Genomic DNA, 57,303 nt, shown 5'->3' on the forward strand with positions numbered 1-57,303 from the left:
ATGCTGTAAAAAGCAAAAACCCCCGATGCACTCACATCAGGGGTTCGTATCAGGCTTGGCGGTGACCTACTCTCACATGGGGATGCCCCACACTACCATCGGCATTACGGCGTTTCACTTCTGAGTTCGGTATGGAATCAGGTGGGCCCACCGCACTATCGCCGCCAATATTCTTTATGATTTCTATCTCTTCTTATTCGCGTCTTCTTAATCTAAAAACAAGCCTTCTCTCAACTCTCTCTTCTACGTCCATTCTCTTAACTGTTATCCTTCCAACTCGCTCATGTCCAGGGTAACCCCAAAAACACTTGAGCGTTGTATGGCTAAGCCTCTCGGGCAATTAGTATGCGTTAGCTCAATGTATCACTACACTTACACACCGCACCTATCTACGTCTTAGTCTTAAACAACCCTTACACACTTAATGTGTGGGAGAACTCATCTCTTGGCAAGTTTCGTGCTTAGATGCTTTCAGCACTTATCTCTTCCGCATGTAGCTACCCAGCAATGCCTCTGGCGAGACAACTGGAACACCAGTGATGCGTCCACTCCGGTCCTCTCGTACTAGGAGCAGCCCCAATCAATTCTCCAACGCCCACGGCAGATAGGGACCGAACTGTCTCACGACGTTCTAAACCCAGCTCGCGTACCACTTTAAATGGCGAACAGCCATACCCTTGGGACCTACTTCAGCCCCAGGATGTGATGAGCCGACATCGAGGTGCCAAACACCGCCGTCGATATGAACTCTTGGGCGGTATCAGCCTGTTATCCCCGGAGTACCTTTTATCCGTTGAGCGATGGCCCTTCCATGCAGAACCACCGGATCACTATGACCTACTTTCGTACCTGCTCGACTTGTCTGTCTCGCAGTTAAGCTTGCTTATACCATTGCACTAACCTCACGATGTCCGACCGTGATTAGCAAACCTTCGTGCTCCTCCGTTACTCTTTGGGAGGAGACCGCCCCAGTCAAACTACCCACCAGACACTGTCCGAGACCACGTTTCGTAATCTTCGTTAGAACATCAAACGTTAAAGGGTGGTATTTCAAGGACGACTCCATAATCACTGGCGTGACTACTTCAAAGTCTCCCACCTATCCTACACATCAAAATTCAATGTTCAGTGTCAAGCTATAGTAAAGGTTCACGGGGTCTTTCCGTCTAGCCGCGGGTACACCGCATCTTCACGGCGATTTCAATTTCACTGAGTCTCGGGTGGAGACAGCCTGGCCATCATTATGCCATTCGTGCAGGTCGGAACTTACCCGACAAGGAATTTCGCTACCTTAGGACCGTTATAGTTACGGCCGCCGTTTACTGGGGCTTCGATCAGGAGCTTCTCTTTCGATTACACCATCAATTAACCTTCCAGCACCGGGCAGGCATCACACCCTATACGTCCACTTTCGTGTTTGCAGAGTGCTGTGTTTTTAATAAACAGTTGCAGCCAGCTGGTATCTTCGACCGGTTCAACCTTCGCCCGCAAGGGACTACAATCTACGCCGGCGCACCTTCTCCCGAAGTTACGGTGCTATTTTGCCTAGTTCCTTCACCCGAGTTCTCTCAAGCGCCTGAGTATTCTCTACCTGACCACCTGTGTCGGTTTTCAGTACGGTTTAGATAAACCTGAAGCTTAGTGGCTTTTCCTGGAAGTGTGGTATCAGTTACTTCAGCTCCGTAGAGCCTCGTCATCATCTCTCAGTGTTAAGGAAGTCCGGATTTGCCTAAACTTCCCACCTACCAACTTAAACGTGCATATCCAACAGCACGCTAACCTAACCTACTCCGTCCCCACATCGCAGTTTATCCAAGTACGGGAATATTAACCCGTTTCCCATCGACTACGCTTTTCAGCCTCGCCTTAGGGGCCGACTCACCCTGCCCCGATTAACGTTGGACAGGAACCCTTGGTCTTCCGGCGAACGGGTTTTTCACCCGTTTTATCGTTACTTATGTCAGCATTCGCACTTGTGATACGTCCAACAGCCCTCTCGAACCATCTTCATCCGCTTACACAACGCTCCCCTACCCAACAGACTTACGTCTGATGCCGCAGCTTCGGTGCTATATTTGAGCCCCGTTACATCTTCCGCGCAGGCCGACTCGACTAGTGAGCTATTACGCTTTCTTTAAATGATGGCTGCTTCTAAGCCAACATCCTAGCTGTCTAAGCCTTCCCACTTCGTTTCCCACTTAATATAGACTTTGGGACCTTAGCTGGCGGTCTGGGTTGTTTCCCTCTCCACGACGGACGTTAGCACCCGCCGTGTGTCTCCTGAGTATCACTCTTTGGTATTCGTAGTTTGCATCGGGTTGGTAATCCGGGATGGACCCCTAGCCGAAACAGTGCTCTACCCCCAAAGGTGTCCGCTCAAGGCTCTACCTAAATAGATTTCGGGGAGAACCAGCTATCTCCCGGTTTGATTGGCCTTTCACCCCCAGCCACAAGTCATCCGCTAATTTTTCAACATTAGTCGGTTCGGTCCTCCAGTTAGTGTTACCCAACCTTCAACCTGCCCATGGCTAGATCACCGGGTTTCGGGTCTATACCTTGCAACTAGCCGCCCAGTTAAGACTCGGTTTCCCTTCGGCTCCCCTATTCGGTTAACCTCGCTACAAAATATAAGTCGCTGACCCATTATACAAAAGGTACGCAGTCACCCTTTCGGGCTCCCACTGCTTGTACGTACAAGGTTTCAGGTTCTATTTCACTCCCCTCACCGGGGTTCTTTTCGCCTTTCCTTCACAGTACTGGTTCACTATCGGTCAATCAGGAGTATTTAGCCTTGGAGGATGGTCCCCCCATCTTCAAACAGGATATCACGTGTCCCGCCCTACTTGTCGTTAGCTCAGTACCACAAAAGTATTTTCGAGTACGGGATTATCACCCTCTACGATTCGGCTTCCCAGCCAATTCCTCTAATACTTCCGCTATCACTAACAGGCTCCTTCGCTTTCGCTCGCCGCTACTCACAAAATCTCGGTTGATTTCTTTTCCTCGGGGTACTTAGATGTTTCAGTTCTCCCGGTTCGCCTCATTATCCTATGGATTCAGATAATGATAGTAGGTTCTTCACCCACTGGGTTTCCCCATTCGGACATCTTGGATTAAACGCCTCTTATCGACTCATCCAAGCTTTTCGCAGATTAGCACGTCCTTCTTCGCCTCTGATTGCCAAGGCATCCACCTTGTACGCTTTGTCACTTAACCATACAACCTCAAGTATTCTTACCTTATTATTTAAATAATATTAAACAACAACTTTCAAACACTTCAGCTACGATTAATAACAGTTAATTAAGAGCAATCGCCTTTTATCAATCACTCTCACTCAGACTTTCTTGAAAGTCTCGTTTTCAGCTTGTTTCCAGATTTTTAAAGAACAGTAAAGATGAAAAATCATCTTTAAATGGCGTCCCCACGGGGATTCGAACCCCGGTTACCGCCGTGAAAGGGCGATGTCCTAGGCCTCTAGACGATGGGGACAGCATGTAAAGATGCTCTCTTCTCTTTGATATTGTTGTTCTTTCCTTGTCTACAACCATCAAACAAACTGTGTGAACACTTAAAGTCGAGTCTATCTTTGGTAAGGAGGTGATCCAACCGCAGGTTCCCCTACGGTTACCTTGTTACGACTTCACCCCAGTCATGAATCATACCGTGGTAAACGCCCCCCCGAAGGTTAAGCTATCTACTTCTGGTACAACCCACTCCCATGGTGTGACGGGCGGTGTGTACAAGGCCCGGGAACGTATTCACCGCGACATTCTGATTCGCGATTACTAGCGATTCCGACTTCATGGAGTCGAGTTGCAGACTCCAATCCGGACTTAGACGTACTTTGTGAGATTCACTCCACCTCGCGGCTTCGTCGCCCTCTGTATACGCCATTGTAGCACGTGTGTAGCCCTACTCGTAAGGGCCATGATGACTTGACGTCATCCCCACCTTCCTCCGGTTTATCACCGGCAGTCTCCTTTGAGTTCCCGACCAAATCGCTGGCAACAAAGGATAAGGGTTGCGCTCGTTGCGGGACTTAACCCAACATTTCACAACACGAGCTGACGACAGCCATGCAGCACCTGTCTCATGGTTCCCGAAGGCACTCTCATATCTCTACAAGATTCCATGGATGTCAAGAGTAGGTAAGGTTCTTCGCGTTGCATCGAATTAAACCACATGCTCCACCGCTTGTGCGGGCCCCCGTCAATTCATTTGAGTTTTAACCTTGCGGCCGTACTCCCCAGGCGGTCGATTTATCACGTTAGCTTCGGGCACCAAGCTTAAAGCCCAATCCCCAAATCGACAGCGTTTACAGCGTGGACTACCAGGGTATCTAATCCTGTTTGCTCCCCACGCTTTCGCACATGAGCGTCAGTACATTCCCAAGGGGCTGCCTTCGCCTTCGGTATTCCTCCACATCTCTACGCATTTCACCGCTACACGTGGAATTCTACCCCTCCCTAAAGTACTCTAGACTCCCAGTCTGAAATGCAATTCCCAGGTTAAGCCCGGGGATTTCACACCTCACTTAAAAGTCCGCCTGCGTGCCCTTTACGCCCAGTTATTCCGATTAACGCTCGCACCCTCCGTATTACCGCGGCTGCTGGCACGGAGTTAGCCGGTGCTTCTTCTGTATTTAACGTCAATTTGTCGTGCTATTAACACAACAACCTTCCTCAATACCGAAAGAACTTTACAACCCGAAGGCCTTCTTCATTCACGCGGCATGGCTGCGTCAGGGTTGCCCCCATTGCGCAATATTCCCCACTGCTGCCTCCCGTAGGAGTCCGGGCCGTGTCTCAGTCCCGGTGTGGCTGGTCATCCTCTCAGACCAGCTAGAGATCGTCGGCTTGGTAGGCTATTACCCCACCAACTACCTAATCCCACTTGGGCTCATCCTATGGCATGCGGCCTTGCGGTCCCGCACTTTCGTCTCTCGACTCTACGCGGTATTAGCGACAGTTTCCCGTCGTTATCCCCCTCCATAAGCCAGATTCCCAAGCATTACTCACCCGTCCGCCACTCGTCAGCAAGAAAGCAAGCTTTCTCCTGTTACCGTTCGACTTGCATGTGTTAAGCCTGCCGCCAGCGTTCAATCTGAGCCATGATCAAACTCTTCAGTTCAAAAAGTTTAATCGCTCAATACTGCTAGCCAAGTAATCTATCTATAAATAAATAAACGTTTTTCGTAGCACTATTCAGTTCAATTTTAAAATCTTTAATGATAAAAACGAATCTTCAAGTGCCCACACAGTTTGTCTGATTGATTGTTAAAGAACAAAAAACGACGCGCGGTTTTATGCTTTACAACGGCGCGTCGTTGTGGGGGCGTATTATAGGCATTTATCACGACCTTGCAACCCCTTTTTGCGATTTTTTGCAAAATATTTTTTAATTGATAATAATTTAAGCGCAATAAAAATTACATCTTAAACTATTCAACCAACTTGCAAGCCTTAGATCAAAAATGGTGTTTTATGTATTACTCCATTTTCATTATCATTCTCTAGCACCCTTTGATTTTCCTCATCCCATTAGCTTCAAGCATAAGGTTTAATTTAATAAGGGTTGATGATTTTTCTTTTTCTGTCAACAAGTTGACGTGTTTATCCATTAAAGCAGCTCTAAATGTCCAGAGTAAATCAATACTTGCAGGAATACCTAATTTTTTTAATCTGACATAACTATGAATAGCACCCAATGTTCTAAAATCACTGACTGTATGAATATTAATTTTGGCTAATAGCCTTTCATGCTTAATAGTGAAATTAGCCAATTCTTTGATACGTTCTTTTTTAGCTAAGTTTTCAGAAAGTTTCTTTCTTTTAATTTGTTGAATAGAAAGGTTAATGACTTGTTTAAAAAGAGTTTTGTTTTTACGAACTGAAGGAGGCAATTGATAATAATGATAAAGAGCTAATTTACTCATATTATTAGGATTGAGTGAATAGGCAACAGCCCCAAGCCTCTCCAAATAAGGTACCAACTCTCCCTCGGCTCTAACAAAAATTGCGTCATTTTGGGACAAAGCAAACATGGCATCTTCTTGGAATATTCCATAACCGGTAAACAAATTCTTAACTCTTACCTCACCAATCAGTTCAGTAAATTCATTGCGTAGTTCTTGTTTTGTATTACACATAGTTTTCCCTCATATTATTATGTGAATTAGTTATATCATACTTTTTATTTTTTAAGAAAAAGATATCATTAATAACATTCAAAAATGTGAAGTAGATCGAAAAAATAAAATTTTTTAACTAAAATATCAGCTAAAAGCACATAAGATATGTAAAAAATTAGCGTACTATTCTTTATCTTGGATACACCATTTATTTTGCCTACTTTCCTTTATTACTGTATTTTGCTATTCTTATGCACACTTTTGGGGCTGATTTTGGATTCGACGGGATTAGCGAAGCCCGAGGTGCACGTCGAGGTGCGGTAGGCCTCGTAAATAAACCGCAAAAAAATAGTCGCAAACGACGAACAATACGCTTTAGCAGCTTAATAACCTGCTCATAGCCTTCGCTCCCCAGCTTCCGCTCGTAAGACGGGGATAAAGCGGAGTCAAACCCAAACGAGATCGTGTGGACGCCGCTGTTTGAGGATCGAAGCATTAAATTGAATCAAACTAGCTTAATTATCGCGTGTCTGTCCGCAGGATTAAGCGAAACTTAAAGACTGACTAAACGTGTAGTGCTGACGGTAGAGGAATTTCGGACGGGGGTTCAACTCCCCCCAGCTCCACCAAATAACAATCCAAAGTAAACTTATCAAATCCCAAAAGCCCTTGAAAACATTGACTTCAAGGGCTTTTTTATATCCTAATCGTTCCTATCTAATCCTATAAAATCCTTGGGTTTTAGTTATACTGATAGCCGTATAGCAAAACCGGTATAACCAAAATCACACAAAACCTATTATAAAAAAACGTTAACGATGTTTTAGCTATACCCTATTTTTTAAAAGTCTGAATTGCCCCGCCAATGGCATTAAAGGCATTTAAGCTGTATCAAGACGAAGAGCATTTAGAAAAGCTCAAACGAACAATTCAGAAGCATAACGAGATCATGACTTATGCCCTACACCGAGACTTAATCTCTTTTAATCCCACAGCAAACATCGAAAAGGAATTTGACAGTCCGACGGTTGAACATTTTAAAACCCTGAAGCCTGAGGTAAAGTGCGGTCGATTTTGATGGCGTTTTACTGTTTGATAATTTAAAGAATTAATGCGGCTAGGCGCGGCTTAATTAACCGAACCGAGAGATAGTAACCCTTATTACTATTTGTCGCACTTTCACTATAATGGACGTTAAAAAATGGCTAAAACCCAACAATATTATTCTCTTACTGAATGTTCTATTATTGATTATGAAGTTATTCCATTACCAGAGGTGACTTTATTATAGTGCAGTGGTCGGTTAAGGGTCGTTAGAAAACACAGAGAAGACAGAGAAATCGTTATTGATCATCTAGGCAATGTTAAGAAGAATACTAACGGAAGTCCAATTCATAGATCACGTTGCTTACGCTCTTCCGCCACTCCAACTTTTCCCTCACGCCTAACAGACCAACTCCGAAAAACACCTTCAGAAAATAAGTTTTTTATTCCCGACGAAAATTCTCCGCACCGTCCTCTTTTCTAAGGTAAGTTAAAACCCATACTAAAACGACGCCGAAAATGGCTGAGGTGAGGAAAGTCGCACTGAAAGCACGTTGAAGCAGTTCGCCACTGTCCCCGATGAAATGGCGATAAAGATCTAAAATCACAGCGGACACGGCAATACCGATACTGATTCCCACTTGTTGAATCACACTGAGATAAGTAGCGCCTGCGCTGGTATTGTGTTCGTCTAAATCACTAATCGTAAGTGTGTTGACAGAAGTAAAAATAATCGACATACAGCTACCATACCACGCCAAAATCAGCACCAAACACCAAATCGGTGTGTCTTGTTGCAACAGGCTCATGGCAGCAATGGCAAGCGCCATCGAAAGTGCGGTCAACATTAATGTCATTTTATAACCGAAACGCGCCAGAATTTTTCCAACAAAGGATTTCGTTAACACGGAACTTAGTGCAATTGGCGCTAGCAACCAACCGGCAACATCCGCGCTATAATTAAACACTACTTGCAACATCAACGGCATTAAAAACGGAATGCCTGAGCCACACAAACGGATAAAAATATTCGCCATCATGCCCAATCGAAACGTGCGCGTAGCAAATAAATTTAACGGCAATAAAGGATTCTGCACCCGTTGAGCATACCAATAATAAAAGGAGAAACAGCCGAACCCCACAGCCAAAATTAACGCTGTCAGCCATTGGTCGATACGGTCTTCAGACAACAAATCCAAGCCGAGTGTTAAGCCTACCAGCCCACCACCAAACAGTAAAAAGCCCCACCAATCCAGCTTGCTAATATTGCCTGTGCTGTTTGGCATATACCGACCGGCAAATCCAATCCCAAGGATACCAATAGGAATGTTAATTAGGAAAATCCAATGCCAGCTGGCATGTGTCACAAGCCATCCGCCCACAATCGGCCCGAGCACCGGGCCAATCAGCCCCGCCATCGCCATGGCATTCCATGCGGCAACCAATTGATTTTTTGGCACGTGACGAATAATTGCCAAGCGCGCTACCGGCATCATCATTGCCCCGCCCAACCCTTGCAACACGCGCGACCAAATCAATGCGTTTAATGAATTGGAGGCGGCACAAGCAACAGAACCAAGTACAAAAATTGCCACCGCAACCCGAAACACATTGAGCGTGCCGTATTTATCGGCAATCCAACCGGTGAGTGGAATAAATAATGCAACAGTGAGGGAATAACTGATTATCGCCATTTGCATTTCTAACGGTGATTCATGCAAATCGGCAGAAATGGCAGGCAATGCCGTATTCAAAATGGTGGCATCGAGGGACTGCATAAATAATGCCATGGCGGCAATTAAGGATAAATGGCGATAATGTTGGAGCTCAGGCATAAAAAACCACGCTTAAATTCGACCGCACTTTTGCTCGTACCAAGCCGTAATAAAATCAGCAATCTGCGCGATATTATTAATATCCAAACAAGGTTTATCTACCGCTAAAGGGTAATCTGTAGCAACGGCCAACACGAGCTCATCAATGTCAGGTAGCGGTTTAGTCATGTCTTTTCGGTGCAACAAAATCTTTTCAATCGGCTCTTGTTTGAAGCCTTCTACCAAAATGAGATCCGTTAATTCATGATCAAATTGTTCACATAAATAAGACAGGGAAATACGTTGTTGTGGCGTTTCCGTCATAAGAGCCCAGCGGTGGTCACAAGCCATAATTACTTGGCTGGCACCGGCATCTTTCATACGCCAACTGTCTTTGCCCGGTTTATCCACTTGCGCATCATGATGACTGTGTTTAATCACCGCCGGGCGCAAGCCACGTTGTTTTAATTGGGGAAGTAATTTTTCTAATAAAGTGGTTTTGCCGCTGCCGCTGTAACCGGTAATGCCAAGCATGGGGAGCATAATATTTCCTTAAAGACGATAAAATAAACGGGCTGATTATATACCAGCCCGCCAAAGAAAACGAATGATGCTCAAAGATTTAGAGCACGCGCAGCAACACCGGTTGATAAGCTGATTTGCGGTTCAGTTTTCGTGCATACCAACGCACTCCGAGGAAGGAAAGTGCGGTGGAAATAAAAATAAAAAATACACTGACGAGTTCGTGACTAAACAACGAATCGAACAATAAGGTGCTGAAGACTAAAGTGAACAACGGGACACAATACATCAGCAACGCAGATTTGATCAGAGAATGTTCCGATAAACCAATTTCGACCAACTGCCCCACTTTTAGCGGTGTAATGGTTTCAATGGTGAAAATATGCTCACCACGTGCACCGCTACCGGCTAATTCCGATAATGCCGAATTCCCGCAAGCGGATTTTGCTGCACAAGTGCCACAGGCACTTTGCGATTGGCATTTTACTTTCGCCTTACCGGATTCGTATTCAATCACGACCGCACTTTCTGTCAACATAATAAACCCGTTTAGTTTTTCTTAAATTGAATGTCTTGCACGATGCGTTTTGCCGTAGAAATCGGTAATTGCCCGATAATCGTCAAGTCTTTGTTATCCACAGTTTCGTTATAAATCGTGTAAGCACCTTGTCGCCAAGTATTATCTTGCAGTGTATTTTCTAGGATTTTGTCGGACACATATAACGTAAAAGAAAACAGCCCGTCGCTGTAAAGTTGCGATTCGATTTTATCGTCGCCATCACGTTCAATACTGCGATTTACCGCTTTAAAACCTTGTGGCAACCAACCTGGAGCCCAATTAAAATCCGGCGTTTGATTTGCGTTTTTATCCATTAATAACGGAGGGAAAGCCACTTGATTTAAATAATCCACTAAGCCTGAAATCCCGTCTCCCACATACAGATTTACAACACGAAATTGATCCAATAAATTGCCGTCCCGATCAAGCATATCACTGCGCAAAAGCAAGTTATTGTCCTCGTCAATAAAGGCCACATATTGATAACGAAAATCGTCTTTCGGCAAAATTCGAATGGTTTGTACCACATGATCCGCTACGCGATTACGCCCGATGTTAACGAAGTCATAATATTGCTCTAAAGTATCAAAATTGGCACGAGTGAGGGGCGGTAAATTATCGGTAATGCCTTCACTGTTAATAGTGAAAGGCTGATAGTTCGGTTGAAAATAGCTAATTAAATTATCACGTTGAACAATTTCTTGTTGTGCACCATCTAACGTCACCAATTGCGCAAAAGTTTTGCCGTTAGATTTAAAGTGACGGTACCGCAATGAATCCATGTTAGAAGGCGTGGTTTGCACGAAAGAAAACTCATAATTTAGCTGTTCTGCCGCTTTCTTCATATCCAGCAATAGCTGTTTCGGCGAAAGGGAGTCTGTACCAAAGGAAGAAAATGACGTGCTAAATAAGAAAAAAAGTGCGGTAGTTTTTAGAAATGTTTTTAACATGATCAAATTCCTAATAAACAAATTCACCACCAAAAAATGGTGGTGAATTCTGATAAAAACAATTATGCCTGAATACATGAACTATTATTTATTGCTCTGATTCTGTCCTAAATTCATTGAATCGGCATAAACACGACGTTGTAATTCATAGCTTTGCAACATAGCGCCAATACGTTTATTTTTTTGTTCAAGCTGTTCTGTCGTAATGACATCTTTGCTTGGCGCATTGTAACTGACTTCTTGCACACCGTTGTTAAAAGGCAATGTTTGTAACACTGGGGTATCTGCTGCATTTTGTACGGTAGATTTTGCAGTGAAAGATTGTACACCTAATACAGCCACCAAGCACACACCCGCAGCAACAGCAACCTGAGTCATCGGCATAAACCATGCTTTTAACTTTTGCATAAACGGCAAGTTTTCGACGTCCTGCGGCAATGGTTGAGACTCAGTGACTTCAACTGCTTGAATTTCTTCTGAAGCAATCAAACTTTCCATTTTTGCAGTGAAATCAGCACCCAAGAAAACATTTGTTTCTTGACGCATAACAGAACGAATGGTGTGGAAATTTACCCAACTCTCCTGCAATTCCGCATCTTGGCATAATTGTTCGGTGAGTTCATGATTAACTTGTTCACCATCAATATATGCTGAAAGTAGTTCTTTTTGCATGTTTGTACTCCGACTAATCGTAGTTGTATTCCTGTTTTTTATTAACGTTGTAAAAGCGGTTTAACTTTACTTTCAATGATTTCACGCGCTCTAAAAATCCGCGATCTCACAGTCCCCACCGGACAATCCATAATTTCTGCAATTTCTTCGTAACTCAATCCCTCGATTTCGCGTAAAGTAATTGCTGTGCGTAAATCTTCCTGTAAACCTTTAATCGTATCAAATACGATATTCTTTAACTCGTTGGATAACATTTCATTTTCAGGCGTATCCACAACCCGTAAATTTGTTCCTACATCGTAGGATTCTGCATCTTCAGCTAAAATATCTTCGCTTGGCGGGCGACGCCCTTGTGCAGTCAAATAATTTTTTGCAGTATTCACTGCAATTCTGTATAGCCAAGTATAGAAAGCACTATCACCACGAAAAGAGCCGATGGAACGGTATGCTTTTATAAATGATTCTTGTACAACATCGGGAATATCATTCGGTGAAATATACCGAGTCAGTAATCCAGCTACTTTATTTTGATAACGCGATACCAACAAATTGAAAGCTTTCTTATCTCCCTGCTGCACCCTTTCTACCAAAGCTTGATCTGTTAGCTGTTCAGCCATATAACCTCAAATATCACGTCTAACAAACTTTAATTTCAAAGCCAGCAAGCTATTGTTATGCGTTAGACGAGATGAATAAAAAAAAGTTCAGTTATTTTAGAAAAAACCAATAAAACAATGAAAATCAGTGCGTTAGACTCAATTTTTGCTGAATTTCCAGCACCATTTCTCGCAATTCCGAATCATTGATTTCGCCGTTATTAAAGAACCATGAAAAAAGCTGTAAATCGGTCGAGGCTAACAAACGAATAAAAACCTCTTTTTTATGCTCGCTAAGCCCGTCAAAATACTGTTTATAAAAAGGCATGATGACCTTGTCTAATTCCAACATACCGCGCCGACAATCCCACTCAATGCGCAGCGAATCATACTTTTTCATCCTATTCTCCTTTCCAAAAAATCAACTGGATTATAGCGTTAGTGCGCTGTTTGCGAAAATAAATTAATCACCAACACACCACAGATAATCAACCCCATGCCAATTAAACCGGCAGTATCAATTTTCTGCCCAAAGGCGAAATAAGCCACAATGGCTGTCAACACAATACCCACGCCAGACCAAATGGCATACACCAAACCAACGGAAAGCGTACGAAAAATAATGGCAACAAAATAGAACGAACAGCCATAAAAAGCCAAAGCGCCAAGCGTCGGCAACGGTTTAGTAAAACCGTCGCTGACTTTCAATAGATTGGTGGCAACAATTTCCAAACAAATGGACACGGCCAATAAAATCCACGGATTCATGTTTTCCCTATACAAAAGTGCGGTCGGAAATTCAGTTAAAAATCCGACCGCACTTTTTATTTCAATTACGCCTTAATTTGGCTTTTTAAGAAGTCAATCAATTGCTCTTTCGCAATCATTTGTTTCTCACCGCTACGACGATTTTTGTATTCGATTTCGCCGTTCGCTAAATTTTTCTCACCGATGACGACCATGTGCGGCACACCGATAAGCTCCATATCCGCAAACATCACGCCTGGGCGTTCTTTACGATCATCAAAAATCACTTCCACGCCTTGTGCCAATAAAGTGCGGTATAACTCTTCAGCGAATGCTTGCACGCTTTCCGATTTGTGCATATTCATCGGCGCAATCGCCACGGTGAACGGCGCCATCGCATCGCTCGGCCAAATAATGCCGCGTTCATCATGATGTTGTTCAATAGCAGCTGCCACAACACGCGTCACACCAATACCATAGCAGCCCATGGTAACGACCGTAGGACGTCCGTCTTCACCTTGCACTGTCGCATTCATCGCGTTGGAATATTTGTCACCTAATTGGAAAATATGGCCGACTTCAATACCGCGTTTAATTAATAAGGTACCTTTGCCATCCGGACTTGGGTCACCTTCCACCACGTTACGAATATCCGCCACTTTCGGCAACGCCACATCGCGTTCCCAGTTAATGTTGAAATAGTGTTTACCGTCAATGTTAGCGCCAGCGCTGAAATCGGACATGATCGCCACACTGCGATCAATAATAACCGGAATGTTTAAATTGACCGGCCCAAGGGAACCGACACCTGCGCCAATTTTGGCTTTAATGGCCGCTTCATCAGCAAATTCAAATGGGGAAGCCACTTCTGCCAGTTTTTCCGCTTTGACTTCATTTAATTCGTGATCACCACGAATGATTAACGCCACTAACGGCTGTTCTTCACTAGCCCCTTTTACAATCAAGGTCTTAACGGTTTTCTCAATCGGTTGGTTAAATTGCGCGACAAGCTCCGCAATGGTTTTCGCATTCGGTGTATCCACCAATTCCATCGCTTTGGTTGGTGCGGCACGCTCACCCACCGCCACCGCTTCGGCAAGTTCGATGTTCGCCGCATAATCGGATTCCGTGGAGAAAATCACATCATCTTCACCGCTGTTTGCCAACACTTGGAACTCATGGGATGCGCTGCCGCCGATAGAACCGGTATCCGCTTGCACGGCACGGAAATCCAACCCTAAACGGGTGAAAATGTTGCTATAAGTTTGATACATCACCTCATAGGTTTGTTGCAAACTTTCTTTGTCCATGTGGAAAGAATAAGCATCTTTCATGATAAATTCGCGGCTACGCATCACACCGAAACGTGGACGCACTTCGTCACGGAACTTGGTTTGAATATGATATAAATTAAGAGGAAGTTGACGGTAAGAGGTCACTTCACGACGCATTAAATCGGTGATGGCTTCTTCATTGGTCGGGCCGATCACGAAACTCCGTTCGCCACGGTCGGTAAAACGCAATAATTCCGGGCCATACTGATCCCAGCGACCGGACTCTTGCCATAATTCTGCCGGTTGCACAACGGGCATTTTGATCTCGATAGCACCGCTTTTATTCATTTCTTCGCGAATAATGTTTTCCACTTTTTGTAGCACACGCCAACCGGTTGGCATCCAGTTATAAAGGCCTGAAGCAAGAGGACGAATCATGCCCGCGCGCAACATGAGTTGATGGCTAACAATCGCCGCTTCTGCCGGGGTTTCTTTTAAGGTGGATAATAAATATTTACTTGTACGCATTGAATTACCTATAATTCCAAGAATTTAAAAATACGAGAAAAAAATTGGCGTTAGTGTATCTAATGCGCACGCAAAAGCAAAGAAGAAATCAGGTTTCACGCCTTATAATCCCCGCTAAAAATGCCAATTTAACCCAGAAAAAGGAATCATCATGTCAGCCCTTTATCAAGCCCTTCCCTCCGTCGATAAATTACTCAAAACCCCGCAAGGTGAACAATTCGTGGCAGAATTTGGCCATAGCGCCACCGTCAACGTGTCTCGCGAGATGTTGCAACAAGCGCGCGAACATATAAAACGCCATGAAAACCTACCACACTTTTTGCAAACCGATGACGCCACCTTTCAGTACATCCACCAACAATTATTGTTACAACAACAGGTGAACATAAAAAGCGTACATAATTTAACCGGCACGGTATTGCACACCAATCTCGGGCGCGCGTTGTGGTCACCGGCGGCACAAGAGGCTGCGCTGGATGCCATGCAGGGCAATGTGGCGCTGGAATATGATTTAGCGGCTGGTGAGCGCAGTCATCGAGATAACTACATCAGCGACTTACTGCAACAACTCACGGGCGCAGAGGCGGCCTGTGTAGTGAACAACAACGCAGCAGCGGTATTACTGATGTTGGCGACTTTCGCGCAAGGGAAAGAGGTGATCATCTCCCGTGGTGAATTGATTGAAATTGGCGGTGCTTTCCGCATTCCCGACATCATGGCACAGGCTGGTTGCAAACTGGTGGAAGTGGGCACCACCAACCGTACCCATTTAAAAGATTATCGCAACGCAATTAACGAAAATACTGCCTTTTTAATGAAAGTTCACAGTAGTAACTACCAAATTTGCGGTTTCACGCATTCTGTTGATGAACAAGAACTAGCGGAATTAGGTAAAGAATTTGGCATTCCGGTCATCACGGACTTAGGCAGTGGCGCGTTAATTGATTTGAAACAATTCGACTTGCCGGAAGAACCGACGGTGCAAGAAAAATTACAACACGGCCTAGATTTAATTTCCTTCTCCGGCGACAAACTGCTTGGTGGGCCACAAGCGGGCATTATCGTGGGTAAAAAAGCATTGATTCAACAGCTACAAGCCCATCCGCTCAAACGCGTGCTACGTTGCGACAAAGTCACCCTCGCCGGGCTGGAAGCCACTTTGCGTTTGTATTTGCAACCGGAAAAAATCACTGAAAAACTGACCGCACTTCATCTGCTCACTCAACCTGTAGACCAATTACAAGCACAGGCGGAACAACTTAAAGCGCGGTTGGAAAATCGTTTAAATGCAGATTACGTTGTTGCGATCGAACCAAGCGAAGCGCAGGTTGGTAGCGGCTCCCAGCCGCTGGCACGGATTCCGTCAATCTCGGTCACCATTGCGCCGGCAACAGAAAAAATGCCGACAAAAACCACCGCACTTTTCACCCGTTTATTGGCGCTGCCGCAACCGGTTATCGGGCGCATTGAACGGGATAAAATTTGGTTGGATTTACGCAGCTTGGCCAATCTCGAACGCTTGCTCGACACCTTGGAGGCGCTATGATTATTGTCACATCCGGACACGTTGACCACGGCAAAACCGCGCTATTGCAAACCCTCACCGGCACGCATACGGCGCATTTACCGGAAGAAAAAAAACGCGGCATGACCATTGATTTAGGCTACGCCTATTTGCCGTTAAAAGATCAAATCCTCGGCTTTATCGATGTACCGGGGCACGAACGTTTTCTTGCCAATATGTTGGCAGGCCTAGGCGGCATTCATTACGCCATGCTTATCGTTGCCGCAGACGAAGGCGTGCAAGCGCAAACCATCGAGCACTTAAACATTTTGAGCTTGTTGCAATTGCAGGAAATCATGGTGGTGATCACCAAAGCCGACCGTGCCGATGCGCAACAAATAGACGCATTAGAACAACAGCTACGCCAACAATATGCTCTCTTGGCGAACAGTAAATTCTTTGTCACGTCTGCTACCACCGGTCAGGGCATCGAAACGCTACGCGATTATTTGGCGCAGTTGCCGGAATTATCGGACACGGAAAAACCGTTCCGTTATGCCATCGACCGTATTTTTACCATTAAAGGTGCCGGCACCGTGGTGACGGGCACTGCATTTGCGGGCAAAGTGGCCATTGACGACGAATTGTATTTAAGCAATGGACAAAAAGTGCGGGTGAAAAATATCCACGCACAAAACGAACAAAGCACGGAAGGCTTGGCGGGGCAACGCCTGGCATTAAATATTAACCTAGATTTCGACCGCACGTTAATTGAACGCGGCGATTGGTTGTTCTCTCAACCGCCTGCCAAGGCGACAGATCGCGTCACCGTTTGGCTAGAAAACCAAATTCCACTGAACGAAAGCCAACCGGTGCATATTTATCACGCCGCCTCACACACCACGGGCAAGCTGACGTTATTGCAACAACCCAAACTCGCACCTCAGCAACACGCGCTGGCAGAACTGATTTTAGAACAACCGTTATTTTTGGCGCATGGTGACAAAATCATCTTACGCAACAGCAACTCTACCGCCGTACTCGGTGGCGCAAAAGTAATTGAAATCCATTCACCGAAACGCCATAAGCGCACAGAAGCCCGTTTCGATTATTTACGCCAACTGATTCAAGCAGAAACAGCTGAAAAACGCACCGCACTTTATCTTCAAAATCATGCGGTGGAAGCCGAGCTGTTAATGTGGATTGAACAGCTGACAGACTCCCAACTGAACGACATTCTTGAAAGAAACGGCGACATTCGCTTCCAAAGTTGGTGCTTTAATGCCGATTATCGCACGCAACAAACAGCGAAATTATTGACCGCACTTGCGCAATATCACGAACAACATCCCGACCAACTCGGCTTAGGTAAAGCCCGTTTATATCGCATTGCGGCACTGAATCAGCCAGAAAAACTGATTTATCATTTTATTGATGAATTATTAGCCGAGAACCAGCTACAGCAAACCCGTGGTTGGCTACATACCGCTGATCATAAAATTCAATTTAATGAACAAGAACGCGCATTATGGCAGCAAGTTCTTGAACAATTTGAGCAACATAACGGACAAGCGTTGTGGGTGCGTGATCTCGCGGGCTTATTAGGACAGGAAGAAAGCGCTATGCGCAACTTCCTCTACAAAGCCGGTAAATTAGGCTATCTCACCGCCGTGGTAAAAGACCGTTTCTTCCTGACCGAGAACATTTATGCCACTGCTCGCTTAATCAAACAGCTTGTCGCCGGGAAAGAGGGCATATCGGTAAACGAATTGCGCGATGCGTTACAATTCGGACGTAAAATGACCGTCCAACTGGTGGAATATTTCGACCGCTGTGGTTTCCTACGCCGCAAGGGTAATATTCACGTATTGCGCGATGCGGACGTGTTTGATCTATAAAGTGCAGTCGATTTTCACAACATTTTTATACAAGGAGTTTCTATGAAAAAACTGCTCGTTTCTGCTTTAGCCGTTGCCGGTCTAACGCTTACCGGCTGCAATGATGAAGAAAAAAATGCGCTTTCCGAACAAGTGAAAAAACAAACCCAAACGATCGAGCAGCTAAATGCACAAGTGAATACCTTACAAAGACAGGTTTTGGATTTGGCGGAAAATCAAGCAATTCAAGTAGAACCGGAAGTCCTCTTCCAAAAATCAGAAATCATTTCACCAACAAAAGGCACTGATGATACTTCCATAAACAAGGTGAAATTCGATATTACGATGTTAAAAACCAATTCGGATTGGCTAACTGCTTTGTTATTAAATGAAGTCATTGCCTCATTCAATGTGGAAGGGCAGCCTAAAATCGAAAATAAACAACAGTTTATTGAACGATTAGAGAAAGACATGGCTGAAACCCTAAAAGAAGCAAGAGAGTATGAAACCTTGGCGATAGAAACCAAAGTTGGCATGGAATATTTAGGGCAGCGTGAAAACTTAGCCTCCTTCACCCTCTACTATTATAGTTATTCCGGTGGTGCGCACGGGATGTATTCCACCCATTTTGTGAACGTTGATTTAGACAAAAAAGCCGTCATTCGATTAGACGATGTCTTTACTAAAGCACAACAAAACAAAGTTAAAACGTTGCTATGGGAGATTTACCAAAATGAATCTCGTGGCGATAACGGTGAACGGCAAGAGCCTTTTACCACAAAAGCCGATTTTTACCTCAGTGATAATTTTTATTTTTCACAAGATGGCATTGTGTTTGTCTATCCGCCTTATGCCCTTGGCCCTTATGCAGCGGGTGAAAAGGAACTGCGCCTGTCTTTATATGATGATGAAGTCAAAGCCTTATTAACACCGGCATTTAAATTTTTAGGAAAAAATTACGTTGAATAACAAACAAAAATCCCCAAGCGCATACTTGGGGATTTTTTTAATTCTCTAATTCTAAACTCAGCACATCCGGTTCATTCTTTAATAATAAGTACAATTCGTGAATGGTATCTTTGTCATTAATCGTGCAACGAATCGTCAATTTGGTTTCACCGTTTGCCTGATCTTTCATATTAATATTTTCAATCAGATGGTTATGGGTATGTAGCAGCTGAATAAATTGCCCCACCGCAGCCGGCGAAGCCAATGTGGCGGTAATGCGGGTTTTCTTCTTTTTCTCATAACGACGCACCCAACGATGCACAGACGGGCTCAAACGAATGGCGATTAAAATCATAAAGGTGGCAATAATCGCATCAAAATAGAATCCAGCACCGGAAGCAATACCGATACCTGCAGCCGCCCAAATAATTGCCGCCGTGGTCAAACCGGAAATGGCATCGTTATGTTTACGCAAAATCACGCCCGCACCAAGGAAACCGATGCCGCTAATCACCTGAGCTGCCAAACGCATTGGGTCAGTACGAATGTTTTCCGACACTTGCGCATAATGTTCAGCTGATTGAATGGAAACAATGGTTAACACACAGGTCGTCACCGCAATAATCATGCAGGTTTTTACCCCCACGGGTTTGGCTTTTAACTCACGCTCTAAACCAATGATGCCGCCTAGCACCATGGCAAACGCCATTTTCACGAAAATAAAGAAATGGCTGTCTCGCGCCAAAGTTTCAAAGAAAACGGATAGGTTACTCATCATGTTAAATTGTTAATCCAAGTGATTGATAAAGTTGTTTTAGTTCATCTTGCGTTAAAGTGCGGTAGGTTTTTGGCGCTAAACTTTGGAGCGTAAACCCGGCAAGCTGATAACGAATTAAACGCAATGTCGGAAAGCCAATATGCGCCGTCATTCTGCGTACTTGCCGATTTCGCCCCTCATAAATTTTAATTTCTAACCACGATGTAGGAATATTTTTTCGCTCGCGAATGGGCGGAACGCGTTGCCATAAACAATCCGGTTCGGAAATCAACCGCACTTTTGCCGGTTTTGTCATACCATCTTTTAATTGCACGCCTCGCCGAAGTTGCTCTAACGCGGTTTCATCAGGCACGCCTTCCACCTGCACCCAGTAAGTTTTTTCCATTTTAAACTTAGGTTCCACCAAGCGATGCTGAATCTCCCCGTTGTTAGTCAACAGCAACAATCCCTCACTATCCCGATCCAACCGCCCGACAGGATAAACCTCGGCGATATCAATAAAATCTTTCAACGTGCTACGACCATTTTCATCACTAAATTGGCACAACACATCAAAGGGTTTGTTGAACAAAATTACTTGAGTTTGAGAAAACGCGATTTTAGGCTTAGAAACACTGCCAAAATGAACCGCACTTTGTGCTAGTTTTTTCCGTTTTTGGGGTTTTCGCCGAAAAGATGTTGGCTGCATAAACAAGGTATTCATAAAAATTTTGCATACTTTAGCACCAATCGAAGCAAAATCTAAATTTATGCCCGAAATAAATGCACAAAATAGGGAACTTTTTCATCATTAGCGTTTTATTCGGCATTTTATGTCCTTTTTTAGCAAGTTAACGTTGTTTTTTAACAAATCTCATTTTTTTATTCTAAAAATTAAATTTTAAAACAGAATAAAAAACTATTATTTAAAAATAATTTAATGAAAAATAACGTAAATTTTCATAATTTGTTATTTTTATCTATTGACTCGCATTTTTATTGATTTATATTGACGCTCTAACATTTTTTTAACTTTAACAGGTTGTTCCATGACTCAAACACATAAACGTGAAACATTCTCCGGACGCAGAGCCTTTATTTTTGCGGCGATCGGTTCGGCAGTCGGCTTGGGAAACATTTGGCGTTTCCCTTATGTTACTTATGAAAACGGCGGCGGCGCCTTTATTTTGCCTTACATTGTGGCGTTATTAACGGCCGGTATTCCTTTGGTCTTTTTAGATTATGCTTTAGGCCACAAATTCCGTGCCTCTCCACCACTAGCTTATCGCAAACTCAAAACCGCCTTTGAAACCTTCGGTTGGTGGCAAGTGATGATCAACGTGATTATTGGTCTTTACTATGCGGTTATTCTTGGCTGGGCTGCGAGCTACGCTTATTATTCCTTCAGCTCCGCTTGGGGTAGCAATCCGGTAGATTTCTTCCTGCACGAACACATTAAGATGGCAAGTGAAGTGGCGTTAAGCTTGGATTTTGTTGACACCGTTGTTGGACCGTTACTTGCCGTGTGGATTATCACGTTGTTGATTCTTTCTTTTGGCGTACAAAAAGGCGTGGCGCGTTCTTCCGTTATCTTCATGCCAATTTTGGTGATCATGTTCATTACCTTGGTGGTTTATTCCTTGTTCTTACCAGGTGCAGAAAAAGGTCTTGATGCTTTATTCTCACCAAACTGGGAAAAATTAGCCGACCCAAGTGTTTGGATTGCCGCATACGGTCAAATCTTCTTCTCGCTTTCCATTTGCTTCGGCATCATGTTGACTTATGCCTCTTACTTGAAAAAAGAATCGGATTTAACCGGTGCAGGCTTAGTAGTTGGTTTTGCTAATAGTAGCTTTGAAGTCTTAGCGGGTATCGGCGTATTCTCTGCTTTAGGGTTCATCGCTGTTGCAAACGGACAAGATGTCAGCGAGGTTGCCAAAGGCGGTATCGGCTTAGCGTTCTTTGCCTTCCCAACCATCATTAACCAAGCACCGTTAGGTCAATTATTGGGCGTACTATTCTTCGGTTCTTTAGTTTTCGCCGGGTTAACTTCTTTCATTTCCGTATTAGAAGTTATCATTGCGGCAGTACAAGATAAATTACGCTTACGTCGTGCACATGCCACATTCTTGGTTGGCTTACCAATGATGGTCGCATCTACCTTATTGTTTGGTACGGCAGCCGGCTTACCAATGCTTGATACCATGGACAACTTCGTCAACATGTTTGGTATCGTTGCCGTAGCGTTCTTCTCTTTACTCTCCATTATCGTTACCGGCAGATTAAAAGAACTTGGTGAACACTTAAACGAAACCAGCTCTTTCAAAGTTGGCTCAATCTGGAAAGCCTGCATTGTGGTTACTACCGGCGTATTAGCGTTCATGCTTTACAAAGAAGCCACCAAAGTATTGGCAAACGGCTATGAAGGCTATCCGGAATGGTTCGTTAATACCTTCGGCTGGGGCATGGCGATCGGCTTAGTCATCATCAGTTTCTTACTTTCCCGTTTACCGTGGAAAAATATCGTACAAAAACAAGGAGAAAAATAAGATGTCAACCAATGCAATTATCATGATGGCTATTGCGCTTATCATTATCTGGGGCGGATTATTGGTTTCCGTCATCAGATTACCAAAAGAATAATTTAGCTTTCAAAAACAAAAATCCCATCAAATCATTGATGGGATTTTTTATATAGGAAAAGTGCGGTAGATTTTCTCAGCGTTTTAAAACACCATGAAAACCCACCGCACTTTAACGTTCAACAAACCTTAACTATGACATCCGTCCGTTAGCGATTGGAATAACCTGATCACAAATCGCCATAGTAGAAGCACGATGGCTTACCAAGATAATCAATTTTTCCGCTTTCACGTTTAGCAAGGATTGCAAAATCATGGCTTCGTTTAAGCTGTCCAGATTACTTGTCGGTTCGTCCAACAAAATAATCGGTGCATTGTGCAAGAAGGCGCGGGCAATACCGATACGTTGTTTTTCACCATCGGAAAGGTTGTTTCCCATTTCAGTGATTTTGGTGTCGTAGCCTTCCGGCAAGCTCATGATAAATTCATGAATGGAGGCTTTTTTCGCCGCTTCAATCACTTGCTCTTTCGTTGCCTTACGGTTTGCCAACACAATATTTTCATACACCGTTTCATTGAAAATATAGGTTTGTTGGGTGATGTAAGCGATATTGTCTCGCAAATTCACCGTATTAATGTTTTTTAAGTCCGTATCGTTAATGCAAATACGACCTTGTTGCGGATCGTAAAAACGCATCATTAATTTCAAAAGCGTACTTTTACCGCTACCACTACGACCATGAATTCCCAGAATTTCGCCTTTTTTGATCTGCAAATTCACATCAGACAAAATTTGTTCGTCCGCATAAGCAAAGCTGACGTTTTCTACGTTAATTTGCTGTACATCTGCGATGTTCACGCCATTTTCTACGTCTTTTAATTCGGGTTGTTCTGCCAATAAGGCCAAGACACGTTCACCACTGGCGAGGGTTTGCAATAAGTTGTTAGACAGGTTACTTAAAGCAATCACCGGGCCGTAACTGGACATCAATAAAATCACACCAATGAGCAAGCCGGCAAAATCAATGTAATCGTAAGCAAAGAGCGTTAAGCCCACCAATAAAATCAGGATATTGAAGAAAGACACCGCGATTTCGGTGAACGAACGCACGTTGCCTTCTTGTTGTTTAATTTTTAAAAAGGCTTGGTCAATTTTTTCACTGCGTTGGTGGATTTCCTGTAAGCGTTTTTCCTCGTTGCCGAAAAGTTGAATTTCTTTCATGCCACGAATGCTATCGAGGAAGAAATCGTTCATTTCGCCTACCAGCTCACGGTATTTACGACCATCTTCACGCGCCATTTGGGTGGTGACGATAGGCAAAATAATGCCAAGGGTGACATACGCTAAAAATGCCACCAACACGAACCACCAAGAAATATGAGCGAACACCGCCAATAAAATACCGGAGGTTAAAAAAGCAATGGCGATCGGCGCGATGGTGTGCGCATAAAACACTTCCAACAATTCAATGTCGTTGGTGACCAAGGAAAGCAATTGACCGGATTGTTTGTCCTGCAATTTTACAAACGCCAAACGACGTAATGCACTGAACACTTTGTCGCGCAACAATGCCAATAATTTGAAGGCGATGTAATGGCCAGACATTTGTTCCAAATAACGCAAAATGCCGCGCGCTACCGCAAGCACAATAAGTGCGGTCAAAATTTGCGATAAATTTAAGTGGGTGTGGAAGTTAAGCAATTCCGACAAGCCCATGGCTCCCAGCACCATAATGAAAATAGCACTGAGGAAACCGAGGGTACCCATAATAATGGTGAAACTCATGATATGCGCCAATGGCGTCACCAATTTCATGAGCTGCCACATGACGACAAATCCATTCTTACGCATGATTTGCCCCCGTTCTGATATTTTCTAAATTCTTTTGTTGATTAAACATTTCTGCATAAATTCCGTTTTCAGTCATTAAAGAAGCATGATCGCCTGATTCTGCCAAGTGACCGCTTTGTAACACATAAATTTGATCGGCATTTACCGCATTCGCCAAACGATGAGAAATCATGACGATAGTTTTTTCGTGTTTAAGCTGTTGAATAAATTGCAGAATGATTTCTTCACTTTCTACGTCGATGTTACTGGTGGCTTCATCGAAAACGTATAAGTCGGCATTGTGTAACAAGGCACGCGCCAACGCTAAACGTTGAATTTGACCGCCGGACAAGTTAGTTCCGCGACTTAATAACGTCATATCCAATCCGCCGTTTTCACGGACGAAATTCGCCAAATTAACTTGCTCCAAGCATTGATAAATAGCGTCATCAGAAGCATCGGACAATGCCATCAACATATTTTCTCTGAGGCTGCCTTTGAAAATGTAACTGCTGTGGCTCACCAACGAAACATGGCGATACAAGGAATGACGGTTAATTTGTTTAATATCGACGCCATTAAATAAAATTTCCCCTTGCTGTGCTTGGTAAAAACCCATGAGCAAGGAAACCAGCGTGGATTTACCGCAACCGCTTTTACCCACAAAAACCGTTAATTGCTTCGGCTGAATATTAAGGTTTAAACCGTTAATGGCCGGTTTTTCTGCAGAATAGGCAAAATGTAAATCCCTAATTTGCACGGTAACTTCATTTTTAGCCGGAAAATCCACCGCACTTTTGTTTTCTTCTACCGGAGTATCTAACAGCGTAAAGATTTTTTCTGAAGCGGCCTTGCCGTTCATCGCCACGTGGAAGAAAGAACCGAGTAAGCGTAACGGAATGAAAAATTCGGAAGAAAGCAAAATGAATAAAATGACACCGAAAATGCTTAAGCTGCCGTCTTGGTATTGTAAAAGCGCCGTCAAAATCCCTAATGCCGCACCGCCGTAAGCCAATAAATCCATTAAAGAAACGGAATTTAGCTGCATGGTCAACACTTTCATGGTGATGGTACGGAAATTCTCCGCTTCGATGTCCATTTGTTTGGCTTTGTAATCATCATCTTGATAGATTTTCAAAGTAATCAAACCTTGTAGATTATCCAAAAAGCTGCTGCCTAAACCCACATAAATAGACCAATATTTCGCCAACAAACGTTTTGCGATTTTATTTACCGCAATGATGGACATTGGAATTAACGGCACACAAACCAAAAGAATTAATGAGGTTGGCGCGTTAAAAAAGACCAAGAAAACAAACAATGTGAGCGGTGCAAGCAGGCTGTAAAACAATTGCGGAAGATAACGGCCGAAATAAATTTCCAGTTGTTCCACGCCTTCAGATGCCACTTGGATCACGGAAGATGTAGATTGTTGGTTAACCTGATTCAGCGGCATGGAAGACAATTTTTGATAAATCAGCGTACGCAATTTATGCTTCACTTGCGTACTCGCTTTATAGGAGGCTTTTACCGCCATTTTTCCTGCCCAAGCACGCAACACCAGACAAGCAACCAAAATGACGGTAAAAATGACCGCACTTTGTAGTGTAAGTGTGCGCTCAAACGCCCATTGCAAACAAATGGCAAATACCACCGCACTTATAATCCCGCCGATTAAGGCGACCCAGTTCCATAAGACATTAATAGCAATCCATTTTTTGCTATCTGCGACTGTGTTTATCAGCCGTTTATCAATCATCATAACGTTTATTTTTCCTTAAAAAAATCATATGAGTAAAAAGGGCTACATCATAACATTTTTATAACAAATGATAATTAATTTTATTCTAATTTTTAGTGTTTTTATATTTAACGCTTAAATTTAAAACAAAAAAATAGCACCTTAAGAAAGGTGCTATTTGTATAAAATTCAAATCGGTTTATAGAAAGATATTGGCAAATAACAAACCAAAACCTAAGCAAAATGCCATACTTAATAAACCTGGTAGCATGAAACTGTGGTTGAAAATGTATTTACCGATTCGAGTAGTACCCGTGGTATCAAAGTCAAGTGAAGCGATGATTGGACCGTAGTTCGGGATAAAGAAATAGCCGTTTACCGCAACAAACACACCAATCAAGATTGCCGGTGGAATACCAAGAGCAATACCCAATGGGAACAATGTCGCTACGGTAGCGCCTTGGCTGTTTACGAGTACAGAAAGTACGAACAAGGCGAAGGCAAATGTCCAAGGTGCAGTTTCAACTAAACCTTTTACTAAACCTTTTACTTCCTCAATGTGAGCTTGCATTAAGGTATCTCCTAACCATGCGATACCGAAAATAGCGATTACCGCACGCATACCAGCGTGGAATACGGAACCTTTGGTGATTTCTGTACCATCCGGCTTACAGGTTAAGATAATTAATGCACCGATAGCTAACATAATAATTTCAATGGTGTGCGCCATACCCATCGGTTTGCCGTCAAACACCGGGCGAAGAGAAGGCATTGCGCCCATTAACACGACAAGTAATGCACCGAACAAGAAAAGAGAAACAGAAATTTTCGCTGTTTTGCTGATTTCAAGTTCTTTGCCGCTGATAGTTGAGTTAAAGGCTTCCGCATATTTTGGATCTTTTAAACGACGTTGGTATTCCGGATCATCTTTTAATTCTTTACCCATTTTGTTCACAAATAAACAAGCACAGAAAATACCAAGAACAGTCGATGGAATGGTGACCATTAACACGTCACCCAAGTGAACGCCTTGTGGTTCAAGATAAGCTACTACCGCAACCACAGCTGCAGCAATCGGACTGGCAACAATCGCAAATTGAGAAGCGATAACTGCCATGGACATTGGACGTTCCGGACGAACACCGTTTTGGCGACTCACTTCAGCGATAACCGGCAACACAGAGTAAGCAACGTGACCTGTACCTGCTAATAAGGTAAACGTCCAAGTTACTGCCGGCGCAATAAACGTGATGTGTTTTGGATTGCGACGTAAAATATTGGTCGCGATTTTGATCATGTAATCCAAGCCACCGGCAGCTTGCATAGCCGCAGCGGCGGAAACGACCGCCATAATCATAAACATAACGTCAATTGGCAAGCCTGCCGGTTTTAACCCAAAACCGAAAGATAAAATAGCAAGCCCCAAGCCGCCAAAAACACCCAAACCGATACCGCCAACACGTGCACCGACCAAAATACAGAGCAACACGATGGCGAATTGAAGTAAAAACATAGCAGACATACTGCCTCCTTAGAGAATGAAAATAAAATCTGTGTAACGTATAAGAAATTATACTCAGTTATATTTTGATAGAGATGCCTTCCCAAGGCAATCGGGATTTAACAGCCCACAAAGTTCAGCCTAATTATATAAGAATGTTGTAACACTGAGTATGGTTGATTTTGAATGTTCTCATTAAATTATGATCCATATCAGGTTTTAAACAAAATTTTGATGATTATTTCAACAAAATCAACACCCTCCATAAAAACAATAACTTTTGATAAATAGTCAAAGTAAAGTTATACTTGAACCCTTATTTTTAAACCTAATTATTGAGAAATATATGGAAGAATTTATGCCGATGGCAATTGAATTTGCCAAAAATCATTCTTTAATTGTTGTTGCTTGGGTCGCTATTTTTCTAATGGTTATCTACCACTTCATCAAATCAGCCACCAGCAAAACGAAAGTGATTGAAAATATGGAAGCCATTGCGTTAATTAACAACCAAAATGCTGTTGTTATTGATTTACGCTCAATGGATGACTTTAATAAAGGCCATATCATTAACAGTTTAAACCTGCTTCCTACCGAAATAAAAAATCACAATGTTGGTAAAATCGAACAACATAAAGAAACGCCTGTTATTTTAGTTTGTGCCAACGGTGTGACTTCCGCTTCTTCTGCTGAAATTTTGGCAAAACAAGGATTTATTCACGTTTATTCCTTGAAAGAAGGCATTGCAGGCTGGCGAGCAGCAAATTTACCTTTAGTTAAAAAATAAATAAGGACACAAAAATGACCGAAGAAAACAAAGATGTTGTAAACAACGAGGAACAAGAAGTCCAAGCAGTACTTCAAATTCAACGTATTTATGTCAAAGACGTTTCTTTTGAAGCACCTAATTTGCCACACATTTTCAATCAAGAGTGGAAACCAAAACTGGCTTTTGATTTATCTACTGAAACCGTTAAATTAGCCGATGATTTATACGAAGTTTGCCTAAATATTTCCGTTGAAACTACTTTAGAAGATTCTGGCGATGTGGCGTTTATTTGTGAAGTGAAACAAGCCGGTGTATTCACTATTAGCGGTTTAGAAGATATGCAAATGGCACATTGCTTAACAGCTCAATGCCCAAATATGTTATTCCCTTACGCCCGTGAATTGGTGTCTAACTTAGTCAACCGCGGTACTTTCCCTGCATTAAATCTTTCTCCGGTTAACTTCGATGCTTTGTTTGTTGAATATTTACAACGTCAACAACAAGAGCAAGAATCTGCCGAGCAAGCAAAAGCAAATTAATCTCAAAAAACCCACTTTATCAAAAGTGGGTTCTATTTTTTCGTTACTCTCATTTCTATCCGTCAAGGAGTCAATGATGAATACGACCTTAACCCATTCTTCTATTACCGTATTAGGCGCCGGTTCTTTTGGTACTGCTTTGGCTATCGCATTTTCCCGCAATGGACATTTAACCCATCTTTGGGGACATAATCCGACAAAAATGCAAAAACTTGATAGCGAGCGACAAAATACAGAATTTTTACCGGAGATTGTTTTTCCCGATTCGCTCCAAATAGAAACGGATTTAGCCAAAGCCATTCAAGCTTCACGCGATTTATTATTAGCCGTTCCAAGTCATTGTTTTGGTGAAATTCTCGATCAAATTCGACCGCACTTACGTCCTGATAGCCGTATTGTTTGGGCTACAAAAGGCTTAGAAAGAGATACCGGTCGTTTGTTGGAAGACGTTATCAAAGAAAAATTAGGCAACCACTATCCTTTAGCGGTACTTTCCGGCCCAACTTTTGCCAAAGAGTTGGCTTCTGGTCTCCCGACAGCTATTACCTTAGCTTCCAACGATGAAGAATTTGCATTGCAATTTCAAGCGCGCATTCATTGCAGTAAACATTTCCGCGTTTACATTAATAACGATATGCTTGGTGTACAACTTGGCGGTGCCATTAAAAACGTTATTGCCATTGGCGCAGGGATGTCCGACGGCATGGGATTTGGCGCAAACGCTAGAACAGCACTTATCACGCGCGGTATTGCCGAAATATCTCGTTTAGGTATCGCCCTTGGCGCAAATCCAAATACTTTTATGGGCATGTCCGGCTTAGGCGATCTTGTTTTAACCTGTACGGATAACCAATCCCGCAATCGTCGTTTCGGTATGATGTTAGGACAAGGTTTTTCCGCCCAAACAGCAATGGATAATATTGGCCAAGTGGTGGAAGGTTTCTATAACACCAAAGAAGCTCATTTACTCGCACAACAACACGGTATTGAAATGCCTATCACTGAACAAATTTACCAAGTGCTGTTCTGTGGCAAAAATGCAAAAGAAGCCGCATTGAGTTTATTAGGTAGAGAACGTAAAGAGGAATAATCCATGTCATCAATGGTTTGGCAATATATTCGTCAAGAAGCAAAAGCGTTGGTAGAAAACGAACCTATGCTTGCCAGTTTTTTCCATTCAACGATTTTAAAACATCATAATTTAGGCAGCGCATTAAGTTACATTTTAGCCAATAAATTGGCCAATACCATTATGCCGGCCATTGCGTTACGCGAAATTATCGAAGAAACCTATCAGGAAAAACCAAGTATCATTGAATGCGCCGCTTTTGATATTCAAGCGGTTCGTCAACGTGATCCGGCGGTAGAACTTTGGTCAACTCCCTTGCTTTATTTAAAAGGGTTTCACGCTATTCAAAGTTATCGCATTACCCATTATTTATGGCAACAAAACCGTAAAGCACTGGCTATCTACCTGCAAAACCAAATTTCCGTTGCGTTTGACGTAGATATTCACCCTGCTGCCAAAATCGGACATGGCATTATGTTCGACCACGCCACCGGCATTGTTGTCGGTGAAACCTCCGTGATTGAAAATAACGTGTCTATTTTACAGGGCGTCACCCTAGGAGGTACCGGAAAAGAATGTGGTGATCGCCATCCGAAAATTCGTGAAGGGGTCATGATTGGCGCAGGTGCAAAAATTTTGGGCAATATTGAAGTGGGTAAATACGCTAAAATTGGCGCAAATTCTGTCGTGTTACAGTCGATTCCTGAGTATGCTACCGCCGCCGGCGTACCAGCACGAATTATCGGAAAAGATAAAGACGCCAAACCGGCATTTGATATGAACCAAAATTTTATTGATTTAGGAATGGAATTGAATATTTAGGCTCAACGGTTATCTCAAAGTTGAGCCTAAAAACATCTTCAAAAATGACCGCACTTTAACGTTTATTAAGCCCCTATTAAACGCGAAAGTGCGGTGTCTTTTCGGTCTAAATAATGGGTAGATTGAATACGACGGATTGTTCTGGATTTTCCTCGAATTAATAAGGTTTCCGTGGTTGCCAAATTACCTTTACGATGAATGCCTTTTAATAAATCGCCATTAGTAATTCCAGTGGCCGCAAAAACTAAATTATCATCACGTACCAATTGTTCAAGCTGTAATACCGTATTTACTTGAACGCCCATTTCTTCACAACGACGTATTTCTTCTGCTGCCAAGCCATTATTTTCCGGAGTTTCCCCTTTAACGACATTTCGTGGTAATAAACGGGATTGCATATCTCCCCCTAAAGCACGAATTGCCGCCGCCGCAATAACCCCTTCCGGTGCGCCGCCAATCCCATACACCATGTCAATTTCCGCTTCCGGTAAACAACATAATACCGATGCCGCAATATCACCATCTGGAATAGTAAATACGCGTACACCTAATTGATGCATTTTATCAATAACCTCTTTATGACGAGGTTTATCTAAAATCGTTACCGTTAAGTCAGATAATAATTTACCCAATTTAGAGGCGACACGACGCAAGTTTTGTTCAAGCGGTAAATTTAAATCGATGATGCCTTTAGCCTCCGGGCCAACCACCATTTTTTCCATATACATATCAGGCGCTTTTAAAAAAGTATTTTTACCACCTGCTGCCAACACGGAAATAGCATTAGTTTGCCCCATTGCCGTCATACGCGTGCCATCAATGGGATCAACGGCAATTGACACTAACTCGCCCATGCCGGACCCTACTTTTTCACCAATATACAGCATTGGCGCTTGATCAATTTCGCCTTCTCCAATAACGACTTCCGCATCCATATGCACTAAATTCAACATATAACGCATTGCTTTCACGGCGGCATCATCAGCCGAATTTTTATCACCACGTCCTAACCAAGCAAACCCGGCTAATGCGGCGACTTCTGTTACTCTTGAAAACTCAATGGCTAATGATCTGTTCATGGGAATTCCTTAAAAATGAGAAGTAAAAAAATCGGCTTATTTTATCACTAAGCAAACGTTTGCATACCAAAAACATCAAGAAATTTTCTACAGGGTAATTAATTCAAAGATTATTTGATTCTCCGCTTTAATAAAACCAATTAACTAGGTAGAATAAAGCCACTTTTATCCATTTGTTTTAGAGGAAATTACCATGTCATTCGAAGTATTAGATCAGTTAGAAAACAAAATTAAGCAAACAGTTGAAACTATTCAATTACTTCAATTAGAAGTTGAAGAGTTAAAAGAAAAAAACAACAAATCACAACAAGAAAACGATGCATTACGTGGTGAAAACGAACAGTTAAGAAACGAACAGCAAAATATTCAAGAGCGTTTACGTTCCATCATAGGCATGACTGACGGTATCTAATCGATTAATAAAAAACAAAGGCTTAGTTAATCTAAGCCTTCTTTTTTTGGAGAAAAAAATGCAACCTAAAATTTGCTTAATCACCGGCAGCACTTTAGGCGGTGCCGAATATGTTGCCGAACATGTAGAAAGCGTATTACAACAGCAGGGATTTAGCACAGAGTTACATCATGGCCCGACATTAAATGAAGTAATCAATGAAAAATTATGGTTGGTGGTAACTTCCACCCATGGTGCCGGAGAGCTGCCGGATAATCTCAAACCGTTATTTGAAGCACTTGATGCAAGCGATATAGATCTTTCAACATTGAAATTTGCGGTGATCGGTTTAGGAAATTCTGATTACGACACCTTTTGCTTTGCCGTAGATAGAGTAGAACAAACGTTATTGGCAAAAAGTGCGGTCAAAATTATCGATGCTTTGCGGATTGACGTCTTAACAGAAACCGACCAAGAACAATGCGCAGAGGACTGGTTGCCTAATTTTACGAATAAAATTTCATCAATATCGTTTTCATAAAATCAATTAATAAGAAAAAACACTTGTGGATAACTTAACATAAAATTGTTAAAAATCTGTTTTTATAAAATGGGTAACTTTTTCAAAAGATCATGCTGTGGATAAACCACGAAGTTATAAACAAGAATTGATGTGTAGGATCAGTACGATCTTAACAGTTTTAAAAATGATCTATGTTCTTCATTTACAACATAAAAAAGATCTTATTCAAGCTATTTAGCGATCCTAATAATAGTAATAATAAAATAGATCTTTATATAAAGATCTTACTCTTATTAGCGAGAGATCCTTTTTATGATCTCTCTTTCTCTTTCAATGAAACTGACCTTTTAACAAAACAAGATTTTCAGTAGAATAGCGACCAATTTTTTTAAAGGATCAAAAGATCCGTACCTCATTCAAAATAGAGATCATTAATAATCATGTTTTACACTGAAACCTATGATGTCATCGTGATCGGTGGCGGTCATGCAGGGACTGAAGCCGCATTGGCGCCTGCTCGTATGGGATTAAAAACCCTATTACTTACTCATAATGTAGATACCCTAGGACAAATGTCTTGTAACCCGGCAATTGGCGGAATAGGAAAAGGCCATTTAGTCAGAGAGATTGATGCCATGGGCGGTTTAATGGCCACGGCAGCAGATCAGGCAGGTATTCAATTTCGTACACTAAATAGCAGTAAAGGTCCGGCTGTGCGAGCGACTCGTGCACAGGCAGACCGTGTGCTATATCGACAAGCAGTAAGAATTGCTCTTGAAAATCAACCTAATTTAGATATTTTCCAACAAGAAGTCAGCGATATTTTAGTAGAGCAAGATCGCGCTACCGGTGTTGTGACGAAAATGGGACTGAAATTTCATGCGAAATCAGTAATTTTAACTGCCGGCACGTTCTTAGCCGGTAAGATCCATATTGGTTTGGAAAATTATGAAGGTGGACGCGCGGGTGATCCGGCTTCTGTTACACTTTCTCATCGTTTAAGAGATCTTGGTTTACGTGTGGATCGTTTAAAAACGGGAACACCCCCACGTATTGATGCGCGTACCATTGATTTTTCCGTACTTGCTGAACAGCATGGTGATGCACAGTTGCCGGTATTTTCTTTCATGGGATCCGTTGATCAGCATCCTCGCCAGATTCCGTGTTTTATCACACATACGAATGAAAAAACACACGAAGTGATCCGTCATAATTTGGATCGTAGCCCAATGTACACGGGAGTGATAGAAGGAATTGGTCCGCGTTACTGTCCATCTATTGAAGATAAAGTAATGCGTTTTGCCGATCGTAATTCGCATCAAATTTATTTAGAACCGGAAGGTTTAACGACAAATGAGATTTACCCGAACGGGATTTCCACCAGTTTGCCGTTTGACGTACAAATGGGTATCGTGAATTCTATGAAAGGGTTGGAAAATGCCCGTATTGTTAAACCGGGTTACGCCATTGAATATGATTATTTTGATCCCCGTGATTTAAAACCAACGTTAGAAACCAAATCCATTCAAGGTTTATTCTTTGCCGGTCAAATTAACGGGACGACCGGTTACGAAGAGGCTGCCTCTCAAGGGTTGTTAGCAGGAATTAACGCGGGTCTTTATGTGCAAGAAAAAGAGGCTTGGTTCCCACGTCGTGATCAGGCTTACATGGGCGTATTGGTGGATGATCTTTGCACGCTTGGCACCAAAGAACCTTATCGTGTATTCACGTCCCGAGCGGAATATCGTTTGCTATTGCGTGAAGATAATGCCGACATTCGTTTAACGCCAATTGCTCATGAATTAGGGTTAATTGACGAAGCCCGCTGGGCACGTTTCAATCAGAAAATGGAAAATATTGAACAAGAACGTCAGCGTTTACGCAGTATTTGGTTACATCCACGCTCAAAACATTTAGAAGAAGCCAACCAAGTATTAGGCAGTCCGTTAGTGCGTGAAGCCAGTGGTGAAGATTTATTGCGTCGTCCGGAAATAAATTATCAAATTTTGACCGCACTTACGCCGTTTCAGCCACCGATGGCCGATAAAGAAGCGATTGAACAAGTGGAAATTGCTATTAAATATCAAGGGTATATAGAACATCAGCAAGACGAAATCGAAAAACAAAAACGTCATGAAAATACGGCTATTCCGGCTAACTTTGATTATAGTAAAGTGTCTGGTTTATCCAATGAAGTACGTGCGAAGTTGGAACAGCATCGCCCGGTGTCTATTGGACAAGCTAGCCGTATTTCCGGTATTACGCCGGCAGCCATTTCCATTATTTTGGTGAATTTGAAAAAACAAGGCATGTTAAAACGTGGTGAGTAATGGCTAATTTAGAACTTCAATTAACGGATAAGCTAAAAACATTATTAAAACAAACCGCACTTTCTGTCACGGAGCAACAGCAACAACAATTAGTTAAGTTGGTTTTATTGATCGATAAATGGAATAAGGCATATAACCTGACTTCAGTACGTGATCCGCAAGAAATGTTGGTTAAACATATTTTAGACAGTATTGTGGTTAGCCCTTATTTACAAGGTAACCGTTTTATTGATGTCGGCACCGGTCCGGGTTTGCCCGGTTTGCCTTTAGCCATTGTTAATCCGCAAAAACAATTTGTTCTATTGGATAGTTTAGGTAAACGTATTAGTTTTATTCGTAATGCTATTCGTGGGCTGGGGCTAACTAATGTAGAACCGGTACTAAGCCGAGTAGAAGATTACCATCCCGATCATCAATTTGATGGCGTGTTAAGTCGTGCTTTTGCTTCCTTAAAAGACATGACCGACTGGTGTCATCATTTACCTAAATCGGATGGATTATTTTATGCGCTAAAGGGTCTTTATCACGAAGAAGAAGTGAAAGAATTAAATCCTCAATTTAAGGTGAAAAATGTCATTAAATTAGAGGTTCCCGAACTAACCGGGGAGCGGCATCTCGTCATTTTGTGATGATTTGTTTAAAGTGTGATTTATTTAACGCTTTTTTTACTTTTTTATGTTGAATCTCTTTAGTTCAAAGGTATAATTAGCCAGTTTTTGCATATAAAAAGTAAAATAATGTCCAGAGTTTTAACGCAGACTAAAAATCGTTATAAAAAAACGATGCTAACAGAGATTGGTATCATCCTCGTTTTGAGTGTGCTGTTAGCTTTCTGGAATGGAAAAAGTGCGGTTGATTTTGGTTTAGGATTTCTCTGTGCTTTTTTACCTTTTTGTTTTTTTGTTTATGCGATTTTTTATCGCAAACAACATTTATCAACAAAACTGACCGCACTTTATCGTGGGGAAATTGTTAAATTTATCTTAACAATTATTCTTATCGCTGTAGCATTTAAATGGTTGGTTATAAAAGAATTTATTCTATTTTTTATAGGTTTTTTTATGGCATTAATGTTGAATAATCTTATTCCATTTTTGCTTAATAGGTCTTAATTTTTTATAAAGGGTTACTATGTCTGGACAAACAACCTCTGAATATATCAGTCACCATTTATCATTTTTAAAAAGTGGTGATGGTTTTTGGAATATTCATATAGATACCTTATTTTTCTCTATCGTATCAGCCATTATTTTCCTTTTCATTTTTTCACGTGTTGCGAAAAAAGCGACACCGGGCGTGCCAAGCAAAATGCAATGTTTGGTCGAAATTTTAGTGGAATGGATTAATGGTATCGTAAAAGAGAACTTCCATGGTCCACGTAATGTTGTTGCGCCATTGGCGTTAACCATTTTTTGTTGGGTATTCATTATGAATGCCATCGACTTAATCCCGGTGGATTTTCTTCCGCAATTTGCAGGTTTATTTGGTATTCACTATTTGAGAGCTGTGCCAACAGCGGATATCAGTGCGACACTAGGTATGTCAATCTGTGTATTCTTCCTGATTCTTTTCTATACAGTAAAATCCAAAGGTTTTGGCGGTTTGGTTAAGGAATATACGTTACACCCATTTAACCATTGGGCGTTTATTCCGGTTAACTTTATTCTTGAAACCGTCACTTTACTGGCTAAACCGATTTCTCTGGCTTTCCGTTTGTTCGGTAATATGTATGCAGGGGAATTGATCTTTATTCTTATCGCTGTGATGTATTCTGCGGATATGGCACTTGCAGCATTGGGAATCCCGTTACACCTCGCTTGGGCTATTTTCCATATTTTGGTTATTACGTTACAAGCATTCATCTTTATGATGTTGACGGTTGTTTACTTGAGTATTGCTTATAACAAAGCAGATCATTAATTTTATTTTTTTATTAACCAGCTCTAGGGCTAAACTTAACTTCTATTGGAGAACATTATGGAAACTGTAATTACAGCTACAATCATCGGTGCATCAATTCTTCTTGCATTCGCTGCATTAGGTACAGCAATCGGCTTTGCTATCTTAGGTGGTAAATTCTTAGAATCTTCTGCTCGTCAGCCTGAGCTTGCATCTAGCCTATTAACTAAAATGTTTATCGTTGCAGGTTTATTGGATGCGATTGCGATGATTGCTGTTGGTATTTCTTTACTTTTCATTTTCGCAAACCCATTCATCGGTTTATTACAATAATCACCTTATTTGCTTATCAACGTAAAACAAGCAGATTAAGGAGGACGTTGTGAATTTAAATGCAACATTGATTGGTCAACTTATTGCGTTTGCAATTTTCGTGTGGTTCTGCATTAAATTTGTTTGGCCACCAATTATTAATGCAATTGAAAAACGTCAAAGCCAAATTGCGAATGCTTTAGCTTCTGCTGAAGCGGCGAAAAAAGAACAAGCAGATACAAAAATGCTTGTTGAAAAAGAAATTTCCCAAGCAAAAATTCAAGCACAAGAAATTTTAGATTTAGCCAATAAACGTCGCAATGAAGTTTTAGACGAAGTGAAGGCAGAAGCCGAAGAACTTAAAGCTAAAATTATTGAACAAGGCTATGCAGAGGTTGAAGCTGAACGCAAACGTGTTCAAGAAGAATTACGTATTAAAGTTGCGTCTTTGGCTATTGCAGGTGCTGAAAAAATTGTTGGGCGTACTGTGGATGAAGCAGCCAACAATGACATTATTGATAAATTAGTTGCAGAACTATAAGAAGGTTGAGCTTATGTCAGAATTAACTACCATAGCTCGCCCTTATGCTAAAGCAGCGTTTGATTTTGCCGTTGAACAAAGTACATCTGATAAAAGTGCGGTTGAAAAATGGAATGAAATGTTAGGTTTTCTTGCTTCGTTAGTGAAAAACGAAGCAATGAAAAGTTACTTAACAAGTTCTTTTTCAGCTCAAAAACTAGCAGATACGGTGATCTCAATTTGTGGTGAACAATTAGATCAATATGGGCAAAACTTAGTTCGGTTAATGGCTGAAAATAAGCGTTTAACTGCCCTTCCGCAAGTTTTTAAAGAATTTCAACATTATGTTGAAGAGTATAAGGCTATTGCGGAAGTTAAAGTAACATCGGCTCAACCATTAAGCGCCATGCAACAAGAAAAAATTGCTGCCGCAATGGAAAAAAGATTAGCCCAAAAAGTTAAGTTAAATTGCAACGTTGATAGCTCGCTCATTGCTGGCGTTATCATTCGTACAGAAGATTTTGTGATTGACGGAAGTAGTCGTGGACAACTTGCCCGTTTAGCAAATGAGTTGCAATTATAAGAGGATTAGAAAATGCAACTAAATTCAACTGAAATTAGTGAATTAATAAAAAAACGCATTGCCCAGTTTAATGTAGAAAGTGAAGCACGTAATACGGGTACAATCGTTTCTGTAAGCGATGGTATTATTCGTATTCATGGGTTAAGCGAAGTAATGCAAGGGGAGATGATTGCACTTCCGGGTAATCGTTATGCGATGGCATTAAACTTAGAAAGAGATTCTGTTGGTGCTGTGGTAATGGGACCTTATGCAGATCTTGCTGAAGGAATGGAAGTTCAATGTACTGGTCGTATTCTTGAAGTACCAGTTGGTCGCGGTTTATTAGGTCGAGTTGTAAACACTCTTGGTCAACCAATTGATGGTAAAGGTGAAATTGAAAATGATGGTTTCTCTCCGGTTGAAGTTATCGCCCCAGGTGTAATTGAACGTAAATCCGTTGATCAACCTGTACAAACCGGTTATAAAGCGGTTGACTCAATGGTACCAATCGGTCGTGGTCAACGTGAATTGATTATCGGTGACCGTCAAACCGGTAAAACAGCATTAGCGATTGATGCCATCATTAACCAACGTAACTCAGGTATTAAATGTATCTATGTTGCAATTGGTCAAAAAGCATCAACAATTGCTAATGTAGTACGTAAATTAGAAGAACATGACGCATTAGCTAATACTATTGTGGTTGCGGCGTCTGCGTCTGAATCAGCAGCGTTGCAATATTTAGCGCCTTATGCCGGCTGTGCAATGGGTGAATATTTCCGTGATCGTGGTGAAGATGCATTAATCGTTTATGATGATCTTTCTAAACAAGCGGTTGCTTATCGTCAAATTTCCTTATTATTACGTCGTCCGCCAGGTCGTGAGGCATATCCAGGTGACGTATTCTACTTACACTCACGTTTGCTTGAACGTGCTTCTCGTGTAAATGAAGAATACGTAGAAAAATTCACCAAAGGTGAAGTAAAAGGAAAAACCGGTTCTTTAACTGCTCTTCCAATTATTGAAACTCAAGCGGGTGACGTTTCTGCATTCGTTCCTACTAACGTGATTTCTATTACCGACGGTCAGATTTTCTTAGAATCTAACTTGTTTAACTCAGGTATTCGCCCTGCGGTGAACCCGGGAATTTCTGTTTCTCGTGTAGGTGGTTCTGCACAAACTAAAGTTATTAAGAAACTTGCAGGTGGTATTCGTACTGCACTTGCACAATATCGTGAATTAGCGGCATTTGCTCAGTTTGCTTCAGATCTTGATGATGCAACTCGTAAACAACTTTCTCACGGTGAAAAAGTAACCGAATTGTTGAAACAAAAACAATTTTCTCCGCTTTCTGTTGCTGAGCAAGCAGTAGTGTTATTTGCGGTTGAATTTGGTTATTTAGACGATGTTGAGTTATCTAAAATTGCAAGTTTTGAGACCGCACTTCTAGATTATGCAAATCGTAATTATGCCGAGTTTATGCAAGAGCTTACTAAAACCGGTAACTATAATGATGAAATCAAAGATACATTAAAAGGTATTTTAGATAGTTTCAAAGCTAATAGTGCTTGGTAGTAACGGAGAAATAAGATGGCAGGTGCAAAAGAGATAAAAACCAAAATTGCCAGCGTACAAAGTACGCAGAAAATTACTAAGGCAATGGAAATGGTTGCAACCTCGAAAATGCGTAAAACGCAGGACCGTATGGCGGCATCTCGTCCGTATTCTGAAACTATCCGTAGTGTTATCAGCCATGTGTCTAAAGCAAGTATCGGTTATAAACACCCGTTTTTAGTTGAACGGGATGTAAAAAAAGTTGGTATTTTAGTTATTTCTACTGATCGTGGAATGTGTGGTGGTTTAAACGTGAATTTGTTTAAAACCACACTTAACCAAATTAAAGATTGGAAATCACAAAATGCGACGACTGAGCTTGGCTTGATTGGTTCTAAAGGGATTAGTTTTTTCCGTACCCTTGGTTTTAAGGTAAAAAGCCAACTTTCCGGTTTGGGCGATAACCCTTCTTTAGAAGAATTAATTGGTGTAGCAAATACCATGTTTGATGCTTATCGTAATGGAGAAATTGATGCAATTTATATTGCATATAACAAATTCATTAATACGATGTCGCAAAAACCGGTTGTACAACAATTAGTTCCTTTACCGGAAATGGAAAACGATCACTTAATCGAAAGACAACAGGCATGGGATTATATTTACGAACCTGAACCAAAAGTGTTATTAGACAGCCTTTTAGTTCGTTATTTAGAATCTCAAGTTTATCAAGCGGTTGTAGATAATTTAGCTTCAGAACAAGCGGCTCGAATGGTAGCGATGAAAGCAGCAACAGATAACGCAGGCAATTTAATTAATGACCTGCGGTTGGTGTATAACAAAGCTCGTCAAGCAAGTATCACAAATGAATTAAATGAAATCGTTGCCGGTGCGGCTGCGATTTAATAGAAGAGGAACGGTAATGGCGACAGGTAAAATTGTACAAATCATCGGTGCGGTGATTGACGTCGAATTTCCACAAGATGCAGTACCAAAAGTTTATGATGCATTAAATGTTGAAACAGGTTTGACCCTTGAAGTTCAACAACAATTAGGTGGTGGTGTGGTACGTTGTATCGCATTAGGTGCTTCCGACGGTTTAAAACGTGGTTTGAAAGTAGAAAACACAAACGATCCGATTCAAGTACCGGTAGGTACAAAAACCCTTGGTCGAATTATGAATGTGTTGGGTGACCCAATTGATGAACAAGGTCCGATTGGCGAAGAAGAACGTTGGTCTATTCACCGTTCTGCACCAAGCTACGAAGAACAATCAAACAGTACCGAATTATTAGAAACCGGTATTAAAGTTATCGACTTAATTTGTCCATTCGCAAAAGGGGGTAAAGTTGGTCTATTCGGTGGTGCGGGTGTAGGTAAAACCGTTAACATGATGGAATTAATCCGTAACATCGCGATCGAGCACTCAGGTTACTCCGTATTTGCAGGTGTAGGTGAGCGTACCCGTGAAGGTAACGACTTCTACCACGAAATGAAAGATTCCAACGTATTGGATAAAGTATCTTTGGTTTACGGTCAAATGAATGAGCCACCGGGTAACCGTTTACGTGTAGCATTAACCGGTTTAACTATGGCAGAAAAATTCCGTGATGAAGGTCGTGATGTATTATTCTTCGTGGATAATATCTATCGTTATACCCTTGCTGGTACGGAAGTATCTGCGTTATTAGGTCGTATGCCATCCGCAGTAGGTTACCAACCAACCTTAGCTGAAGAAATGGGTGTGTTACAAGAACGTATTACTTCAACCAAAACAGGTTCTATTACCTCTGTACAAGCGGTTTACGTGCCTGCGGATGACTTAACAGACCCATCTCCGGCAACAACCTTTGCGCACTTAGACTCAACCGTTGTATTGAGCCGTCAAATTGCGTCTTTAGGTATTTATCCTGCGGTTGACCCATTAGATTCTACATCTCGTCAATTAGACCCATTAGTTGTTGGTCAAGAGCATTATGATGTTGCTCGTGGCGTACAAGGTATCTTACAACGTTATAAAGAATTGAAAGATATTATTGCAATTCTTGGTATGGATGAATTATCTGAAGAAGATAAATTGGTTGTAGCGCGTGCGCGTAAGATCGAACGTTTCTTATCACAACCGTTCTTCGTTGCTGAAGTATTTAACGGCACACCAGGTAAATACGTTCCGTTAAAAGAAACCATTCGTGGCTTTAAAGGTATTTTAAACGGCGAATACGATCATGTTCCGGAACAAGCGTTCTACATGGTTGGTTCAATTGACGAAGCGCTAGAAAAAGCCAAAAATATGTAATCACTTCAAGCTGATGCATATCAAACTTGAAGGAGAAAAACATGGCAACATTTAATTTAACAGTCGTAAGTGCAGAACAAAAAATCTTTTCCGGTAATGTGAAAAGTGTTCAAGCAACAGGTATTGAGGGTGAACTCGGTGTTTTACCTGGGCACACCCCTTTATTGACTGCAATCAAGCCAGGTATTGTTAAATTTACTTTAGAAAATGATAGCGAAGAAGTTATCTATGTTTCTGGTGGTTTTTTAGAAGTTCAACCAACGATTGTTACTGTTCTTGCGGATGTCGCAATTCGTGGTCAAGAGCTTGATAGCGAGCGTATTCTTGCTGCTAAGAAACGTGCGGAAGAAAACATTCGTCAACATCACCATGATGCTGATTACGAATTGTTAATGTCTAAACTTTCTAAAGAATTGGCAAAACTTCGTGCTTACGAACTTACAGAGAAGTTAGTGAAATCTAAACGCTAATTTCACCGCACTTTAAAACCTGTATTAAATCTGCATTCTAGAATCGAATTACTTCGTTATTTAGAATGCAGATTTTTTATTTTCACTTAATAACCAGTGTCTGTATCTTTTAATCCGTTTACGATAGAAATACCCGCACTGGCGCCAATGCGAGTTGCGCCGGCATTTATCATGGCTAATGCTGTTTGTGTGTCACGAATACCGCCGGAGGCTTTAACACCAATATTGCCTACAGTTTGTTTCATTAGTGCAACATCTTCTACGGTAGCTCCGCCTTTGTTGAAGCCAGTAGAGGTTTTAACAAAAGCTACTTGTAATGCTTTACAAATTTCACAAGCATGGACAATTTCGTCTTTGGTAAGCAAGCAAGTTTCCAGAATTACTTTTAGTGGTACCCCATGACAGGCATTAAGAACACCTTGAATATCTTCTTTTACAGCTTGCCATTTTCCCGATTTAATCCAGCCAACGTTAATTACCATATCAATTTCATTTGCGCCGGCAGCAATGGCCTGTTCTGTTTCAAACGCTTTTACTGAAGTTAAATTGGCACCTAGCGGAAATCCCACAACGGTACAGATTTTTACGTTGGAATGCGCTAATTTTTGTTTTGCTAAAGGAATGTAGCTTGAATTAATGCATACAGAAAAGAATTGGTGGGCAATAGCTTCCTCACAAAGTTTCAAAATATCTGTTTCGCTCTTTTCCGCTGTTAGTGCAGTGTGATCAATATAATGTGCAATTTGTTTTGCTTCCATTTGTATTTCCTCCTTAGAAAATAATCAGATAATTATAACTAAAATAAGTTTAATGAACGTGATCCATTTAACGTTTCTAAGGTTTTGCTGTAAGTGAGAATAATCTTTGTGCTTTTTATTATGGGTATGAAGAAAAAGAGGGAGAAAGTGCGGTGGGTTTTTACCGTGTTTTTCGTTGCAATATTCCGTTAGAATGTGTTGAGAACAGTGTTTTCGCCTGCGTGGCTATTAAAATGTTATATGAGGTTGTAATGAAAAAATGGTGGCGATATGCCTTGTTTGCTTTATTTGTGTTAGTGGTTGGGGTGTGTTCTCTGCCATGGTGGTTGACGCCCAAACAGGTGGAACAAATGGCTAACCATTTTTTATTGCCTGAATACCGTTTACAGCTTTCAGATCAATGGCTGATGCAAAGTAGTGAACTACAACTTTCTGAATTACAGTTGGCTACCTCAGAATGCACGCTTGCTACGTTACAAAATGTTCGTTTGAATTGGTGGCCGCCTCGTCTTGAGGTGGAAAGTGCGGTACTGGATTATGCTTGTTTTGACTATTTGCCTGTGAGTGAAGAGACAAAAACACCGCCAAAATTGACCGCACTTTTTGACATTATTCCTGATAGTGAATTGGTTGTTGAACATTTACATATTAAAGGGTTGGATGGAACACAACAGCCAATGCTACATCAATTGATTTCTTCCGATAAGTCAGTCTCTGCGCATTATGATGGTGAAAAACTGAAGCTTCATGCAAATGCGAGAACGAATGCAGGATTGCTATTACAACATCATTCTACTCTTGTTCGTCAACATTCCTCCTTTCAATGGCGTGGACAAACAGATTTTCATCCCTCTACCACAGAGAACTATCATTTAAATTTCACATTGCAACTTAATGATGAATTATGGCAGCCACCTTCACAGGGAGACATTATTCTGGATTGGCAGAATTCGCAATGGACGGTAGAAAAAGGACATCTTCAATTTGTTTGGAATGGAGTTGAGGGGAAAATAACAGCCCAAGATTTGACCCGAAACGCGCCCTTGCTTGATATTCCTTTTACTTTTACGGAGAAGGGATTGGATATTTCTTGGGGGACTTTTTATTGGACGTTTGATGGGTATCAGCCGATAAAAGGCTTCTTGGGTTTGGCTGCTCGTAAGCCACAAGAAGGTTGGCTACCTTTAGGCTTAGATTTAAACGTTATATTGCAAACCTTTGGAGAACAAGGCAAAGGGGAAATTGTTATTTCAGGTAAAAATGGTGAGATAGGCGGCGGTGAAAAGAAGAATGCGCTTTTCTTTGATCTGACGACTCGAGGGGATTTACGTTATAACAATACAGTGGCGCAAACGAACTTGAAATATCATATTGGTGGTGACTTTGATTTGCCTTTATTGCGTTTTTACCCCGGCTCTATTTTTAAAATGGATAATTTACAGCCTGACTCAAAAATCCATGTGCGCATACCTTTAGATGATGTTCTAATTGGGCGCTATGGTTTAGAAGGGCGATTGCAAGCAACGTTGCAAGGATTTACACCACAATTTGAACAATTGGATTTGAAATTAGATGGGCTGGCACATGAGTTTATTGCCGGTATTAAAACAATTTTTGAATTGCGTGATGAGCGACAAAAACTTCGTGTAGCTGAATTGCAGGCTGCAAATCGTTGGGATTGGACAATTGAAGGTGATGCGCTGTGGAAATCTTTAAAGACGCTGGTAAATATTAAAGGTATTGGTTTTTGGGAGGGGGATCATATTGAGCTTAACCAACTTTTTGCGCATTCTGGAAAAGTGAGTATTGATGGCGTCAAAATGGCACCTATTTCTTTAGAGCTGAAAGATCGTTTACGTTGGAATTACGAAAAACAACACTTTCGAGGATTGATGCAAGCAAAAACCGACTGGATTGAATTTGCCTATGGTGGACGGTTTGAAAAACCGGTTTTTGGTTTAGGGATTGATGGAAAAAGCATCGATCACTTTAATGCTGCAGGGGATTTAAAAGCGGGTTCGCTTGGTCCGTTAGATTTGTTTGCAACATATGAAAATAATGCGCTTAGCGGAAAAATTAGTTGGAAGGAACAATCTGCGAAAGTTTTCCAATCCTTGTTTCCGCGACAATGGGAATGGATTATCCACCAAGGCAGTATTAAAGGCGAAAGTGATTTTGTTATTAATGGTGGCGGTATTGCCATGACCGGTATATTAAATTTACACCATGGTAAAATCACCATGCCGGATGGTGAAATTGAGGGACTTAATATTTCTTTTCCTTTGAATTATCAAAACCTTAAATTACAGCTTAAATCAAACCAACCGATTAACTTTTCTGTTAAAAATATGAGAATAGGGGTGCTTACAACACATAATGGAACGTTTGATATATTCGGCACTTATCCTTATTCAGAGCATCATCCGTTAACTTTAAGTAAGGTAAAAATAGGTTTGTTTGATGGAGAATTAATAGTAGATAAGTTGAATTTTCCTCAGCGACAAATGGCAGTGCTTTCCTTTAAAAATATTGACTTAGCACAAGTGCTAGAAATGGCGCAGTATAATCAGTTGAGTTTAAACGGGCGGGCAAATGCAACATTTCCTTTTTGGTTGGGACATAAAACGTGTTTGATTTGTAATGGTAAATTGGAGCAAGTAGGTAAATTACACCTTAAAGTGAATGAGAGTGTTGTGGATGGCTTAAAAAAAGGTGGTTGGACAGAAGGTATTTTGGTGGATTTACTTAAAGAATTGGAATTAAACGGTTCTCAGGCTTCCATTGATTTAGCGCCCAATGGGCAAATGACATTACGTGCGACTATCAATGGGTTTAATCCTACTAAGCAAAGCCATCATCCAATAATTTTAAATTATATGCATAGAGAAAATATGTTTGAGTTGTGGGACATGATAGACTACGGCTCGCAATTTGAACAAAAATTACAACATCGACTTTATCGGCAGTTAGAAAAATGAAAAAACATCTGAAAAAATCACCGCACTTTTTTTGCTTATTGCTTTGTTTTGTACTTGTGGCTTGTACCCCAACGATTCAGCTGGATACCCCTAAAGAAGGCATTACTATCAACATGAATGTAGTAGTAGATCATAATATCAGTGTCAAAATGGATGAAAAAACACAAGAGGCAACAGGTGCTAGCGTAAAGTCTTCGGTGAAATAAGGAAATTCCGCATAGGTTCGCGCCGTATTATAAGAAATAAAAAGCCTTTAAAACTTTTGTTTTAAGGGCTTTTTATTTTAGTTTATTAGCTGGGGTAATCGGGAGGTTTCGGAACGCTATAAAAAAAGAGGTTTTTTGGAATTATAAAAAGCGATTTAACCAGAAAATGATGATGGTTAGAAATGCGAAAAAATTGGCAGTCTCCGCGCGTCAGAAACCCTGTGGAGGTGCTATTCCCTCAGGAGTACCTTTCTTTAAGGGTGAATAAATCTGTTTTATCTGCCAACATCACGGTATAAAACGACAACAGAGAAAATCTGCCGTCATCTTGTGCTTTATAGAATTTCGCTAAAAGTTCCGTCAGTTTGTCAGGCTCTATGGTGTTCATGCCTTTTACGCGCGGTTTATCAAATTCCCATTGAATTTCGGCTAAGTTGTTAGTGGCAATTAAGCCACGGTGCAAGGCGTAGCGCATAACATGATTTACGTTGTTCAATATTTTCCTGACGGTCTCTAATTTCCCCGCATGCTCTAATGGCTTGAAGGCATTAATGCCAATAAGCGCCAATATTCTTCACGCTTGGCGCGCACATCAGCAAGGGAAAATTTAGGATAGCTTCCTAAGCCAAATTTATCCCGCTTCTTGGTGTGAGGATGATAGTAACTAAAAAACGATTACTAGTAGCTTATGTAGATTTACAATAAAGCTTTTTAGATATTGGTTTGGTGGGTTGTTTATGTGGATTTATCGGGATGACATGGATTGGCGGAAGATCGTAGGAGTTGAACCTACCCGAGACTGCTGGCAGCCTCAACAGGATTTGAAGTCCTGCCGCTTCACCGGAAACGACGATCTTCCTTTTGGAAATTGGTGCGAACTTTAGCGCAAAAGTCGGGGCGATTCAAGTTGAGTTGAAAAATAATAGCGTGAATTGATTAAATAAAAAGTGCGGTCAGAAAAATGATTAAATTTCTGACCGCACTTTTGGTTTTATCGCTTGAAATTAACGACGTGGTAAATAACGTGTTGGATCCACAGATTTGCCTTTGTAGCGAATTTCAAAGTGAAGTTTTACATCGTTGGTGCCGGTGTTACCCATTTTGGCGATTTGTTGGCCGGCTTTCACTTCTTGCTGATCTTTCACTAAGATGCTGTCGTTATGGGCATAGGCACTGAGGAAATCGTCGTTGTGTTTGATGATGATAAGATTTCCGTAACCGCGGAGTGCATTGCCGGCGTAAACGACACGGCCACCTGCCGCAGCGTTAACGGCTTGACCACGAGAACCGCCAATATCAATCCCTTTATTGCCGCCATCGGAGCTGGAGAAGCCTTGAACGACATTACCACTTGTTGGCCAGCGCCAAGCAATGGTGGAGGCGACCGGTGCATTGTCTTGTGGGATTGGTTGGCTTGCCACAGGTTGGTTTTGAACTTGTACTGGTTGATTTACCGGTGCGGTGTTTACCGGCGGTAAACCACCTGCGGTGGCTTTTACCGGGCCGGTGATAGTGCCATCAGAACCATATTGTGTGCCATTTGCACCCGGCGTGTAAGTAACGGTTGGCTCACTGCTTACCGGTTGTTGAACTGGCGCTTGTGGTTGAGGCGCAACAGCAGGTTGTGTCACGCTTTGAGTACGTCCGTTAGACACTTTCAAGGTTTGCCCTACGCTTAAATTGTAAGGTTCCTTCATATTATTTAAAGCCGCCAATTCTTTCACATCCAAACCGGAAATGTACGCGATAAGGAACATGGTATCGCCTTTGCGCACGGTGTAAGTGTTACCTTTGTAGAAGCCTTTGTTAATTTGGCTGTAATCCGGTGCGTTGGTGGTTGGATTGCGCGGAATCGTGAAATCCTGAGAAGTTTGTTGCGGTTTATTTTGCACTACCGGCGCTGATTGTGGTTTTGGTGCCGGTTGCGGTTGATAAGTTGGTTGGAAATTTGGCTGTGGCGCAGATTGTGCCGGTGCTTGAGGCATTGGCGTATTCATGCTGTTGGGTATGCTACTTTGTTGAATTTGTGGTTCCCAAGTGGCATTCCCGCCCATAGATGGGCTGTCAACCGGCTGCATCATGCCCGGTGATAATGTGCCATCGGCACTTTCTACCGGGGCTGGAGAATCTGAGCTACAAGCTGTAAGAACAGCAAGGGTAATTGGTAAAAGTAAAAAGGATTTTTTCATGGAGGTATTCCTTATTGCATATTTGTTGGCATACGTTGTTGTTGAATTTCTGGCATCCAACTACCGCCTGCGATAGCGCCGGTGCCTTCTACCGGTTGCATAATGCCCGGCGGAAGTGAATTTTCGTCTTTGCGAGCATCATCAGAAGAACAGGCCGCGAGAGTTAATACCATAGACAATAATAAAATTGATTTTTTCATTTTATAACCTTGATTAACGTAAAATAAAATAAGCGACAACAGCTAAAAGCACCACTGACCAACCGATGACTTCAATGGATTTGCGCAGTTTAGCTGCAAATTTCTCGCCGCCCCAAGCCGCTAATTTGGCGACTAATAGAAATCTTGCCGCGCGGGAAATAAACGCGGTGATGACAAAGGGTAAAAATGCCATTTGCATCACGCCGGCACAAATGGTGAAAACCTTGTAAGGAATTGGTGAGAACCCAGCTACAAACACCACTAAAATGCCCCATTTTTCAAACCATTGAATAGCGGTTTGCCAATGTGATTGATATCCCCATTGGTTAATATAATGTTCTACAAAATCAAACGCATAATAACCCAATGCATAACCGATGATACCGCCCAACACGGAAGCAATCGCCGTAAATAAGGCAAATTTCATCGCACTTTGCGGTTTTGACATGGACATTGGGATAAGCATGACATCCGGCGGAATGGGGAAGAAAATTGCCTCAATAAAACTGACAAACGATAACCAAAATGGGGCGAAACGGTGTTTCGACCAAGCCATGGTTTTATCGTACATTGCGCCAAACAAATTCATTTACTTTCCTTATGTTGAAAGACGAAATTATTCACTTTCTAACCAATGTTGTAAAGCCTTCATTGAATGGTGTGCCGTCATATCGACTTGTATTGGTGTGATGGACACATAGCCGTTTTTTACCGCATGAAAATCCGTGCCTTCGCCCTCATATTCCGGCAATCCGCTCAGCCCGATCCAATAAATATCTTCGCCACGGGGGCTTTGTTGTTTAATGACTTCGGCGGAAGAAGAACGGTAACCCAAATGGCAGACTTTAATGCCTTTGAGTTCTTCATAAGGCACATCCGGCACATTAATATTGAGAATTTCGTGTTTGCCCAATAATTGAGAATGTAATTTAGGGACGAGTTCGCATACCACACGGGCTGCCGTTTCAAAATGTTGACGGCCATCAAGAGATACCGCAATAGACGGCAAGCCAAGATGACGCCCTTCAAAGGCGGCGGCCACGGTACCGGAATACAATACGTCATCACCCAAATTTGCGCCGGCGTTAATGCCGGATACTACTAAATCGATGCGTCCGGAAAGAAAACCGTTGAGCGCAATGTGAACGCAATCAGCGGGCGTACCGTTAACGCAATAATCGCCATTTTCCAAATGTAACGGTTGTAATGGTTTCACTAAGGTTAACGAACTTGAGGCGGCACTGCGGTTGCTGTCCGGTGCCACAATGGTGACGTTGGCGATATTGCGTAAGGCGTCTGCCATGGCGCGAATGCCTGGGGCATGAATGCCGTCGTCGTTACTCAATAAAATATTCATATTCTTCCTGTGTTTTAATTTTCTACGTTGACCAGTTCGCGAATAAGCGCAGTGGCATAACTGCCCGCCGGTAAATCAAATTGAAGTCGCAAGCCGTTTGGTTCAAATTGCCATTGGAATTGCTGGGGTTGCATTAATATTGGGCGGCGTGCCGCTTTCATACGTTCTTGGCGCATTAACGCGAATAACGCTTGATGTTGGGCGAAAATTTCATTTTCAAAATCCACCGCACTTTTCTCTTCTTCGCCGATAAGTGGCGCGGTGAGCAAAACATCTTGTTGCACCAAACGTTGTTGTAATTGCGCTAAATCTTCCGATTTATCCACCATAAACCAACTGTGTGAACCGCTCAGTTGCAAAACATCACCGATCAAAATTTGCTGAGCCAAGTCTAATTCCATTCGTTTGGACACGATTAAATTGAAAATTTCGCTGCGTGCGGCGGAAAGATAAAAACTGCGTTTATGACGATCTTTGACTTTAATTTCGCCGTTTGCCCAGCGTAACGCCTGGGTTAAGTTATTGCCATCACGGCCAAAACGTTGTTCGGTGAAATAATTTGGGAAGCCGTTTTTTGCCAGAAAATCTAACCGCACTTTGAGTTCGTCGGTTTCTTCAGCGTTGCGGAGCAAAATCTCAAAATGGTTGCCTTGTAAGCTGCCGATACGAATTTTGCGTTGGTGGCGGGTGACGTCGAGAATTTCTACACCCTCGAGGGAAAATTGACTGAAATCCGGTGTTGGTTGCCCGGGCATTTGCAGACTGAACCATTGCTCGGTAACAGCCTTGCGATCTTTCAAACCGGCGTAGCTCATATTGCGCGCGGAAATGCCGGCAAATTTCGCCAGTTGCTCGCCCACAAACAAGGTGTTGCAATCGGTTTTACGTACTTTTACAGCGACAAATTCGCCATCGCCACTCATGTCGTAGCCGAGTTGTTCTTTCACCACAAAATCTGCACATTCCGCTTTTAAAAGTGCGGTCTGTTTTGGCGGTGTTTTTTGCAAATAGGCTAAATCCATCATGGTTTGCATACCAACAATGCCACGGCTTCGCAGGCAATGCCTTCACCGCGACCGGTAAAGCCCAGTTTTTCCGAGGTGGTGGCTTTGACATTCACTTGTTCGATATCAACGGTTAAATCCTGCGCAATGAGGGCACGCATGGCGTCAATGTGTGGGCGCATTTTTGGCGCTTGGGCGATAATGGTTACATCTACATTGCCTACGACATAGCCTTTTGCCTGTACTTGACGGTACGCCTCGCGCAATAACACGCGGCTGTCTGCGCCTTTGTATTGCATATCCGTGTCAGGGAACAGCTTGCCGATATCGCCCAAAGCGACCGCGCCAAGCAAGGCATCGGTCAGTGCATGGAGCGCCACATCGCCGTCGGAATGGGCGATAAAGCCTTTGTCAAAGGGAATGGTGACGCCGCCGATAATGAGCGGGTTGTCGGTACCGAAAGCATGAACGTCAAAACCATGGCCGATTCGTATCATTTTGTCTTCCTCATTAAATAAAATTCCGCCAACGCCAAATCTTCCGGGCGGGTGACTTTAATATTATCGCTACGTCCCGCCACCAAGTGCGGTTGAAATCCTGCGAGTTCCATGGCAGAGGCTTCGTCAGTCACCGCAAGCTGTTGCTGTTGGGCGTGGATTAACGCATTTCGTAATAACTCTGCGCGGAAAAATTGTGGCGTTTGCGCCAACCAAAGTTGACTGCGATCTTCGGTGTGGGCAATTTGTTGTGAAGGCAGAGCGCGCTTGATGGTATCCGTCGCCGGAATCGCCAAAATTGCGCCGTTATCATCCTCAATTTGAAGTAATTTGTCTAAATCGCCGTGCGTTAAGCAAGGACGTGCCGCATCATGTACCATCACCCAAACATCCGTGCCGGCATTTTGTATTGCTTTTAATCCGTTTAACACCGAATCCGCACGGGTTTCTCCACCTTCGACCAACGTCATTTTGGGGTTTTGTGTCAGATTAAGTTGAGCAATATAAGGATCGTCGGCAGCCACTGCCAACACGATTTGACTGATGTGCGGATAAGAGAGCAGCACGTTTAGGGTGTGCTGCAAAATAGGTTGTCCGTGAATAGGAAGGTATTGTTTCGGTTTGTTCGCCTGCATCCGACTGCCAATGCCGGCCGCCGGCACAACGGCGATAATCTTGCGATTTGAGGTCATTATTTATGTTCTTTGACGATGTGATAGAAAGTTTCGTTTGGTTTCACCATTTCATGCTGTAAACGGGCGCGTTCTTCAATGGCATCCACCCCTTCTTTTAAGTCTTTAATTTCTGCAGCAATGATTTGATTTCGTTGGGAAAGTTTTTCATTTTCCTGTTGATGGATGGCGATTTCTTTGGTGGTGTTTTTATAATCCCAATAGCCGTTTTTGCCGAACCAAAAATCGTATTGGAACAGTACCAAAACCGCGAATAATAAAGAGAGAAATAAGCGCATAAAAAACCGGTAAATCGAATCGAAAAAAATTGCGCCTAGTTTACCTTGAATTGCACCAAAATGCGATATTGCCCGCCCTGCGCCGAATAATTTCTTAAAAATTGAGGTGTATCGTAGTAAGATAAGGCAATTTTTAATAGCCTGTGAGGTGCTCATGAAACCCTATTTAATTGCTCCTTCCATTCTTTCTGCTGACTTAGCGCGTTTGGGTGAAGATGTGGAAAATGTCTTAAAGTGCGGTGGTGATGTCGTTCATTTTGATGTGATGGATAACCATTATGTCCCGAATTTAACTTTCGGGCCTGCCGTGTGCAAAGCCTTACGCAATTATGGTATTACTGCGCCGATTGATGTGCATTTGATGGTGAAACCGGTGGATCGCATTATCCCGGATTTTGCCAAAGCGGGTGCCAGCTACATTACCTTCCACCCGGAATCCTCTGAGCATATCGACCGCACTTTGCAACTTATCCGTGATAACGGCTGTAAATCCGGTTTAGTATTTAACCCGGCAACGCCGTTAAGCTATTTAGATTATGTGATGGACAAAGTGGATATTATTTTATTGATGTCGGTGAATCCGGGCTTTGGCGGACAATCTTTCATTCCGGCAACCTTAGAAAAACTAAAACAGGCAAGAAAACGTATTGATGAGAGCGGATTGGATATTCGTTTAGAAGTGGATGGCGGCGTGAAAGTGAGCAATATTGCAGAAATTGCCCGTGCCGGTGCGGATATGTTCGTTGCTGGTTCGGCGATTTTCGATCAACCGGACTATAAAAAAGTCATTGATGAAATGCGTCAACAGTTAGCCGCAGTAGGAAAATAAGCATGACAGGACAGTTTAAATTAATCGGTTTTGATTTGGATGGCACGTTGGTGGACAGTCTGCCTGATTTGTCGCTATCTGTAAATTCAGCATTAGCAGAATTTGATTTGCCACAAGCGCCTGAAACGTTGGTGCTCACTTGGATTGGCAACGGCGCGCAGATTTTAATTGCTCGCGCATTGGAATGGGCAACGGCACAATCGAGCAAAACCTTGACAGAAGGCCAAACTGCCACATTAAAAGAGCGTTTTAATGTCTTTTACGGCGAAAATATCTGTAACCGCAGCCGTTTATTCCCTCACGTGAAAGAGACTTTGCAGAAACTCAAAGCCAAAGGTTACCGTTTGGCTGTGGTTACCAACAAACCGACCCAACATACCCGCCCTGTGTTAAAGGCTTTCGGCATTGAAGACTTATTCGATGAAGTGTTGGGCGGACAATCTTTACCGGCCATCAAACCTCACCCGGGCCCGCTGTTCTATTTATGCGGCAAATTCGGTTTATACCCGAAACAAGTGCTGTTCGTCGGCGATTCCCGCAACGATATTATTGCTGCCCATAATGCCGGTTGCCCGGTGGTGGGATTAACCTACGGTTACAACTACAATATTCCAATCTCTGAATCCCATCCGGATTGGGTCTTTGAGGATTTCGCGGAGCTATTGACGCTTGTTTGATTGATTCTTCTGAATGGATGGCGCAAACGTCCACGTTTGTGCCTTTATTTAATTTTGGCTACAGCACAAGCGTGGACGCTTGCGCTATCAATAATAAGATTTAAAAATTAAGGATGTAAAAATGACCAAACCTATCGTGTTCAGCGGCGTACAGCCATCAGGTGAATTGACTATCGGTAACTACCTCGGTGCGTTGCGTCAGTGGGTGAAAATGCAGGATGACTACGAATGCCTGTTCTGTATCGTGGATCAACACGCCATCACCGTACGCCAAGATCCGGTGGCATTACGCAAAGCCACCTTGGACGTGTTGGCATTATATTTAGCCTGCGGTATCGACCCGGCAAAATCCACGATTTTCATTCAATCTCATGTGCCGGAACACGCGCAATTGGCTTGGGTGTTAAACTGCTACACATATTTCGGCGAAATGGGTCGTATGACCCAGTTTAAAGACAAATCCGCCCGTTATGCAGAAAACATCAACGTAGGTTTGTTCACTTATCCGGTCTTAATGGCGGCTGATATTTTGCTTTACCAAGCCAACCAAGTACCAGTGGGCGAAGACCAAAAACAACATTTGGAAATCACCCGCGACATCGCGCAACGTTTTAATTCCTTATACGGACCGCACTTTGCTGTGCCGGAAGTGTTTATCCCAAAAGCAGGTGCGCGCGTGATGTCCTTGTTGGAACCGGAAAAGAAAATGTCTAAATCGGACGAAAACCGCAACAACGTTATCGGCTTATTAGAAGACCCGAAAGCGGTTGCGAAGAAAATCAAACGCGCGGTAACCGACTCCGATGAGCCGCCGGTGATTCGTTATGACGTGAAAAATAAAGCGGGCGTGTCCAATCTTCTCGATATTCTCTCTGGCGTGAGCGGCAAAACTATTGCAGAACTTGAGCAGGAATTTGAAGGCAAAATGTATGGTCACTTAAAAGGTGCTGTCGCCGACGAAGTTTCCGCCATGTTGACTACGTTGCAAGCACGTTACCACCATTTCCGCAACAACGAGGAATTACTCCTCCAAATTGCTAAAGACGGTGCGGAAAAAGCCAAAGCACGCGCACAAGAAACGTTAGCGAAAGTGTATGACGCCATTGGGTTTATTGGTGCGAAGTAAGTCATTCCACACAAAAACAAAAGCGGCGTTAAAGCCGCTTTTTTATTTCAAGGGAAAAGCTAAAGGCAAACAAAAAGTGCGGTGAAAATCCACTGTAAATTTTGACCGCACTTTTTCATCGTGATAAAAAAATAGAGAATTTTAGGATGTAATTACGCCATCACCGGATACGACGATATTTCCAACGTAAGAGGGTTTTGTAAGGCGTTTGTTCATTGATTAATCCTTAGGAAAATTGGCACAAGAGTGGACGCTTGCGCCATCGGAGGCGTCTTATGTGTTGGCGACAAAGCAGCAGCGGAAAAAATTCGTCAAGACAGTTTAAAATCAGCCATGTCTATTCAAGATAAACCTGCTGAAATACAAGATGAACCAAAAACAGACGAAGAACCAACCGCACTTATTGCGAAACGTGATTAAAATAAACAACGACGGGGCTGAATAAAGCCCCGTTTTTTTCATTCCTAACCACCATTTATTTCATTTAAAACCCGCTGCTTATTACATTTCATTATAGGTAATAACTTTCCATTCTTTTCTCACCGATTCAAAATTTTTTACTATATCGCCACGCAAACGATTAAATCATGAAAAATGAATTGGGATTATATTTTAAGTGCCACACCACGTTTTGTTCATGCCATGCTGATGACACTTCATCTCGCCTTTTGGGGTATTTTATTGTCGCTGGTAATTGGTGTGATTTGTGCGGTGATTACCACCTACAAAGTCAAATCATTAACTTGGCTAGTAAAAGGCTATATCGAGCTTTCTCGCAATACGCCTTTATTAATTCAAGTATTTTTTCTCTATTTTGGGCTTTCTAAAATTGGTCTGAAATTAGATGGGTTTACTTGCGGCATTATCGGCCTGGCATTTTTAGGTGGAAGCTATATGGCAGAAGCTATTCGCGGAGGTCTGGAAGCGGTATCAAAAGGGCAAATTGAATCAGCCTTAAGTATTGGTCTAACCCCTTTTCAAGCTTTTCGCTATGTGATTTTCCCACAGGCCTTTGCGATTGCGACACCTGCAATCGGCGCAAATTGCTTGTTCTTAATGAAAGAAACCTCAGTGATCAGTGCCGTTGCCGTAGCCGAACTGATGTTTGTAGCGAAAGAAGTCATCGGGCTCGATTACAAAACCAATGAGGCCTTATTTTTATTAGTGGTGTTTTATTTGATCATTCTATTACCGATGTCTCTGTTCATCAGTTATTTAGAACGCCGGACTCGGAGAGCAAAATATGGGGCTTGAGTTATTATTCCAAGGTAGCAACATTGAACGCTTGCTTAACGGTTTATGCGTGACGGCTGAAATTGCGTTCATTTCTGTCTTCTTCGCCTGTATTTTAGGCGTGATTTTTGGCGTAATCATGACGAACAGAAACCCAATTATCAAAGCCATTTGCAGCTTTTATTTAGAATTTGTACGCATCATTCCATTATTAGTATTACTTTTTCTCGCTTATTTCGGTTTAGCAAAATGGTTTGATATTCACTTAGATGGCGTTTCTGTATGTATTTTGGTGTTTATTTTCTGGGGAACAGCAGAAATGGGGGATTTAGTGCGTGGTGCATTAACTTCCATTGAAAAACATCAAGTGGAATCAGCCTACGCTCTGGGCTTAACGCCGTTTCAAACCTTTGTGTATATTTTACTTCCGCAAAGTTTAAAGCGTGTGACACCAAGTGCTATTAACCTCTTTACTCGTATGGTAAAAACCAGCTCTTTGGCGATGTTAATTGGTGTGGTTGAAGTAATTAAAGTCGGTCAACAAATTATTGAGCATTTATTATT

Annotated in this window: 55 protein-coding genes, 2 tRNA genes, 3 rRNA genes, 1 other RNA gene and 3 pseudogenes (1 of these 64 only partly in view); 32 read left to right on the top strand and 32 right to left on the bottom strand. The window is 42.2% G+C overall.

Annotated elements, in window-relative coordinates; translation table 11 throughout:
* Window positions 1–53: 53 nt before the first annotated feature.
* The 5 genes from rrf to AC30SH_RS00025 all read right to left on the bottom strand — a co-directional run bounded on the left by rrf (window position 54) and on the right by AC30SH_RS00025 (window position 6,151).
* Window positions 54–169 (bottom strand): 5S ribosomal RNA (rrf, locus tag AC30SH_RS00005).
* A 150-nt stretch (window positions 170–319) separates the two neighbouring features.
* Window positions 320–3,216 (bottom strand): 23S ribosomal RNA (locus AC30SH_RS00010).
* A 200-nt stretch (window positions 3,217–3,416) separates the two neighbouring features.
* Window positions 3,417–3,492, bottom strand: a tRNA-Glu gene (locus tag AC30SH_RS00015).
* Between the two features lie 101 nt (window positions 3,493–3,593).
* Window positions 3,594–5,133: ribosomal RNA gene (locus tag AC30SH_RS00020) — 16S ribosomal RNA — on the bottom strand.
* The 16S, 23S and 5S rRNA genes sit together here with 1 tRNA gene alongside, the layout of an rRNA operon.
* Window positions 5,134–5,515: 382 nt before the next feature.
* On the bottom strand, window positions 5,516–6,151 hold the full coding sequence (locus AC30SH_RS00025) for a TfoX/Sxy family DNA transformation protein (RefSeq protein ID WP_048749105.1): 636 nt from the start codon (window positions 6,149–6,151) through the stop codon (window positions 5,516–5,518).
* A 245-nt stretch (window positions 6,152–6,396) separates the two neighbouring features.
* Here AC30SH_RS00025 and ssrA point away from each other — a divergent pair.
* Together ssrA and AC30SH_RS00035 are read left to right on the top strand one after the other, a co-directional pair.
* Window positions 6,397–6,762, top strand: a transfer-messenger RNA (tmRNA) gene (gene ssrA, locus AC30SH_RS00030).
* Between the two features lie 224 nt (window positions 6,763–6,986).
* Window positions 6,987–7,190, top strand: a pseudogene (locus tag AC30SH_RS00035) (integrase); the annotation flags it as partial.
* Between the two features lie 430 nt (window positions 7,191–7,620).
* On the opposite strand, the gene AC30SH_RS00040 reads toward AC30SH_RS00035, so the two are convergent.
* From AC30SH_RS00040 to proS, 9 genes are all read right to left on the bottom strand, one after another.
* On the bottom strand, window positions 7,621–9,012 hold the full coding sequence (locus AC30SH_RS00040; RefSeq protein WP_212510185.1) for an MDR family MFS transporter: 1,392 nt from the start codon (window positions 9,010–9,012) through the stop codon (window positions 7,621–7,623).
* A 12-nt stretch (window positions 9,013–9,024) separates the two neighbouring features.
* Complete coding sequence (mobB, locus tag AC30SH_RS00045; protein WP_212510184.1) at window positions 9,025–9,534, bottom strand: molybdopterin-guanine dinucleotide biosynthesis protein MobB; 510 nt, start codon at window positions 9,532–9,534, stop codon at window positions 9,025–9,027.
* A 79-nt stretch (window positions 9,535–9,613) separates the two neighbouring features.
* Window positions 9,614–10,051: a SoxR reducing system RseC family protein gene (locus AC30SH_RS00050; protein ID WP_212510183.1), complete on the bottom strand. Its 438-nt coding sequence runs from the start codon at window positions 10,049–10,051 to the stop codon at window positions 9,614–9,616.
* Window positions 10,052–10,062: 11 nt separating this feature from the next.
* On the bottom strand, window positions 10,063–11,022 hold the full coding sequence (rseB, locus tag AC30SH_RS00055) for a sigma-E factor regulatory protein RseB (protein WP_212510182.1): 960 nt from the start codon (window positions 11,020–11,022) through the stop codon (window positions 10,063–10,065).
* An 84-nt stretch (window positions 11,023–11,106) separates the two neighbouring features.
* Window positions 11,107–11,694, bottom strand: a complete 588-nt coding sequence (locus AC30SH_RS00060; RefSeq protein WP_212510181.1) for a sigma-E factor negative regulatory protein — start codon at window positions 11,692–11,694, stop codon at window positions 11,107–11,109.
* A 41-nt stretch (window positions 11,695–11,735) separates the two neighbouring features.
* Window positions 11,736–12,311 (bottom strand): RNA polymerase sigma factor RpoE, encoded by a 576-nt coding sequence (rpoE, locus tag AC30SH_RS00065; RefSeq protein WP_006719952.1) that lies wholly within the window; start codon window positions 12,309–12,311, stop codon window positions 11,736–11,738.
* 124 nt (window positions 12,312–12,435) lie between these two features.
* The gene (locus AC30SH_RS00070; protein WP_212510180.1) at window positions 12,436–12,690 is read right to left on the bottom strand and encodes an FAD assembly factor SdhE; all 255 of its coding nucleotides are present in this window, start codon (window positions 12,688–12,690) and stop codon (window positions 12,436–12,438) included.
* A 38-nt stretch (window positions 12,691–12,728) separates the two neighbouring features.
* A complete protein-coding gene (locus AC30SH_RS00075; RefSeq protein WP_048749121.1) occupies window positions 12,729–13,058 on the bottom strand; it encodes a DMT family transporter in 330 nt (109 codons plus the stop codon).
* Window positions 13,059–13,123: 65 nt separating this feature from the next.
* The gene (gene proS, locus AC30SH_RS00080; protein ID WP_489581937.1) at window positions 13,124–14,839 is read right to left on the bottom strand and encodes a proline--tRNA ligase; all 1,716 of its coding nucleotides are present in this window, start codon (window positions 14,837–14,839) and stop codon (window positions 13,124–13,126) included.
* Between the two features lie 151 nt (window positions 14,840–14,990).
* On the opposite strand from proS, the gene selA reads away from it, so the two are divergent.
* The 3 genes from selA to AC30SH_RS00095 are packed head-to-tail and all read left to right on the top strand — an operon-like array spanning window position 14,991 to window position 19,189.
* Window positions 14,991–16,385 (top strand): L-seryl-tRNA(Sec) selenium transferase, encoded by a 1,395-nt coding sequence (selA, locus tag AC30SH_RS00085; RefSeq protein ID WP_489581938.1) that lies wholly within the window; start codon window positions 14,991–14,993, stop codon window positions 16,383–16,385.
* Window positions 16,382–18,241, top strand: a complete 1,860-nt coding sequence (selB, locus tag AC30SH_RS00090) for a selenocysteine-specific translation elongation factor (RefSeq protein ID WP_314886351.1) — start codon at window positions 16,382–16,384, stop codon at window positions 18,239–18,241. The genes selA and selB overlap by 4 nt, the downstream gene beginning before the upstream one ends.
* A gap of 42 nt (window positions 18,242–18,283) precedes the next feature.
* Window positions 18,284–19,189 (top strand): DUF3298 and DUF4163 domain-containing protein, encoded by a 906-nt coding sequence (locus tag AC30SH_RS00095; RefSeq protein ID WP_489581939.1) that lies wholly within the window; start codon window positions 18,284–18,286, stop codon window positions 19,187–19,189.
* 37 nt (window positions 19,190–19,226) lie between these two features.
* On the opposite strand, the gene AC30SH_RS00100 is transcribed toward AC30SH_RS00095, so the two are convergent.
* Together AC30SH_RS00100 and AC30SH_RS00105 are read right to left on the bottom strand one after the other, a co-directional pair.
* The gene (locus AC30SH_RS00100; RefSeq protein WP_109433153.1) at window positions 19,227–19,943 is read right to left on the bottom strand and encodes an MgtC/SapB family protein; all 717 of its coding nucleotides are present in this window, start codon (window positions 19,941–19,943) and stop codon (window positions 19,227–19,229) included.
* Between the two features lie 4 nt (window positions 19,944–19,947).
* Entirely contained in the window at window positions 19,948–20,649 is a 702-nt protein-coding gene (locus tag AC30SH_RS00105) for an rRNA large subunit pseudouridine synthase E (RefSeq protein ID WP_489581940.1), read from the bottom strand.
* Between the two features lie 325 nt (window positions 20,650–20,974).
* Here AC30SH_RS00105 and AC30SH_RS00110 point away from each other — a divergent pair, with 325 nt between their 5' ends.
* Window positions 20,975–22,474, top strand: coding sequence for a sodium-dependent transporter (locus AC30SH_RS00110; RefSeq protein WP_489581941.1), 1,500 nt, complete (start codon window positions 20,975–20,977; stop codon window positions 22,472–22,474).
* A 1-nt stretch (window position 22,475) separates the two neighbouring features.
* Complete coding sequence (locus AC30SH_RS00115) at window positions 22,476–22,568, top strand: methionine/alanine import family NSS transporter small subunit (protein ID WP_005702403.1); 93 nt, start codon at window positions 22,476–22,478, stop codon at window positions 22,566–22,568.
* Between the two features lie 132 nt (window positions 22,569–22,700).
* Here the strand turns inward: AC30SH_RS00115 and cydC are convergent, their stop codons facing one another.
* From cydC to AC30SH_RS00130, 3 genes are all read right to left on the bottom strand, one after another.
* Window positions 22,701–24,359, bottom strand: coding sequence for a thiol reductant ABC exporter subunit CydC (gene cydC / locus AC30SH_RS00120; protein WP_489581942.1), 1,659 nt, complete (start codon window positions 24,357–24,359; stop codon window positions 22,701–22,703).
* A complete protein-coding gene (locus AC30SH_RS00125) occupies window positions 24,352–26,100 on the bottom strand; it encodes an ABC transporter ATP-binding protein/permease (RefSeq protein WP_315027793.1) in 1,749 nt (582 codons plus the stop codon). Before AC30SH_RS00125 ends, cydC begins: the two co-directional genes overlap by 8 nt.
* Window positions 26,101–26,278: 178 nt before the next feature.
* Complete coding sequence (locus tag AC30SH_RS00130) at window positions 26,279–27,601, bottom strand: anaerobic C4-dicarboxylate transporter (protein WP_212510171.1); 1,323 nt, start codon at window positions 27,599–27,601, stop codon at window positions 26,279–26,281.
* Window positions 27,602–27,926: 325 nt separating this feature from the next.
* On the opposite strand from AC30SH_RS00130, the gene AC30SH_RS00135 reads away from it, so the two are divergent.
* From AC30SH_RS00135 to cysE, 4 genes are all read left to right on the top strand, one after another.
* Window positions 27,927–28,367, top strand: a complete 441-nt coding sequence (locus AC30SH_RS00135; protein WP_212510170.1) for a rhodanese-like domain-containing protein — start codon at window positions 27,927–27,929, stop codon at window positions 28,365–28,367.
* A gap of 14 nt (window positions 28,368–28,381) precedes the next feature.
* A complete protein-coding gene (gene secB, locus AC30SH_RS00140; RefSeq protein WP_006719920.1) occupies window positions 28,382–28,888 on the top strand; it encodes a protein-export chaperone SecB in 507 nt (168 codons plus the stop codon).
* Window positions 28,889–28,964: 76 nt separating this feature from the next.
* A complete protein-coding gene (gene gpsA, locus AC30SH_RS00145; RefSeq protein WP_109128950.1) occupies window positions 28,965–29,978 on the top strand; it encodes an NAD(P)H-dependent glycerol-3-phosphate dehydrogenase in 1,014 nt (337 codons plus the stop codon).
* 3 nt (window positions 29,979–29,981) lie between these two features.
* On the top strand, window positions 29,982–30,779 hold the full coding sequence (gene cysE, locus AC30SH_RS00150; RefSeq protein ID WP_212510169.1) for a serine O-acetyltransferase: 798 nt from the start codon (window positions 29,982–29,984) through the stop codon (window positions 30,777–30,779).
* Between the two features lie 65 nt (window positions 30,780–30,844).
* Here cysE and glpX read toward each other — a convergent pair whose 3' ends face one another.
* Window positions 30,845–31,858, bottom strand: coding sequence for a class II fructose-bisphosphatase (gene glpX, locus AC30SH_RS00155; protein WP_109859997.1), 1,014 nt, complete (start codon window positions 31,856–31,858; stop codon window positions 30,845–30,847).
* Between the two features lie 193 nt (window positions 31,859–32,051).
* Between glpX and zapB the strand changes: the two genes are divergently transcribed.
* The 13 genes from zapB (at window position 32,052) to AC30SH_RS00220 (ending at window position 42,715) form a co-directional block, all read left to right on the top strand.
* Window positions 32,052–32,270 (top strand): cell division protein ZapB, encoded by a 219-nt coding sequence (gene zapB / locus AC30SH_RS00160; RefSeq protein ID WP_006719913.1) that lies wholly within the window; start codon window positions 32,052–32,054, stop codon window positions 32,268–32,270.
* A 58-nt stretch (window positions 32,271–32,328) separates the two neighbouring features.
* Entirely contained in the window at window positions 32,329–32,790 is a 462-nt protein-coding gene (gene mioC / locus AC30SH_RS00165; protein WP_314886441.1) for an FMN-binding protein MioC, read from the top strand.
* Between the two features lie 422 nt (window positions 32,791–33,212).
* Window positions 33,213–35,102, top strand: a complete 1,890-nt coding sequence (mnmG, locus tag AC30SH_RS00170; RefSeq protein ID WP_111306420.1) for a tRNA uridine-5-carboxymethylaminomethyl(34) synthesis enzyme MnmG — start codon at window positions 33,213–33,215, stop codon at window positions 35,100–35,102.
* Entirely contained in the window at window positions 35,102–35,731 is a 630-nt protein-coding gene (gene rsmG, locus AC30SH_RS00175; RefSeq protein WP_111306421.1) for a 16S rRNA (guanine(527)-N(7))-methyltransferase RsmG, read from the top strand. The genes mnmG and rsmG overlap by 1 nt, the downstream gene beginning before the upstream one ends.
* Window positions 35,732–35,839: 108 nt before the next feature.
* Window positions 35,840–36,214: an ATP synthase subunit I gene (locus AC30SH_RS00180; RefSeq protein ID WP_048749155.1), complete on the top strand. Its 375-nt coding sequence runs from the start codon at window positions 35,840–35,842 to the stop codon at window positions 36,212–36,214.
* A gap of 19 nt (window positions 36,215–36,233) precedes the next feature.
* Complete coding sequence (gene atpB / locus AC30SH_RS00185; RefSeq protein ID WP_212510164.1) at window positions 36,234–37,022, top strand: F0F1 ATP synthase subunit A; 789 nt, start codon at window positions 36,234–36,236, stop codon at window positions 37,020–37,022.
* A gap of 57 nt (window positions 37,023–37,079) precedes the next feature.
* On the top strand, window positions 37,080–37,334 hold the full coding sequence (gene atpE / locus AC30SH_RS00190; RefSeq protein WP_005702422.1) for a F0F1 ATP synthase subunit C: 255 nt from the start codon (window positions 37,080–37,082) through the stop codon (window positions 37,332–37,334).
* Between the two features lie 49 nt (window positions 37,335–37,383).
* Entirely contained in the window at window positions 37,384–37,854 is a 471-nt protein-coding gene (gene atpF / locus AC30SH_RS00195; RefSeq protein ID WP_314886438.1) for a F0F1 ATP synthase subunit B, read from the top strand.
* 13 nt (window positions 37,855–37,867) lie between these two features.
* On the top strand, window positions 37,868–38,416 hold the full coding sequence (gene atpH / locus AC30SH_RS00200) for a F0F1 ATP synthase subunit delta (RefSeq protein WP_489581943.1): 549 nt from the start codon (window positions 37,868–37,870) through the stop codon (window positions 38,414–38,416).
* 12 nt (window positions 38,417–38,428) lie between these two features.
* Entirely contained in the window at window positions 38,429–39,970 is a 1,542-nt protein-coding gene (atpA, locus tag AC30SH_RS00205; RefSeq protein WP_315027788.1) for a F0F1 ATP synthase subunit alpha, read from the top strand.
* Between the two features lie 15 nt (window positions 39,971–39,985).
* Window positions 39,986–40,855 (top strand): F0F1 ATP synthase subunit gamma, encoded by an 870-nt coding sequence (atpG, locus tag AC30SH_RS00210; RefSeq protein WP_109859987.1) that lies wholly within the window; start codon window positions 39,986–39,988, stop codon window positions 40,853–40,855.
* A 16-nt stretch (window positions 40,856–40,871) separates the two neighbouring features.
* The gene (atpD, locus tag AC30SH_RS00215) at window positions 40,872–42,245 is read left to right on the top strand and encodes a F0F1 ATP synthase subunit beta (RefSeq protein ID WP_006719891.1); all 1,374 of its coding nucleotides are present in this window, start codon (window positions 40,872–40,874) and stop codon (window positions 42,243–42,245) included.
* A gap of 41 nt (window positions 42,246–42,286) precedes the next feature.
* The gene (locus tag AC30SH_RS00220; protein WP_109083440.1) at window positions 42,287–42,715 is read left to right on the top strand and encodes a F0F1 ATP synthase subunit epsilon; all 429 of its coding nucleotides are present in this window, start codon (window positions 42,287–42,289) and stop codon (window positions 42,713–42,715) included.
* Window positions 42,716–42,801: 86 nt separating this feature from the next.
* On the opposite strand, the gene deoC is transcribed toward AC30SH_RS00220, so the two are convergent.
* Window positions 42,802–43,473 (bottom strand): deoxyribose-phosphate aldolase, encoded by a 672-nt coding sequence (gene deoC / locus AC30SH_RS00225; RefSeq protein ID WP_212510163.1) that lies wholly within the window; start codon window positions 43,471–43,473, stop codon window positions 42,802–42,804.
* 251 nt (window positions 43,474–43,724) lie between these two features.
* Here deoC and AC30SH_RS00230 point away from each other — a divergent pair, with 251 nt between their 5' ends.
* Together AC30SH_RS00230 and AC30SH_RS00235 are read left to right on the top strand one after the other, a co-directional pair.
* Window positions 43,725–46,451, top strand: a complete 2,727-nt coding sequence (locus AC30SH_RS00230; RefSeq protein ID WP_212510162.1) for a YdbH family protein — start codon at window positions 43,725–43,727, stop codon at window positions 46,449–46,451.
* Window positions 46,448–46,657, top strand: a complete 210-nt coding sequence (locus AC30SH_RS00235; protein WP_048749166.1) for a YnbE family lipoprotein — start codon at window positions 46,448–46,450, stop codon at window positions 46,655–46,657. The genes AC30SH_RS00230 and AC30SH_RS00235 overlap by 4 nt, the downstream gene beginning before the upstream one ends.
* Window positions 46,658–46,940: 283 nt before the next feature.
* On the opposite strand, the pseudogene AC30SH_RS00240 reads toward AC30SH_RS00235, so the two are convergent.
* The 11 genes and pseudogenes from AC30SH_RS00240 to ftsB form a co-directional block, all read right to left on the bottom strand.
* A pseudogene (locus AC30SH_RS00240) lies at window positions 46,941–47,228 on the bottom strand (phage integrase central domain-containing protein); the annotation flags it as partial.
* Window positions 47,189–47,275 (bottom strand): annotated as a pseudogene (locus AC30SH_RS00245) (hypothetical protein); the annotation flags it as partial. The pseudogenes AC30SH_RS00240 and AC30SH_RS00245, both read right to left, overlap by 40 nt.
* Before the next feature lie 146 nt (window positions 47,276–47,421).
* Window positions 47,422–47,516, bottom strand: a tRNA-Sec gene (locus AC30SH_RS00250).
* A gap of 145 nt (window positions 47,517–47,661) precedes the next feature.
* Window positions 47,662–48,846 carry a murein hydrolase activator NlpD gene (gene nlpD / locus AC30SH_RS00255; RefSeq protein WP_212510160.1) on the bottom strand — a complete coding sequence of 395 codons (1,185 nt, stop codon included), beginning with the start codon at window positions 48,844–48,846 and terminating at the stop codon, window positions 47,662–47,664.
* Between the two features lie 11 nt (window positions 48,847–48,857).
* Complete coding sequence (locus AC30SH_RS00260) at window positions 48,858–49,046, bottom strand: lipoprotein (RefSeq protein WP_006719878.1); 189 nt, start codon at window positions 49,044–49,046, stop codon at window positions 48,858–48,860.
* A gap of 13 nt (window positions 49,047–49,059) precedes the next feature.
* Window positions 49,060–49,635: a YqaA family protein gene (locus AC30SH_RS00265; RefSeq protein WP_212510159.1), complete on the bottom strand. Its 576-nt coding sequence runs from the start codon at window positions 49,633–49,635 to the stop codon at window positions 49,060–49,062.
* Between the two features lie 27 nt (window positions 49,636–49,662).
* Window positions 49,663–50,403, bottom strand: a complete 741-nt coding sequence (surE, locus tag AC30SH_RS00270; protein WP_212510158.1) for a 5'/3'-nucleotidase SurE — start codon at window positions 50,401–50,403, stop codon at window positions 49,663–49,665.
* A 14-nt stretch (window positions 50,404–50,417) separates the two neighbouring features.
* The gene (gene truD, locus AC30SH_RS00275) at window positions 50,418–51,428 is read right to left on the bottom strand and encodes a tRNA pseudouridine(13) synthase TruD (protein WP_489582386.1); all 1,011 of its coding nucleotides are present in this window, start codon (window positions 51,426–51,428) and stop codon (window positions 50,418–50,420) included.
* Window positions 51,425–51,904 (bottom strand): 2-C-methyl-D-erythritol 2,4-cyclodiphosphate synthase, encoded by a 480-nt coding sequence (gene ispF / locus AC30SH_RS00280; RefSeq protein ID WP_212510157.1) that lies wholly within the window; start codon window positions 51,902–51,904, stop codon window positions 51,425–51,427. Before ispF ends, truD begins: the two co-directional genes overlap by 4 nt.
* Complete coding sequence (gene ispD, locus AC30SH_RS00285; protein ID WP_314886391.1) at window positions 51,901–52,596, bottom strand: 2-C-methyl-D-erythritol 4-phosphate cytidylyltransferase; 696 nt, start codon at window positions 52,594–52,596, stop codon at window positions 51,901–51,903. Before ispD ends, ispF begins: the two co-directional genes overlap by 4 nt.
* A complete protein-coding gene (ftsB, locus tag AC30SH_RS00290) occupies window positions 52,596–52,874 on the bottom strand; it encodes a cell division protein FtsB (RefSeq protein ID WP_212510155.1) in 279 nt (92 codons plus the stop codon). The genes ispD and ftsB overlap by 1 nt, the downstream gene beginning before the upstream one ends.
* Before the next feature lie 154 nt (window positions 52,875–53,028).
* On the opposite strand from ftsB, the gene rpe reads away from it, so the two are divergent.
* The 6 genes from rpe to AC30SH_RS00320 all read left to right on the top strand — a co-directional run.
* Window positions 53,029–53,703 (top strand): ribulose-phosphate 3-epimerase, encoded by a 675-nt coding sequence (gene rpe, locus AC30SH_RS00295; protein ID WP_212510154.1) that lies wholly within the window; start codon window positions 53,029–53,031, stop codon window positions 53,701–53,703.
* 2 nt (window positions 53,704–53,705) lie between these two features.
* Complete coding sequence (locus tag AC30SH_RS00300; RefSeq protein ID WP_314886392.1) at window positions 53,706–54,380, top strand: phosphoglycolate phosphatase; 675 nt, start codon at window positions 53,706–53,708, stop codon at window positions 54,378–54,380.
* Between the two features lie 121 nt (window positions 54,381–54,501).
* Window positions 54,502–55,506, top strand: a complete 1,005-nt coding sequence (trpS, locus tag AC30SH_RS00305) for a tryptophan--tRNA ligase (RefSeq protein WP_212510152.1) — start codon at window positions 54,502–54,504, stop codon at window positions 55,504–55,506.
* Window positions 55,507–55,752: 246 nt separating this feature from the next.
* Window positions 55,753–55,926: a hypothetical protein gene (locus AC30SH_RS00310; protein ID WP_249113875.1), complete on the top strand. Its 174-nt coding sequence runs from the start codon at window positions 55,753–55,755 to the stop codon at window positions 55,924–55,926.
* A 174-nt stretch (window positions 55,927–56,100) separates the two neighbouring features.
* On the top strand, window positions 56,101–56,760 hold the full coding sequence (locus AC30SH_RS00315; protein WP_006719856.1) for an amino acid ABC transporter permease: 660 nt from the start codon (window positions 56,101–56,103) through the stop codon (window positions 56,758–56,760).
* Window positions 56,750–57,303 carry the 5' portion of an amino acid ABC transporter permease gene (locus AC30SH_RS00320; protein WP_489581944.1) on the top strand. 115 nt of this gene lie beyond the right edge of the window, so the window shows 554 of its 669 coding nt (coding positions 1–554); the start codon lies at window positions 56,750–56,752; its stop codon lies beyond the right edge, outside the window. The genes AC30SH_RS00315 and AC30SH_RS00320 overlap by 11 nt, the downstream gene beginning before the upstream one ends.

It is taken from the genome of Aggregatibacter sp. HK296, assembly GCF_980469475.1.

Excerpts from the sequence above, each read along its gene's own strand:
- AC30SH_RS00025 (WP_048749105.1), bottom strand. The coding sequence starts at position 6,151 with ATGTGTAATACAAAACAAGAACTACGCAATGAATTTACTGAACTGATT.
- AC30SH_RS00040 (WP_212510185.1), bottom strand. The coding sequence starts at position 9,012 with ATGCCTGAGCTCCAACATTATCGCCATTTATCCTTAATTGCCGCCATG.
- mobB (WP_212510184.1), bottom strand. The coding sequence starts at position 9,534 with ATGCTCCCCATGCTTGGCATTACCGGTTACAGCGGCAGCGGCAAAACC.
- AC30SH_RS00050 (WP_212510183.1), bottom strand. The coding sequence starts at position 10,051 with ATGTTGACAGAAAGTGCGGTCGTGATTGAATACGAATCCGGTAAGGCG.
- rseB (WP_212510182.1), bottom strand. The coding sequence starts at position 11,022 with ATGTTAAAAACATTTCTAAAAACTACCGCACTTTTTTTCTTATTTAGC.
- AC30SH_RS00060 (WP_212510181.1), bottom strand. The coding sequence starts at position 11,694 with ATGCAAAAAGAACTACTTTCAGCATATATTGATGGTGAACAAGTTAAT.
- rpoE (WP_006719952.1), bottom strand. The coding sequence starts at position 12,311 with ATGGCTGAACAGCTAACAGATCAAGCTTTGGTAGAAAGGGTGCAGCAG.
- AC30SH_RS00070 (WP_212510180.1), bottom strand. The coding sequence starts at position 12,690 with ATGAAAAAGTATGATTCGCTGCGCATTGAGTGGGATTGTCGGCGCGGT.
- AC30SH_RS00075 (WP_048749121.1), bottom strand. The coding sequence starts at position 13,058 with ATGAATCCGTGGATTTTATTGGCCGTGTCCATTTGTTTGGAAATTGTT.
- proS (WP_489581937.1), bottom strand. The coding sequence starts at position 14,839 with ATGCGTACAAGTAAATATTTATTATCCACCTTAAAAGAAACCCCGGCA.
- selA (WP_489581938.1), top strand. The coding sequence starts at position 14,991 with ATGTCAGCCCTTTATCAAGCCCTTCCCTCCGTCGATAAATTACTCAAA.
- selB (WP_314886351.1), top strand. The coding sequence starts at position 16,382 with ATGATTATTGTCACATCCGGACACGTTGACCACGGCAAAACCGCGCTA.
- AC30SH_RS00095 (WP_489581939.1), top strand. The coding sequence starts at position 18,284 with ATGAAAAAACTGCTCGTTTCTGCTTTAGCCGTTGCCGGTCTAACGCTT.
- AC30SH_RS00100 (WP_109433153.1), bottom strand. The coding sequence starts at position 19,943 with ATGAGTAACCTATCCGTTTTCTTTGAAACTTTGGCGCGAGACAGCCAT.
- AC30SH_RS00105 (WP_489581940.1), bottom strand. The coding sequence starts at position 20,649 with ATGAATACCTTGTTTATGCAGCCAACATCTTTTCGGCGAAAACCCCAA.
- AC30SH_RS00110 (WP_489581941.1), top strand. The coding sequence starts at position 20,975 with ATGACTCAAACACATAAACGTGAAACATTCTCCGGACGCAGAGCCTTT.
- AC30SH_RS00115 (WP_005702403.1), top strand. The coding sequence starts at position 22,476 with ATGTCAACCAATGCAATTATCATGATGGCTATTGCGCTTATCATTATC.
- cydC (WP_489581942.1), bottom strand. The coding sequence starts at position 24,359 with ATGCGTAAGAATGGATTTGTCGTCATGTGGCAGCTCATGAAATTGGTG.
- AC30SH_RS00125 (WP_315027793.1), bottom strand. The coding sequence starts at position 26,100 with ATGATGATTGATAAACGGCTGATAAACACAGTCGCAGATAGCAAAAAA.
- AC30SH_RS00130 (WP_212510171.1), bottom strand. The coding sequence starts at position 27,601 with ATGTCTGCTATGTTTTTACTTCAATTCGCCATCGTGTTGCTCTGTATT.
- AC30SH_RS00135 (WP_212510170.1), top strand. The coding sequence starts at position 27,927 with ATGGAAGAATTTATGCCGATGGCAATTGAATTTGCCAAAAATCATTCT.
- secB (WP_006719920.1), top strand. The coding sequence starts at position 28,382 with ATGACCGAAGAAAACAAAGATGTTGTAAACAACGAGGAACAAGAAGTC.
- gpsA (WP_109128950.1), top strand. The coding sequence starts at position 28,965 with ATGAATACGACCTTAACCCATTCTTCTATTACCGTATTAGGCGCCGGT.
- cysE (WP_212510169.1), top strand. The coding sequence starts at position 29,982 with ATGTCATCAATGGTTTGGCAATATATTCGTCAAGAAGCAAAAGCGTTG.
- glpX (WP_109859997.1), bottom strand. The coding sequence starts at position 31,858 with ATGAACAGATCATTAGCCATTGAGTTTTCAAGAGTAACAGAAGTCGCC.
- zapB (WP_006719913.1), top strand. The coding sequence starts at position 32,052 with ATGTCATTCGAAGTATTAGATCAGTTAGAAAACAAAATTAAGCAAACA.
- mioC (WP_314886441.1), top strand. The coding sequence starts at position 32,329 with ATGCAACCTAAAATTTGCTTAATCACCGGCAGCACTTTAGGCGGTGCC.
- mnmG (WP_111306420.1), top strand. The coding sequence starts at position 33,213 with ATGTTTTACACTGAAACCTATGATGTCATCGTGATCGGTGGCGGTCAT.
- rsmG (WP_111306421.1), top strand. The coding sequence starts at position 35,102 with ATGGCTAATTTAGAACTTCAATTAACGGATAAGCTAAAAACATTATTA.
- AC30SH_RS00180 (WP_048749155.1), top strand. The coding sequence starts at position 35,840 with ATGTCCAGAGTTTTAACGCAGACTAAAAATCGTTATAAAAAAACGATG.
- atpB (WP_212510164.1), top strand. The coding sequence starts at position 36,234 with ATGTCTGGACAAACAACCTCTGAATATATCAGTCACCATTTATCATTT.
- atpE (WP_005702422.1), top strand. The coding sequence starts at position 37,080 with ATGGAAACTGTAATTACAGCTACAATCATCGGTGCATCAATTCTTCTT.
- atpH (WP_489581943.1), top strand. The coding sequence starts at position 37,868 with ATGTCAGAATTAACTACCATAGCTCGCCCTTATGCTAAAGCAGCGTTT.
- atpA (WP_315027788.1), top strand. The coding sequence starts at position 38,429 with ATGCAACTAAATTCAACTGAAATTAGTGAATTAATAAAAAAACGCATT.
- atpG (WP_109859987.1), top strand. The coding sequence starts at position 39,986 with ATGGCAGGTGCAAAAGAGATAAAAACCAAAATTGCCAGCGTACAAAGT.
- atpD (WP_006719891.1), top strand. The coding sequence starts at position 40,872 with ATGGCGACAGGTAAAATTGTACAAATCATCGGTGCGGTGATTGACGTC.
- AC30SH_RS00220 (WP_109083440.1), top strand. The coding sequence starts at position 42,287 with ATGGCAACATTTAATTTAACAGTCGTAAGTGCAGAACAAAAAATCTTT.
- deoC (WP_212510163.1), bottom strand. The coding sequence starts at position 43,473 with ATGGAAGCAAAACAAATTGCACATTATATTGATCACACTGCACTAACA.
- AC30SH_RS00230 (WP_212510162.1), top strand. The coding sequence starts at position 43,725 with ATGAAAAAATGGTGGCGATATGCCTTGTTTGCTTTATTTGTGTTAGTG.
- AC30SH_RS00235 (WP_048749166.1), top strand. The coding sequence starts at position 46,448 with ATGAAAAAACATCTGAAAAAATCACCGCACTTTTTTTGCTTATTGCTT.
- nlpD (WP_212510160.1), bottom strand. The coding sequence starts at position 48,846 with ATGAAAAAATCCTTTTTACTTTTACCAATTACCCTTGCTGTTCTTACA.
- AC30SH_RS00260 (WP_006719878.1), bottom strand. The coding sequence starts at position 49,046 with ATGAAAAAATCAATTTTATTATTGTCTATGGTATTAACTCTCGCGGCC.
- AC30SH_RS00265 (WP_212510159.1), bottom strand. The coding sequence starts at position 49,635 with ATGAATTTGTTTGGCGCAATGTACGATAAAACCATGGCTTGGTCGAAA.
- surE (WP_212510158.1), bottom strand. The coding sequence starts at position 50,403 with ATGAATATTTTATTGAGTAACGACGACGGCATTCATGCCCCAGGCATT.
- truD (WP_489582386.1), bottom strand. The coding sequence starts at position 51,428 with ATGATGGATTTAGCCTATTTGCAAAAAACACCGCCAAAACAGACCGCA.
- ispF (WP_212510157.1), bottom strand. The coding sequence starts at position 51,904 with ATGATACGAATCGGCCATGGTTTTGACGTTCATGCTTTCGGTACCGAC.
- ispD (WP_314886391.1), bottom strand. The coding sequence starts at position 52,596 with ATGACCTCAAATCGCAAGATTATCGCCGTTGTGCCGGCGGCCGGCATT.
- ftsB (WP_212510155.1), bottom strand. The coding sequence starts at position 52,874 with ATGCGCTTATTTCTCTCTTTATTATTCGCGGTTTTGGTACTGTTCCAA.
- rpe (WP_212510154.1), top strand. The coding sequence starts at position 53,029 with ATGAAACCCTATTTAATTGCTCCTTCCATTCTTTCTGCTGACTTAGCG.
- AC30SH_RS00300 (WP_314886392.1), top strand. The coding sequence starts at position 53,706 with ATGACAGGACAGTTTAAATTAATCGGTTTTGATTTGGATGGCACGTTG.
- trpS (WP_212510152.1), top strand. The coding sequence starts at position 54,502 with ATGACCAAACCTATCGTGTTCAGCGGCGTACAGCCATCAGGTGAATTG.
- AC30SH_RS00315 (WP_006719856.1), top strand. The coding sequence starts at position 56,101 with ATGAATTGGGATTATATTTTAAGTGCCACACCACGTTTTGTTCATGCC.